This is a genomic window from Agrobacterium sp. rho-8.1 (assembly GCF_033957725.1).
GTDB lineage: Bacteria > Pseudomonadota > Alphaproteobacteria > Rhizobiales > Rhizobiaceae > Agrobacterium.
In genome coordinates, this window is the sequence record NZ_CP192789.1 from 519043 (window position 1) to 575355 (window position 56313).

Genomic DNA, 56313 nt, shown 5'->3' on the forward strand with positions numbered 1-56313 from the left:
AGAGCGAACACGCGCAGCCATTCTCGAAGCGGCCCGCCGCGAGGTAGCCGCCAAGGGGTTGGCCGGTGCGCGGATCGATGTCGTGGCACGACGGGCTGGCACCAACAAGCGAATGATCTACCACTACTTTGGCGACAAGGATGCACTCTATCTGGCCGTGCTGGAAGACGCCTACCAGCACATCCGCAACGCCGAGCACCGGCTGGATCTGGCCCGCAAGCCACCCGTGGAAGGTCTGCGGGAACTGGCCCTGTTCACGTGGCACTACTTTCTCGACCACCCGGAATTCCTGAGCATTTTGGCGACAGAAAATCTCAATCAGGCCAGATACTTGCGCCAATCCTCGACGATTACGGAAATGCATTCGAACTTCATATCCGAATTGAAGGACGTGCTTTTGCGTGGCGAAAAGACCGGTGACTTTCGCGCGGGCCTCGATCCGGTCGATGTTTACCTGACCATCGCATCCCTCGGATTTTTCTATCTTTCGAACCGATATACGCTCTCGACGATCTTTCAGCGGGATCTCGTGGCACCTGCCGAACTGGAGCGTTGGGGCCAGCACATCGTCAACACGGTCATTGCTGCACTGCGGCCGCTTTAACATCCGACGCTAATTTATCCAACAAGAACAAGCGCAGCAACCTTCGCATGTGCGAAGGCGCGGTCGATGTCTGACGTCTCGTCAGCGCTTGTGGAAATTTCGGTTTCTGTTCACCTCCGCGTTTTCATCTGAAAAACCACTTGACAGAAAGCCGGTTCGACAATCACAAATAACCAAACGGTTACAAATTTTCGATCTGATAAAATTGCGTCCTGACGGGAGTGGGATGCTTTGGGAGGACTATTCATGCAGCGTATCGGCGTCATCATGCACGGCATCACCGGCCGCATGGGGTATAACCAGCATCTCGTCCGCTCTGTTCTTGCGATCCGCGATCAGGGCGGGGTTACGCTGAAGAGCGGCGAGAAGGTCATGCTGGACCCCATATTGGTGGGTCGCAATGGCGATAAGATCGAGGCCATCGCCAAAAAGCACAACGTCGAGCGCTGGACGACCGATATCGATTCGGCCCTGGCCAATCCTGACGACACGCTGTTTTTCGATGCTGGTACAACGCAGATGCGCGGCAGTCTGCTGACGAAGGCGATCCAGGCGGGCAAGAACGTCTATTGCGAAAAGCCGATTTCCGACAATACGGAAGAGGCCATTGCCGTGGCGCGGCTGGCGGAAAGCGCCGGTATCAAGCATGGCGTGGTACAGGACAAGCTTTTCCTGCCGGGTCTTCGCAAGCTGGCCATGCTGCGCGATAGCGGCTTTTTCGGCAAGATTCTCTCCGTGCGCGGCGAGTTCGGCTACTGGGTTTTCGAAGGCGACTGGCAACCGGCGCAGCGCCCCTCCTGGAACTATCGCGCAAAAGATGGCGGCGGCATCATTCTCGATATGCTGTGCCACTGGCGCTATGTGCTGGACAATCTATTCGGCGAAGTCAAAGCCGTCAGCTGCATGGGCGCGACCCATATTCCGCAACGCTTCGATGAGCAGGGCAACGCCTATGTGGCCGATGCCGACGACGCGGCCTATGCCACGTTCGAGCTCGAGGGCGGCGTCATCGCACATATCAATTCATCCTGGGCCGTGCGCGTCCGCCGCGACGATCTCGTCACCTTTCAGGTGGACGGTACCCATGGTTCGGCCGTTGCGGGCCTGACCAAATGCTGGACGCAGCACCGCACCAACACGCCGAAGCCCGTGTGGAACCCCGACCAGCCGCAGACGATTGATTTCTACAAGACCTGGCAGGAAGTGCCGGACAACGTGGTCTACGACAACGGCTTCAAGGAACAGTGGGAAATGTTCGTACGCCATCTGGCCGATAACGAACCCTGGCCCTACGGGCTAATGGAAGGCGTCAAGGGCGTACAGCTTGCCGAACTGGGCCTGAAATCCTGGAAGGAACGCCGCTGGCTCGACGTTCCCGCGATTGTCTGAGGTGACCGGGATGACAGAACTGAGACTGCCGGGAAATGACCGTTCCATTGAAACCTACCGCTTGACCGGCAAACCGATCGCGCTGGAAAGGCGCAACGCTGCTGATTTCAACCGCGTGGCCTTCGCGGCTGCGCATGTGGTGGCAGACCCGTTTGCCGACAACGACCCATGGCTGACACCGGCCATCGACTGGGACGGCACGCTTCGCTTCCGCCATCGGCTGTGGGACCTGGGTCTGGGCGTAGCAGAAGCCATGGACACAGCCCAGCGCGGCATGGGTCTTGGCTGGCCACAGGCGCAGGAACTCATCACGCGGGCCTTGAAGGAAGCGGCAAGCCGCTCGGATGCACTGATTGCCTGCGGCGTTGGAACCGACCATCTGACCGGCACCGGCTACAGTCTCGACCAGATTGTCGATGCCTATCAGGAACAGTTGGACTTTGTGCAAGGCCAGGGCGGGCGTGTCATTCTGATGGCCAGCCGCGCACTGGCGGCGAGTGCTCATTCCCCGGATGATTATCTCGAGACCTATTCCAGGGTGCTAAGCCACGCCAATGAAAAAGTCGTCATCCACTGGCTCGGTGAAATGTTCGATCCCGCGCTGGAAGGGTACTGGGGTTCGTCCGACCACATGGCGGCGATGGACACCTGCATCGACATGATTGCTGCCAACGTGGACAAGATCGACGGCATCAAGATTTCGCTTCTGTCGAAGGAAAAGGAAATCGCGATGCGCCGCCGCCTTCCGCCTGTTGTGCGCATGTATACCGGTGACGACTTCAACTATGCGGAACTGATTGCCGGCGACGAGCATGGACATTCGGATGCCTTGCTCGGCATCTTCGACGCCATCGCGCCAGCGGCGTCCAAGGCGCTGGCCAGTCTGAAGCAGGGTGACGAAGCAGACTTCTTCGATACGCTGGAGCCGACCGTTGCGCTATCGCGCCACATCTTCAAGGCACCGACACGCTTTTACAAAACCGGCGTCGTGTTTCTGGCCTACCTCAACGGCCTGCAAGACCATTTCACCATGATCGGCGGGCAGGAGAGCACCCGGTCCACCCAACATTTTATCGAACTTTTCCGGCTGGCGGACAAGGCCAATGTTCTTGCGGACCCCGACCGTGCGACCCACCGCATGAAGACGTTTCTCAGTTTACGAGGCGTCAATTGAAAAGGATGGAACCCGTGCGGGCAACTTTTGAGGAGGCCACCCCATGAGCCTTGAAGGACTTTCCATCAATTTCGCCACCATCAAACAAGGCGGCTCTTTCGCAACCCTCGTGGACGCGTGTCTCGACCACGGCATCACCACGATTTCGCCGTGGCGGGACCAGGTGCATGGCGTGGGTCTTGAAGAGGCTGCGCGGATCGTCGCCCAGAACGGTATCAAGCTGTCAGGTCACTGCCGGGGCGGTTTTTTTCCCGCTCATGACGCGCAAGGAAGGCGCGATGCAATCGAGGACAACAAACGGGCCGTCGATGAAGCCGCCGCCATGAACGCCGATTGCCTTGTGCTGGTCGTCGGTGGACTGCCAGCCGGGTCCAAGGATATCAGCGGCGCCCGACAGATGGTGGAGGACGGCATGGCGGCATTGCTGCCCTATGCCAGACAGGCAGGCGTACCGCTGGCCGTCGAGCCGCTACACCCCTTTTATGCGGCGGATCGTGCATGTTTCAACACGCTCAAGCAATCGCTCGATCTGTGCGACAGGCTGGGTGAAGGCACGGGCGTCGCCATCGACGTCTACCACGTCTGGTGGGACCCCGAACTGGAGGAACAGGTGGCGCGCGCGGGTCGAAACAGACAAATTCTCGCTCACCATATCTGCGACTGGCTGGTGCCGACGACGGATCCGCTCAATGACCGCGGCATGATGGGCGACGGCGTCATTGATCTCAAGGCCTTTCGCAAAATGATCGAGAAGGCAGGTTTTACGGGTCCGCAGGAGGTCGAGATTTTTTCGAACACCTGGAACGCCAGGCCGATCGACCACGTGTTGACGACGGTCGTGGAGCGTTATCGCGCTCTTTCCACGGATTGAACCCTTTTCATCGGCTGTCACGGGTGTTGAATCAGATGATAATCGTCTAATACGAAGGACGGTCTCCCGTCCCTATCTGCCCAACATCAGAGTTTTCTAATGCCCTCCCAGTCTATCGGTTACCTTTACGCGCTTGCCGCCTTTACGATCTTTGCAGCGCAGGACGGCATATCGAAGCATCTGGGTTCGGCCTACCCGCCCGTCTTCGTAACAATGCTGCGCTATTGGGCGTTCGCCATCTTCGTCATCATTCTTTCGATGAGATCAAGTGGCGGCATTCGCAAGGCCATCTCGACGGACAGACCATGGTTGCAGGCAAGCCGTGGCGTTGTTCTGGCCGTTCAGATCGTGCTCTCGATCTTCTCGTTCTCGCTTGTGGGCCTTGCCCATACGCATTCGATATTCGCATCCGTTCCGCTGATCGTCGCGGCACTCTCCGTACCCATCCTCAACGAGAAAGTTGGATGGCGGCGCTGGTCTGCGATCCTTGTCGGTTGCCTTGGGGTGATCGTTATTCTCAAGCCCGACGAGAGCGGCTTCGACGCCACGCTTTTGATCACATTTGCAGCCGCCGTTCTGCTTGCCCTTTATGGTGTGATGACGCGGCTGGCCAGCCGGAGCGATCCGGCCATGACGAGCTTCTTCTATACCGGCGTTCCCGGCGCCATTGCCCTGACGCTGATCGGGCCATTCTACTGGGTTAACATGGCGCCGGGCGATTGGGGCTGGATGGCGGCGCTTTGCGTAACCGGCATGAGCGGCCACTACCTGCTCATCCGCGCTTTCGAGCTGGCCGATGCGGCGTCTGTTCAGCCGTTTTCCTATTATCAGCTCGTGCTCGTCTCCATCGTCGGTATCACCATCTACGGCGAGATTTTGACGACAAACATGCTGATCGGTGCGGCCATCGTGGTGGCGGCGGGCCTGTTCACCATCTGGCGAGAGCAGATGGTGGCCCGCCGAAACCGGCAACAGCGACTATAGAGCCAATGCGGGACGTGCTTGCAGCGATGCCTCGCATCTCAGCAGCATGCCATAGAGATCGCGCGGTTCATCGGGATCGGCCAGAAGATCGAGTTCTTCGTAGAGGCCAGTCGCGACCAGTTTCGATCTGACGTAGCGCAGAGCGGAAAAATCTTCGGTCGCAAAACCGACGCTATCGAACAGCGTGATCTGTCCCTCTGACGTTCGCCCATCGGCCGCACCCGTCATGACCTGCCACAGCTCGGTCACGGGATGATCCTTCGCCAATTGCTGGATTTCACCTTCAACACGGGTTTGCGGCGGATATTCCACGAAGATATCGGAGCGCAGCAGGATATCCCGGTGCAGTTCGGTTTTGCCGGGGCAGTCTCCACCGACGGCGTTGATGTGGACACCTGGGCCGACCATATTGTCCGTCAGAATGGTGGCACATTGCTTGTCTGCCGTGACAGTGGTGATGATGTCAACGCCTTCCACGGCACGTTCTGCGCTGTCGCGGATCTCGATGGAAAATCCCAGCCCCTCCAGATTGCGCTGGCATTTCGCACTGGCCGCCGGATCGATATCGAACAGCCGAAGGGTGTCTATGCCCATAATTGCCTTGAACGCCCGCGCCTGAAACTCACTCTGCGCGCCGTTACCGATGATCGCCATCGAGCGCGCACCCTTGCGGGCTAGATATTTGGCGACGACGGCCGAGGTGGCTGCCGTTCGCAAAGCCGTGAGGATCGTCATTTCCGATAACAGCATCGGATAGCCGTTGCCCACATCCGACAACACGCCAAATGCCGTCACCGTCTGGCGGCCCTGCTGGGTGTTTTTGGGATGGCCGTTGACGTATTTGAAGCCGTAGAGCGTGCCATCGCTCGTCGGCATCAGCTCGATGACGCCATCGGGGGAATGGGCCGCAATCCGTGGAGTCTTATCGAATGTTTCCCACCGCCGAAAGTCTTCTTCGATGACCTCGGCCAGTTCCCGCAGGAATGTGTCGATACCCACGGTCAGCACCAACTTCATCATATGATCGACGCTGACGAAGGGGACCGTGTTGAGCTGTTGATTGAGTGTCATGGCTGCGTCCTCACCCGGCTCTCGTCGGGCGGTCCAGAACGCGCTTGCCCATCAGGCTTGCGGTCAGGTCCACCATCAGACGCGCGGTTCTTCCGCGCTCATCGAGAAACGGATTGAGCTCGACCAGATCGAGACTGGAGACAAGCCCGCTGTCGCACAGCATTTCCATCACCAGATGCGCCTCCCGGAACGTCGCCCCACCGGGAACGGTCGTGCCAACGGCCGGTGCGATGGCGGGATCCAGAAAATCGACATCGAGACTGACGTGCAGAAGACCGTTGGCAGCGGTTACCCGCTCCAGAAATGCGCGCAAGAGCACGCCCACACCATGTTCATCGATCTTCCTCATATCGTGGATCGTCACGCCGGTTCCGCTTAAGGCGGCACTTTCGGCGGGATCGACACTACGAATACCGATCATGCAGATATTCGCCGGATCGACAGGATGAGGAACGGTTGGAAAATAGCCATCAAATCCTTCACGGCCGCTGTAATAAGCGACAGGCGTGCCATGCAGGTTGCCGCTGCGCGTCGTCTGCAGGGTGTGATAATCCGTATGGGCATCCAGCCACAACACAAAAAGCGGCCGGTTGCGTTGTGCTGCACGTCTGGCAACACCCACCACGCTGCCAGCCGAGAGCGCATGATCGCCCCCCAAAAATATCGGCATCGCATTCTCGCTCTCGCGATAGGCAACCTCTATCAGCGCTTCGGTCCAGGCGACGGTCTCATCCAGATGATGCACAGCCTTATTCGGATGATCGAACTCTCGAAATGGTGCGGGTGCGACGTTGCCGATATCGACCACGGTGTGGCCCAGTTCTTCCAGTGCGGTTTTCAACCCGGCAATGCGCAAGGCACTCGGCCCCATTTCGCAACCCAGTTGTCCTGCACCGATTTGCAGGGGCACTCCAATCAGCGTGCAATCCATCGACCATTCTCCCCAATCATAACTGTCAGAATTCAAACATGACCGTATGGCGAATTGAACAATCAATATTGGCAATTTTTATAGTTTGATCTATCATTTCGGTCATCTCAATAGCCAAAGTGATATGCGATGGATGATCTGGATACGAGGCTCGTCACGCTGCTGCGACACAATGGTCGGCGCAGCATATCTGACCTTGCCCTCGAAACGTCCTCATCGCGGGCAACCGTCCGCGCCCGGATCGAGCGTCTGGAGCAGACCGGTGCCATTCTGGGTTTCACCGTGATTTTGCGGGCGGATGCCGTCGAAGAAGCCATACGTGGCATCATGATGATCGAGATACAGGGGCACGTCACCGAGAAGGTGATCCGCGCTTTGGGCGGGTTTCCGGAGATATCCAAGATACACACCACCAATGGCCGCTGGGATCTGATCGCAGAACTCAGCGCCTCCACATTGGCGGGCTTCGATTCCGTTTTGCGCCGTATCCGTCTCGTCCCCGGCATCACGGGAAGCGAGACGAGCCTGCTGCTTTCAACGCCGCGTTCGACACGTGCGCGCCTTTGACCGCAAAATGATGAGGACGCGACAGAACTTTCTACCGCCTTGCTAGTTTAGAAGCCGGAGGAAACAATCATGCCGCTTGCTCTTGAAGGTCGCCAATATCTCGTGGTCGAGGACGAGTACCTTGTCGCTTCTCATCTCTTGATGACGCTTGAAGACGCTGGCGCGAGGGTCTTTGGACCGATATCGGACGTCAAGCGGGCCATGGAGGTCCTGTCTGATCCGGATTTTCCGGTGGATGCGGCAATACTCGATATCAATCTGGGTGGAGAACTGGTGTACCCGGCCGCCGAACTTCTGGCCCGCCATGGAAAGCCGTTCGTTTTTGTCACGGGCAGCAACATCATGTCGATGCCCGCAGAGTTCCAACACGTACCGCGACTGATGAAGCCCTATGATACCGAAGAGCTTATCACAACGCTTCAACAGGTCACGGGATAGTCCCCGGTTAATACCCATGAGAAAAAGGAGACCGGCTCGACCGGTCCCATCTTGATCATTTACCGGATACGCGAAGCGCGCCCGCCTCACCCAAGCTGCGTTGAATGGCAGCGAACTGGCTTTCGGACACATCCGCAGAAATGGCATCGTAAAGTTAAAGGGCTCGGGTCAAAGGTCTCGGCCGCGGCTCTCGCTTATGCTGCCTGCAGGCGTGCGATCTTATTCCACATTTGCATGGCCGCGGCTCTCAGTTCGCGGTGATGGTGGGACGGGACATCGTGGCGTGGAATATGGAAGAGATTGGCGACCGGGTCATGAATGGAGACGAAACGCTGGAGATGTCGGGCTGACTTGAAGCCCTTCATGATCCGCTCTCGCCGTCGTGTCGGTTGATGGGAATTCTCCGCCCAGTTATTAAGCCCTTTGTGTGAACGATGATCGACGCCGGGCATGATGTCTTGCTTGGCAGCGCCGTAGGATCGCAGTTTGTCAGTGATCATGACGCGCGGCGAATGGCCCTGTCCTTTCAAGAGCTTTCGCATCAAACGTTTGGCGGCCTTGGTATTGCGGCGGCTCTGCACCAGCACGTCGAGAACGAAGCCATCCTGATCGACAGCCCGCCACAGCCAGTGTTTCTTGCAGCCAATAGAGATGACGACTTCATCGAGGTGCCACGTGTCGCCGAGCTTTCCGGCTGAACGCCGCCGGATTTCATTGGCAAAGTGGCGACCGAATTTTTCGGCCCAAAGACGGACTGTCTGGTGCGAGACAATAATCCCGCGCGCCGCCAGTAAGTCTTCGACCATCCGCAAGCTGAGCGGGAAACGAAGATAAAGCCAGACGGCATGAGCAATCACTTCAGCTGGGAACCGGTGGCGGCGATAAAGGGGATCACGAACGGCTTGGGTCATGCCGAAAGATCGCACACGCCAATCGCCGACCGGTTAACGTTACAGTGCCGTTCGATCTGCAAACCGGCCTTACGGACGCATTCCAATGGCTGCGGACACCCAATCCGGACCGACTGTTTTCACTCACGGCGCGACCAGGCTATTTGCGCATGTTCGGGCGTGAATCTGTCGGCTCTTGGTACGAGCAGTCACTTGTCGCACGGCGCCAGACGCTTTTTGACTTCGATGCCGAAACCGAAGTTGACGCCGATCCACAGAGCTATCACCAGATGGCAGGTCTGATTGCCTACTACAACAGCTTTGCGTACCATTATCTCTGCCTAACTCATGACGAAAACGCCGGTCGTTCACTTCAGCTCCTATATTGTAATGGTGCCTGGCCTGTAGGCAAAACCATACTAGCCTTGGATGAGGCGATTGCCGTATCGCCGGGGCCTGTGAAAATGCGGATAGAAGTCCGGGGAGCCGTCGCACGTTTCCTTTATTGGAAAGACGATGCCTGGATACGGATTGGGCCGCTGTTGGACCATTCCGCTCTTTCTGATGAAGGCGGAGAAGGTGAACATGCCAATTTCACCGGCGCATTTATCGGAATGGCGGCCAATGACACCAGTGGACAAGCTATGTGCGCAGATTTCTCGTATTTTATATATGATTCTGGCTCTTCCGTGCCTTGTCGGGATACGAACCGGTGGCGAAATTATTCGCCACCGCACATTGACCAAGAAATTTAGAACGGGAGCAAATCCGCTATTTCGCAGGAGATTGAAACGGTCGACAAATCTTAGTTGAAATAGAAGGCGTAAGAAGCGAAGTTTCCTTCAAAGATCGAAGTGATCTGCCTCCATTGATCGTTGCTCATAGTGGGTCCGTCCTGAAGATAAGGTACTGCGGCAGGTCCGGTTATCCAAAGTATTAGATCGAAAGGTCGTGGATCGTCGAAAACCCTGGCAAGATTGATACCCTTGTCAAAACGCCAATGCGGAACGAGAGTCTTACCGTCGAGAGCGGCTTCAAACTGCGACAACAAGGCGAGCCAAGCCTGAATGCGCTCTGGTGTGACCTCAAATGATGGGAGCACACCACTCTTCTGCTTTGGCCCAGGAAGCCATTCATGGTCGTCGTCCGTTTCCTGTTCGATTAAAGCCCATGTCTCTCGATTGAGAGAGATGACCTTTTTCAGATGCTCACGCACCTCGCTCCACATCGCCTTGTCGACAACTGGCCAACGAATTGTGTGAATGAGCGTAACGAAGTCAGCGATATCGTTGGCTTGCGCCTTGTTGACGCCGAACATCGTGTCGTTTTCATCGCTCGTACCATTGGCATCCGCCATCGTGGAGACAGCTTTCGGGAAAACGACACTGAAACTATCGTTCCAGCTTTCGGAAAAGTCATGCGACAGCCATGCCTTGGCGACGGCCATCATGATATTGCAATAGCCCTGCATCCATTTGGCGTCGGCAGTATCAAATCCCACAATGAACGGCTTGGCTTTCCCGTTCTCATCCAGTTCGGCGATCGCCAGACCTAATTGATCTTCCGGTCCAATCACTCCGTCACCGTTCCAGTCAAAACGGGCCACGGAAAGATCAACCTTCAGTTTTGCCGGCTTGTCACCCACAGCGGCAAGCGCCTTGTCGGCGGCGTCAAGGTCAGCAATGAATAAAGCGAGAATGCCGCGAAACTGTTGATAGGTGATGGGCTTGGGATCGGGGTTTCTTATAACTTCGCTAATGCCACGGCCAAAAAGCAATTCATAACCGTCTGACTTCGATCCAAAGCCATGGCGATAAAGCGATTGCGATAACTTTTCAAAAGCACGCGCAGAACGTACAAGCCCCAGGCCCAACTGCGCGTCCGCGTTGTTGGTGGCCTTTGCAGTCAGAGCTAACAGTTTCTCGTCGGTGTTGCCGATGCGGCCACCGCCAAGATACGATTGGAAGATTTCTGTCGCAGCATTGTCTGCTCGGGCGACGCTGGAAAGCGAAACGCAGACAAAGCCAACCGCCACGATCAGGAGATTACAGTTTTTCACACAAAGTTCCCATTAACATTGCAACTGACAGTTATTGGTAGGCTTGTAATGCTCGAAAATCAGCTACATACGCCCGAACAGATTGGTTATCCCCACGAAGATGATGCACCCGCACCGCGTTGCATGAAATTAATGTATATCCGACGGCGGCTTGCCATAAGCGGGCGATACCCTCGCGCTTGAACGGATACGAACCTGCGACATGTATGTCGGTATCGCTAGCCCTCTTAAAGGTAATGCGATCGACGGGAGCTTACCGACCTCTCAGGCGTGCGCCAAATTATGGAACATCCACCGATTACAGTTTCGAAATTCGGTCGCCAACTTGTCTCGGCACAGGATTGACCAGTGCCGAGACGCGTGAAAGCTCAGTCAGTACTGAGCGCCTGCATGACCATGTGGCTGTCCACATACTGAACCATGCTGGCAATCTTTCCGTCTTTCACATGATAGAGATGGGCAAAGCTCGCCGTCATCGACTTGCCCGTTGCTTTGTAGGTGCCGTGATAGGCCCCGAAGGCGGCGACACGGTCGCCGTCCTCCATGAAGGTATGAACATCGGCGCGGTAGCCGATCCACTCGGTGCCAAGTCGTTGAAACACGCCAGCGACGATCGCATCCGAACCGACATACGTGCCGCCATAGGGGAAGCCTTGTGCCTCCGTCCACGTTGCATCCGAAGCAAGAGCTGCAAGCAGGTTGCGACCATTGCCTTCGGAAGACCCCTGGTAGGTAGCACGGATGAGTTCAAGGTTGGCGCCCATGGTCATCAGCCCCACTTCATTTCGCCAGTTGCAACCTTTGCGCCGATGTCGAGGGCTACGCCCATGCCCAGACCCGGAAAGCGTGCCTCCATGGCGGCTTTCAGGGTCGCGGAATCCTTGGCTTTTGCCAGTTCTTCCTCGAACGCCCTGAGATAGGCAATAGTGTGCTCGACACCTGAAATGTCGGTCTTGGCATCGGGCGCCATGTGTCCGGCAACAACGACCGATGGCTTGAGCGTTCCAAGCTTTTCGAGGTTGGCAATCCAGGCAGCCCGCAGTTCGGTGCTGTTGGTATCTGCCGTCCAGACATGTACGCCGTTGAAGATCATCACGCCGCCAAATACTGCGTTCAGTGAGGGAACAAAGAGAGTGCGGCGGTTGGGCAAGTTTTCAGCCGAAAGGATCTTGATGACTTCACCGTCCACCGTCAGCGTCGTTTCGTCGAAACCAGTCGGGATGACAACATCGGCCAATTTCTGCGGGCCGTTCTCCTTCAACTGCGGGCCCCAGACCGCAAGCTTCTTCTCGACGCTTGCCTTGATCGCCTCGACGGTTTCTCTCGCAGCGATGACCTTAGCCTCTGGGAAAGCCGCCTTGATCGGGCCGAGGCTAAAATAATAGTCGGGATCGGACTGACTGACATAGATCGTGGTCAATGTCTTACCAGTCGCCTTGATCGCATCGGCGAGTGCCTTGCCGTCGGAGAGAGTGAACCCACCGTCGATAAGGATTGCCTCCTTGGCGCCGGACACCAGCACAGGTGCGCGGAAAAAACCGTTCTGGCCAGCGGGAAAGTGCTTCCAGGCAAGGCTTGAGCCAGCAGCGTGGCTGAGGCCGGCTGGAGCAAGAGCGGCCGTTGCTCCGGCAGCAAGCGTAGTCTTCATGATGGTTCTCCTGGTGAACATGGTCAGTCCTTTCGGGGTTTTTTGAATATGAGGTATCGAGGGGATAAAACTGTGGTCTAGAGATCAGCGGCGCCGGCATGAGCGTTCTCGCCATCATCGGCAGGTATTCCACCGCTGACCCCAATTACACTCTTGTCAGCTGCGCCATCAGCGGCGATGCAGCATAGCACCAGCCGCACAGCGGATCGAAGGGGTAGGTGATCAGTGTCGTGTTGGTCATATCGTGTTCCTTGGCATGACATAGATGTCATGCAGAAATTACGATAAGAAGATCGACAAAACAGACTGACTGTATGCTATTGCCTGACAATTCAACCGGAGTTCGACATGCAGGATGGGACCAACCTCAATCGCCTTGCCTATTTTGTCGCGGTTGTCGATGCTGGATCGTTCACAAAGGCGGCAGCCAGTCTCAGCATCACCAAGGCCGTTATCAGCCAGCAGGTTGCAAGGCTCGAACAGGAAGTCGGCATTACTTTGCTCCTGCGCACAACGCGGCGATTGCAGACAACGGAAGCTGGCAAGGCATTCCACGCGCGCTGCGTCTCGATCCTGCGAGAAACCGAGGAAGCCCTGGCGGAACTCGCGCAAGCCAGAACGGACCCGAAAGGACTTCTTCGGATCACCGCGCCGCATGATTACGGGACATCGGTCGTCGTGCCTGTGGTCACAGCCTTTACCCGTCGATATCCACAATGCCGGGTAGAACTGAACCTCAGCGACACGACGGTCGATCTTCTCGCCAATAATCTGGACCTCGCCATCCGAGTGGGTTGGCTTGAGGATTCCAGCTTGCAGGCGAGACGAATCGGTGGGTTCCGTCAGTTCCTCGTCGGTTCGCCCGAGTTCACGACTGAGATCGCAGCAATGCGGCAACCGTTAGACTGCAACGTGCTGCCGTTTGTATCCAACAACGCCCTTCGGGAGCCTCTGGAATGGACATTCACGCACCGCAACGGATCCGCTCAGACAGTACGCTTCGAAACCAGCATTGCGATCAACATGACGCCGGCCGTGATGAAGGCTGTTATGAGCGGCGGCGGTCTGTCTGTCTTGCCGGATTTCCTCTCCGCCTCAGCCCTGTCGACTGGCGACCTGATGCCAGTCCTGACGGACTGGTCCTTACCGGAGGGCGGTGTCTATACGGTTTATCCGGCAGCAAGATTTCGTCCTCCAAAGGTAACGGCTTTCGTCGAAATGCTGATCGAAAGCCTCAAAGGCTAAGGCTGCACAGGTGACAGCTTCACTTCACGGTAAAAGGAGAGGCGGCGGCTCGCGCCGCCTCCATCTTTGTTGTCATCCTCAAATCTTGATGAAGTTGTGCGCAGACAGCGATCCGAATGGCAGAGATGCAAGGCGACCGCCCACATCCAGGCTACCAAGATCTACTGCAAAGAAGCCGGTCGCTTCGATGAGCTTGCGCACGTCGGCCTTCGCTGCAGCATCGTCACCGGAATAGAACAGCACGCGCTGTCCACCAGCCGTCTGAGGCTCCGGCAATGCGTTGACGTCAAGATGGTTGAATGCCTTCACGACGCGCGCGCCGGGGACATACTGGCTGAAGACTTCGCTTGAATGTGTTTCGCCGAGATCAACCGCCTTAATGCCATAGGCCGCCAGGGGATTCGTCGGGTCCCTAGCAGCCGGGGAGTTCGGATCGATGAACTCGACCGGGTTCGTGCCGTCAACAACAATGCGGCCATTCCAGGCTGAAAGGCTGCCGATGACCTTCTCGGCATCGACCCAGCGGATGGCTGCAAAGACGATATCCGCGCTTGCAGCCTCTTTGACGGTTCCTGCCGTGATGGAAGGGCCAAGCTCCTCAACGAGAGCTTCCAGCGAAGCGGGGCCACGGCTGTTGGAAATCGTGGCGGCGATTCCAGCCTTTGCGAAGATGCGTGCGAGGTTGGAGCCGAGGCCGCCGGAACCGATAATACCAATGCTCATAGTATACTCCTGATGTGAACGGGGCTGGAAAGATGAGAATCGTCAGCGCCCCTTTAGGCTGAACAGATCCAGACAAACGCTGCGCAATCGCAGCGATATGTTTGTGTGTCGTCGATATGACGACATTAAACACCAAACGATCACCATACCAATGGGATCGAGAATTTCCCTAGACGAGCGACTTCCGCAGCAATGTCGGCCACGCTGGTCTTGCCAAGCTCAGTTTCCAGGGCCATGCGAGCTTTTGTCAGCACCGGTTGCATGGCTTCCAGAATGTTGCCGCCGACTGCACAACTCTCGCAAGGCGGTGTTCGATGTGTGGAAAACAGTTCGGTATCCTCGACCGCCTCATAGACATCAAGCAGCCGGATCTTGGCAGCCGGCTTTGCCAGCAAGGCGCCGCCCCCTGCCCCGAGCTGCGACCGCGTCAAACCTGCATCATTCAGCCGCGACAACAGCCCACGGATGACGACAGCTCCGGTATTGGCGGAGTAGGCAAGGTCCTCAGAGCGCATCGGCTTTCCGTCGCTGACGGCCAAGGCGGTGAGGATATGAACCGCGACAACAAATCGAGTACTGGTTGGCATGACACTCTCCGCTTGTGTGTAACCATCACTATTACACACTCAATATCCTGTCAACCGTCAATTCTCGAATTTTCTTCCGAGCAATGCTTGAGGCGATCAATCATCCAGCGACCGGCAGGTCCAGGGGGCGCATCAACCCGGTAGACCGCCGACATGGGCAGCTTCAATCCCCCCACCGTATCCACAATCGGCAACTCGATCAGCCGCCCTTCGGCAATATCCTTCTTCACGGCATGGAGAGGCATTCCGCCCCAGCCAAGGCCGCTGACGAGAAAGGCGTGTTTGGCAAACAGATCCGCGAGCCGCCAGGTCGAGGGTGACATGACGCCAAATTCCCGTCCTGCCGAAAGGTCGGATCGATCCGTCAGCACCAGTTGCACGTGGCGAGCAAGTTCCTCGCGCGGGATAAGCCCCTGATGCGCAGCAAGCGGATGCCGGGCAGCGGCCACCATCACAAATTCGACGCTGGTGATGCGTTCCGCCACCAGTCCTTGCGGCAATGTGGGCAGCGAGCCGACAAGTCCGAAACTTGCACGACCGTCGATCACCGGCTGCACCGCTCCGCCCAATGCCTCGACATAGAGCCGCAAGGGCGTGGCAGGAAATTGCTGCTGGAATTCGTGTGACACCTCAGCAATCGTCGTGATGGGAAAGAACACGTCGATGACGGCCGCAAGCTCTGGCTCAAGCCCGCCCGCAATACCCTTGGCGCGGGCCTTCATGCCATCAACGGCGTGGACGACGGAGCGAGCATCAGCAAGCAGGACTTCGCCTTGTCTTGTGACTTTGGGATATCGCGCCGAGCGATCGAAAAGAACGACTGATAGTTGCCCTTCGAGATTGGCGATGGTTTCACTGACTGCAGACTGTGTGCGACGAAGACGTCGTGCGGCGGCAGAAAAGCTGCCCTCGTCTGCTGCGGCAACGAATGTGCGCAATTGGTCCAGGGATACACCGTCGAGCATGCCAACCTCCTCTATCGTTTTGTCCGATGGATAGCATCGAAAAATACAGGCTAACCCTACCAATGCAAACGTGGCACTTCGACATTCATAGAAATGCCTCGACCGCACCAAGCTGATGAAAGCGCCAACCCACGGAGCCCGAAATGAGCAGAATCCCATCCCCCACCAAGCTGCTGCGCCGCAGCCTCGCTACGTTTCTTGACAAGGATATGAAGGGCTGGTCGGAGCTTTGCGACGAAAATGTTGTCGCGGAGTTTCCCTTTGCGCCGGAAGGATCGCCCAGACGGCTGCGGGCGGCGTAACTCGAGGAGTGGTTCCGCCGTCCCCGCAACGGCGGAACCACTCATCCATCCCCCTCACCTTTGAATGGAATGACAATGGAAATCGGCATCGACAGTTTTGCGGCCACCATTCCAAACCCCACCACCGGCCGCACCGTGCCGGCCGCCGACCGGATCGAGGCACTGCTTGCCGAAGTCGAGACTGCGGATCGTGTCGGTCTTGATGTCTTTGGCATCGGCGAACATCACCGCAAGGAGTTTCTCGATTCCGCACCTGCCATTCTTCTCGCCGCCGCTGCTGCACGCACGAAACAAATCCGCCTTGCGAGCGCAGTGACGGTTTTGAGCGCGGCTGACCCGGTTCGGGTCTTTCAGGATTTTGCGACGATCGATCTCATCTCCAAGGGACGCGCAGAAATCGTCGTTGGCCGCGGTTCCTTTGGCGAAGCCTACCCGCTCTATGGTTTTGCCATGAACGATTATGACGCGCTGTTCGCCGAGAAGCTCGACCTTTTGATGAAGCTTCGCGATGAGACACATGTGACATGGCGCGGTCGCTTTCGACCTGCCCTTACCGGCCAGGGCGTCTATCCGCGTCCGCATCAGGACAAGATGCCGATCTGGCTGGGCGTCGGCGGAACGCCGCAATCCTTTGCACGCGCCGGAGCACTCGGCCTTCCCCTGATGGTCGCCATCATCGGCGGCTCCTTCGACCGCTTCCGCCCGCTTGTCGATCTTTACCGCGAGGCAGGCCAGCGCGCCGGCCATGCACCGGAAACATTGAAGGTCGGTGTCCATGCGATGGGCTTTGTCGGCGACACCGACCAGACTGCCGCGGATGCCTTTTTTCCGGGCTGGGCTTACATGTTCACCGAAATCGGTCGCGAGCGCGGCTGGTCGACCGCAACCCGCGCGCAGTTCGACGCCATGCGCGGCCCCCACGGCGCCTTTCTGATCGGCAGTCCGAAGACGGTGCGCGAAAAGATCCTGGCGGCAGACAAGGCCCTTGGCGGCATCTCGCGCCTGACGTTCCAGATGAGTTCGGCCATGCTGGAGACAGAGACCATGCAGCGCTCCATCGAACTTTTGGGGTCAGAGGTCGCGCCAGCGATCAGGGCTGAACGCGGCGGGAGCCCGTCGCATGGGTGAACTCATCGGCGGCCTCTGGCAGAAAAGCGGCATCGAAAGCGTGCTGGCCGACGGGAATTGCGTCGTCCGCCCTCCGTGTTCACGAACTGGATCACCAACGATTCGAGCGGGCCTTGTCGCAAATTGTCTGGCTTAACGGAATGTTGACCATCGGAAGAGAAATTCGCGCCCCAAAAGTTGCGGAGCAAGCCAATGATTAGGAATGCCATTGCCGAAAAGCTGAAGGCCAATCAAAGGGTGATTTCAAGGGACGGCATTTCGAGGCGTGGCTGATCGCGCAGGCAGTTACCTGGTATTTGCGATACCCGCTCAGCTATCGGGACGTGGAAGAGATGTTCCGTGAGCGTGGCTTCGAGGTCGATCACAGCACCATCAAACGTTGGGTTCTTGCTTATACGCCTGTCATCGAGAAGCGGCTCCCCCAGTTTCGCCGACCACATTGTGGATCGGTGTGAATCGACGAGACTTATGTGAAAATCCGCGGCAAATGGCGATACCTCTATCGCGCCATCGACAAAGTAGGAAATCCCGTTGATTTCCTTCTGACCGCAAAGCGCGATCTCGACGCGGCTAAGCGGTTCTTTCGGACGATGCTGAAGGACGAGCCGTTGCTGGCGCCCAAAAAGGTCGGCACGGATGGCGCCACCACATTTCCGTCGGCTATCAAAACGGCGGTTAACGACGGACTTCTGGACCCAGATCCCGTTCACTATGTCACCAAGCATCAGCAGCAGGGCATAGAGAGCGACCATTTCCGGGTGAAGAAGAACATGCCGAAGATCGGCGGCTTCCAATCATTCAACACAGCGCGGCGAACCATCGCGGGTTTTGAGGCGATGCTATGGTTGCGGAAAGGCTTCGGCGTTTCAGGCGGCTGGACTGTGAACGACCAGAACGACTTGCTTGCGCGCCTCTTTGGAGTTCAAAAGGTTAACAAAGCGTGAAGATCGCTACATTCAGCGGATAAGCCCCGGCTGGAGAATGTTTGCGACAAGCCCGAGGAAGATGATCACCGCGGCGAAAAGACAGTCCGTCTGTCCGGGCTAAAAAATGAACACTGGTAGATGTTCTATTGCGGCTGGATTGACTGCTGCGTCTGCCATTCGACCACCTCGATAAAGATTCGTATAACGCAGACATTTAGCGTCATGCGACGGGGCGAACGACGGCATTGCCTCCATTCGCGCATGCGTTCCACAAAGCGTGCGCTTGCCTGGTCTAGTGAACGATGGCAATGGTGGGGAGTATGTTACTGTAACATACGGTTGGCGAGGCCGTATCGAAGAAGGTTTTCCTTCCACATTGGTCTCTCCGTCGTGCAAATTATCTCCCTGCACGGCAAGCTAAGGTCTCTAAGACTGCGATGCAGATTGGGCAAGTCAATCTTGACCCAAGCCGGAGTCGATTTCATTTCGCTGCCATTGCACCCGTAAGCGAGTGACTGCTGCTTCAGGATTGAAGTCGAGTGGGGAGGGATCGCTCCCTGTTTGTTCATCTCATCGAAAGCCCCCCGAAACGGCATTGAGGTGATCAATGCTCTTGATGAGACTCGAACCAGCGACCCGTAATTCTAAAGGCTAGGCGGCCCAGGGATTGATAACTCTCAATCCGGCTGCTTCAAATGGGCTTGTATCTCGCGTCGCGACCGCGAGATGGTTTTCTGCCGCAGTAGCAGCAATGTATCCATCAGCCTTCCCGATCGTCTTTCCGGATGTACGGCCGCGGGCCATCAGGTCCGCGTAGAATTGGGAGGTACCTAGGTTAAAGGGCAGAATGCGTCCGTCAAAAATAGGTAGAACTTCACCTTCAAGGCGATCGTGGAGAATTGTCTGACGCTTCCCCGATGGCATTGAGGCAATCTCGAAACGAAGTTCGGCAATTGAAATCGCGGAAATGAATAGCGTTTCGATGGCCTGTGCATCCAGCCAAGTCAGCACAGCAGTATCAGGAGCCGGCCTCCAAGGCTCAGATATTACATTAGTGTCTAGCAATATCATTCGAAAGTCATCGGTATTGCCGGGGTCCTGTCGCGCTGTTGCAGCGCTTCGACGTCACTGTTTGACATTTCGGCGTCACGGCCAATTGCCGCGAGAAGCGAGCCGAGTTTCACGCGCCCAGATGGACGAACAGCGGCGTCGAGAATGTCACGAATTTCGGCCTCGGTGCTACGACCGTGGTAAGTTGCTCTTGCGCGTAACGCCCGATGAGTTTCATCAGAGAGGTTTCGTATGGTCACCGCCGCCATTTATCCGATCCTATCTACATTTTCGTTGTGATATCACCAGCACAGAAATGATAGCATTTTCAAGTCGTGCTATGAGAAAGAAACGAGTAATTGTGCGCGTTCTTTCGCCTTGAACATGTCTGAACCGCTGACCCTGTTGGAAATGTGCACTCATCGGTAATTTCGTAGCTTCAGCGCGAGCTTGAGGATGAATGGCAGGCTTGTTCCGGTTGCCAACAGGCGGCTCCTCTATAGATCAACACGATGTAGACATTTAACGCGGCGTGCTCAGTCGGACCTGGCGGCGACGGCTTCGCTTCATCACCTAAAATTCCTGTCGCTCGCCCAAGGAACTGGTCTTTCAATTGCTTGATCTGGTGTGTACCGATCAAGCCTGACCCTTGCGGAATCAATAGAAATAGCAACATGCTCATACCGATCGACCCGTTACGACCATGATGCCGTGGCAACTTAGGGGTAGAAAAGAGATGACGAAGTTGATGGTGTCAAAGCGCACAAAAGCCGCGTTGCTAGCCCTTTTGGTGAATGCAGGTTCAGCAGTGTCGCAGCATGCTGAGCCTATCCAGTCCTATGATAGCTATCAAAGCTGGTTCGTCGTCTGTGACAACACGCTAAGCTGCGTGGCCAAAGGTTTCGACGATGCGAGAGGCGGGGCGGAGATCCGGATTGAGCGAGAGGCAGGAGCATCTGGGGCGCTTATGGCCTCGATCAGTAGCATAGCCAGCTTTCTGCCGGACGATATCAAAATCGATGGCGCGCCAGGAGACATGCACGGCGCAGAATGGAAATATACGAGTTCGCAGGACGGAAGCTCGCTCACGACCAACGATTTCGCCACGGTTCGCACGCTGGTGCAGCAGCTTCGCAATGCGTCTAAAGTTACCATGGGCGAAGCGACTGTCCCGCTCAACGGCTTCAGTGCAGCGGTGCTGCGCCTCGATGATCGTCAGGGCAGGATTGGCGGCGAGACCGCGCTGCTCAAGACCGGCCTCAAAGCCGCCTCAGACGTTCCAGCCGCGCCTCTCCTGCCGCACATTCCCAGCCATCCAATTCCTGAGCGTTTGATGCCAGGTGAGGACGCGCAATTGATCGCGCTGGTTCGCGCCGACCAGAAGGCGGTATTCGTCAAGGAGGAATGCGGGGATACCCCGCAGCAGCCCGAGGCGTATGCGCTAGATCAAGCCCAAGCGCTCGTTCTTATCCCCTGTATTATGGGTGCCTATCAGGGGTCGTCACTTGCATTTATTGCGCAACGGGGCAGCGGACAGGCACACCGGCTGATAGCGCCAACGCCCTATCTTGGCAACGATCCGGATCGCGCCAACGCAGCTTATGTTACAGAAGGCAGCTTCGATGCCGAACGAGGCATGCTTAGTATGGCTGCGAAGGGACGTGGGCTTGCCGATTGTGGCATGTTAGCGAGCTGGATCTGGGACGGCGGGGCATTTCGTCTGTCGGAAATGTCGTTGCAGCAATTATGTGGCGGGATCGAGCCAGGCGATTGGCCCACTCTCTTCAGGTCGAGACAGTGATTCCGATAGCATATATTCACGGTCCTGAAGGGATGTGAACCGACGACCCTGTAATTACGAAAGCTATCTGTCTGAAATCAGTTTGTATCGGCTGTTCAACTGCTCCAGAGAGCCAAGGCTCCGCACCAAAGACCTATTCTACCATATAAGGTCGAGTGCTCGCCGCCAATTGAAGCAAGACTTTGGTGATCGCACAGCCCACATGGGGTGTAGGCTTACCGTCGGGTAGCCCCTCGGCTTTTCTGGCTTACGCCGTTCTTCGTGCCACGATCGTGGTCCTCTTGCTTATCGTGCCTCGCTTCAACGTCCATTGAGAGACCTCAGCGGTTACGCGACTGACGCCTGACGACGGTAAGGCGTTTGAAACGCAGTTACACTCTGGCGGGATAAGTCTGGGTTCCATCGATCAGACCACGGGAGAGTACATGCCCAATCAGTTCATCCAGATTGGCACCGGGCACGCTCTGCGCCATGGCTGCAAGCCTGCCATCGATAATCAGCGTCGCCAAGCCATGCATCAGGGACCAGCGCGTACTTGCAACGACAAGTGTTTCGAAATCGCTCCTGTCTTCAGCTTGACCGGAAGCTCCACTGGAAAGAAGTGCGAATGCCGCCGGACCCGCAACGGATAAGGAGGGAGAACACCAATTCAGCCGCTCGGAACGGAACATCAGCAGAAAGACGCCCGGATGGGCCCTTGCAAAGCGGATGTAACCGCGTCCAAGCGCCGTGGTATAAGCAGATTGCTCGACCTGAGCGGTAGCCTCGTCCACCTCGATCAAGACAGTCTCGCGCAATCGCACGAAGCCTGAAGCAGCCAACTCCGTCAACAGGCCGGAGAGATCGCCAAAGTGATGGGCAGGCGCGCCATGCGAAACGCCCGCTTCGCGAGCGGCCGCCCGCAAGGTCAGTCCGTCAATGCCGTCGCGGTCGAGGATTGCTTCTGCCGCCTCCAGCAGAGCCTGGCGTAGCGATCCGTGATGATAAGGTTTCATGCTTAATCCTTACACTGACTAGATTATGATTGACCAGATTAAATGATCCTGACATTAATGTAGACAGTGTCTAAATAAGAACGTTTCAATGCCATTGAGCGCCTCTTTAGAGGGCGCCTTTCATCTGGAGGATTGCGATGGAACAGGTTTACGTATCGATCACGGGCCTCCAGCTGAAAGGCAGGCGCCATTTTTTCCGTTTCTGGTGGCATGCAATCAGGTCAATGGCGCAAGCGAGACACGCCGAGGGTAATATCGCCAGCGATGCGCGCCTTATCAAAGGCGTCCATCACACTAGGACCGTGTGGAAGGATGAAGGCGCAATGCGTCGATATCTGATCGCTGGGGAGCACCTGCAAGCGATGAAGGCGTTCAGCTCGATCGCGACAGGCAAGACACTCGGCTTCTACTGCGAAAGCGTTCCTGATTGGGACGAGGTGCACCAGGCGTGGCAATCACGCGGCAGGCAAGTCGGATAATCAGACACGCCCGAGATAGCGCACCGCGCTTAAACCTCAGATACCTTGCACCAGAAAGAAAAATGTTACGACAGAGTTTTCCACTCCTCATGCGCTTCGCATGCCGTGATTGGTGTGGCGGCATCGGAAGCACCTTCGCTTTTCATCTGGCCCGTACCCGGTGCGCATGAGGTCACCGTCATTGCAAGGCCGCCCTACTGCAGCCACAGAACGCGTGCTTGATCTGCATTCGACTGGAGATGAGCGGTGCGATCTTGCGTGTTATCCGGCTTCCAAGGTTGACCCCATATGCTACGCAGCAAGATCAGGAAGTGTATCAATTTTCGCTTCCCCGCCGCAGTCACCCTTCGGTGCCTATGGAGGGGTCAAATGGCTAGCCGAAACACAGACAAGGTCCCGGATGCGAGTGGACTGTTCAACCTGATGCGCAATCTGGGCGGTGCAATCGGTATCGCCCTGATCGATACCATCATCTACACCCGGTCGGAGCCACTTGGTGCAGCGCTTCTGGAGCGCCTCAAGGCCAATAACGCCGATGCTGCAGCTTTTATCGGCGTTCCCCTGCAGACGCTAGCTGAGCATATGCCGGCAGCCTTGGCTTCTTCTACGCAGGCATATTCGCCAACATATCGAGCTCATCCTTCGCCTACATCGACTATCATCACGTGTCGCCCCAACTCTTTGGCCTGGTGTTTTCGGCCGGTACCGTTGGGCTCATGGTCACGAACTTCATCAATTCCTGCTTGGTCAAGAGGTTCGGCAGCGACCGTCTCCTGAAACTCGGGGCGGCTGGCGCGGCAATCGCAGGCATTGCCCTGGCCGTCGTCACCGCAACCGATTTTGGGGGCGTCATCGGAATGGCCGTCACTCTTTGTCTGTTCATCGCCATGAACGGCTTTGTCAGCGCCAACGCGATCTCGGGTACGCTCGCTGACTTCCCTATGCGTGCCGGCACTGTGTCAGCGCTGATGGGGGCTATTCAATACGGCAGCGGTGTCGTCGGCTCGGCAGTCGCAGGAACGTTTGCGGATGGGACCCCTTGGCCGATGGGGTGGGTGATCGCAGCTGCGGGGATCGGAAGTTTGGCGTGTAGCTTTCTGGTAAAAGGCGCGCTCCAAAAAGGTAGAGGCTGAATGCGCCTTGAAGGGACTCGAACCGCCGCCCCGTAGCAGAGGCGGCGGGCTTATCCTGATATCGCTGTTACGAACAAGTCCCGGCTGCGAGTGAGTACGCCTCCGCCGCTAAAGCACGGAGAAGGGTTGGCCACGCCTTTGTGTCAGTGACCGCCGACCTGGCTAGTCGATAATCGAGCACCGGGTGTGAAGCCGCGATGCTTGGCCGACCACGCGATGAACAATCCAACTGTCAGGAACGCGGTCAGCGCCCATGGAAACGACGAGGCACCCCATGTATCAAGAAGCAGACCGCCGACGATGCCACCGCCTGCGATCGCTCCGTTCCAGGCAACAACATTCATAGACAAGGCTACGTCCGCTCCCTCGCCTGCGGTGTCAGCCAAAGCTGTCTGGAGTAGTGTCGCAGCCCCTCCGAAGGTAATACCCCAAATTACCACGCCACAGAACACGACTGTAGGCGAGCCTGCCCATATTCCGAAAACCACAGACGTAACAGCGAATGCAAGCAGGCTGGTGAGAACGGCGCGTCGCAGATAGCGGTCGACGAGTTTTCCCGCGATCCCGATACCCATCAATGCAGCGACGCCGAACGCAAGCAACACAAGGTCAACACGATCCGACAGCCCTGCCTGCACAACGAAGGGTGCCACGTAGGTATAAAGAATGTTGTGGGCGAGCATCCATGCGATGACAACGCTCAAAACCGGACGCACTCCTTTAGTAGTGAATACCGTCGCAAGAGGGATACCTTCTCCTTGGGCTTGACCCGGAAAGTCAGGGACCTTGGCGACGACCCAGACGATGAGGATGATCGTCACCAGTGACATGATCCCGAAAGCGGTGCGCCAGTCTGTGAGCGTCCCTAACCAGGTTCCGAGCGGCACACCAAGGGCCAGTGCGACAGGTACTCCTACCATCGCAATCGCCATCGCCTTGCCTTGCTTGTCCGGCGAGACCATCCGACGTGCATAGCCTGCCAGCAGGCTCCATGCCAGACCCGCGGCCACCCCCGCGAAAAAGCGCGCTGCCATCGTAAGCCAATAGTTTGGCGAGAGCGCTGTAACCGTGTTGAAAATCAGAAATCCGATGATCGTCAGGAGGAGAACGTTGCGTCGTCTCCAACCGCTCGTAGCGATCGTCAAAGGGATAGCAGCGACCAGCGATCCAATCGCATAGGCGGTTATGGTCTGCCCAGCCAGTGCCTCAGATACGTTGAGGCCTTCGCCAATCTGCGGAAGCAATCCGGCCGGAAGAGCCTCGGTGACGATGCAAACAAAGCCTGTCATCGCAAGTGCCAGCAATCCTGCCACAGGCAGTCGTTCAGTTTCGATTGTAGACTTCGCCATGATGGGAACCTCGTTCGATATATGGATCAATCGATCCGGATATTGCATGAGGCAGAACCCTTGGCAAGGACTTGTGGATCGAATAGTCTATATAAAGCGAGAGGAGATGACGATGGCGCGAACCGGACGTCCAAGAGAATTCGACAGAGACAAGGCACTTGACTCTGCGTTAGCTCTGTTCTGGGAACAGGGATACGAGCCGACTTCGCTTGCGCAGCTCAAGACCGGCATGGGGAACATTTCGTCTGCGAGCTTCTATGCGGCGTTCGGTTCAAAAGAAGGGTTATTTCGTGAAGTCGTCGAACGGTATCAGTCCACTTACGGACAGGTTACAGCCACGTTGAGAGACGATACCCTGCCTCCAAGGGAGGCTATTGAACTTGCCCTTATCCGTTCTGCCGAGATGCAGACCGACCGCAACCATCCTCCGGGCTGCCTGATGATCCTAGGTGCCAGCAATTGCACTCCAGAGAACCAACATATCGATGATCTTCTCGCTGCCGATCGCGCCAGAAACAGAAAAGGCATCGAAGATTGCATCCGGCGGGGCATTGCCAGCGGAGAACTGGCACCCAACGTCAATATTGACGCGCTTGCGACCGTCTTCCACACATTCTTGCTTGGCATCGCCATGGAAGCGCGGGATCAGCTCGATCCGAAAAGGCTCGTTTCCTCCGTCGAGGCTCTCATGCTTTCATGGGATGCGAACTGCGCGCTTTAGACATTGGGTTCTATGCTTCTCAGGCCAAAAGAGGGCTGCTTGAGTTTCTTCAGTACCATGCGCCTTGAAAGCATTCGAACCATCCACCGCTGTTTCGTTTATGATCCGATGTCCAAGATTAACCCTTTTCCGCTCGGAAAGATAACCCCAGATGCTACGATATAGGTTGTTGATGCGTATTGATTTTTTCCGTCCAGCTGGGGTAATCTTCGGCACCGATAGCGGGGTCAGATCCCTCGCCGAAACACATCGTGTTTGTTAAATGTCGCGGAAACTGTCCCTCCGCGACAATATTTTGCGCAAGTCACAAGGAATAGGAACTAGGGCCTTGATTGCGTCGCATCATAAACATCAATAGTACTGTGCCGCGGCTTGCTATGGCTGAAACCGGGTCCACGCTGGCAACCAGTCGGCATGGGCAACCAGCAGGTCATCGACAAGCGACCAGATCTGATCGAGATCGAGTTCCGCCGCCGTGTGCGGGTCAAGCATGGCCGCGTGGAAAATATGATCCCTGTTTTCCGTCATCAGCGCAGCCACCGTCAATTCCTGCACATTGATGTTCGTACGCATCAGCGCAGTAAGCTGGGGCGGTAGATCACCGACAAGGGTGGGCTGAATGCCATTGTGATCGACAAGGCACGGAACTTCTGCGGCACAATTGGCTGGCAGTGAGGTGATGCAGCCATTGTTGCGCAGATTGCCATAGATAACCGAAGGCTCCCCCGTCCAGACGGAATTGATGATGGAGGATGCATACTCCTTCGACTGCTGAACCTCGATCTTTTCGGCGGAACGATAGGCCTCCGCCTGCCCTTTCCAACGCTCGATCTGTTCGATGCAGCGCTTGGGATATTCATCCAGCGGAATACCGAATTTCTCGATAAGGTCTTCGCGACCCTCCTTGATGAAATAGGGTGTGTATTCCGCAAAATGCTCTGAGCTTTCCGTGACGAAATAACCGAGACGGGTCAACATTTCATAACGGACCTTGTTCGTGCAGCGCGGGTTCCAGCCGGGTTTGGGCGCACGGCCCTCCCGATATGCACGCAAAAGGTCTGGATAAAGATTGCGGTAGCTGCCATCCGGCTGGCGGTGTTCGAACTCCAAAAAGAACGCCATGTGGTTGATACCGGCGGAACGATAGCGGATTTCCTCGTAGGGAATGTCGAGATCTTCAGCCAGTTCCATGGCTGTGCCCTGCACCGAGTGGCAAAGCCCCACCTGCCGAATCGTCGGGTATTTTTCGGCAATCGCCCATGTATTGATGGCCATCGGGTTGACGTATTGCAGCATGATCGCGTTCGGGCAGACGGCCAGAATGTCGTCGCAAATCTTCCATAGATGCGGCACGGTGCGCAGGCCACGCATGATGCCGCCAACACCCAGAGTGTCGGCAATCGTCTGGCGCAGCCCGTATTTTTTGGGCAGTTCGAAGTCCGTGACAGTGCAGGGCTCATAACCGCCAATCTGGAAAGCGACCACGACGAAATCCGCACCCGTCAGGGCCTGGCGCTGATCCGCATGGGTTTCGACGGTCGCTTTCACCCCCAGCGTGGAAATCAGCTTGTTGACGACGATTGCGCTTTCCTCAAGCCGTTGCGGATTGATGTCCATCAGCGCAATCGTGGCGCCGGAAAGGGCGGGACGTTGCAGCACGTCGCCTATGATGTTTTTCATGAACACCGTCGATCCGGCGCCGATGAAGGTGATCCTTGGATTTCTTGCCATGTTTGTCTCCGATAGCAGTTCAGGCGATTTCAAATGCGGCTTTGACAAGCCGTTGGGTGTAGGCGGTCTTAGGGTTGGCCAGCACATCCTCGACCGGCCCCTCCTCCACGATGCGACCGTTTTGCATGACGATGACGCGGTGGCAGAGCGCCCGTACCACCTTCAGATCATGCGAAATGAACAGGTAACTCAGCCCCCTCTCATCCTGCAGCTTGCGCAGCAGGGCGATGATCTGTGACTGGACCGAAAGGTCGAGAGCCGATGTCGGCTCGTCGAGCAGAATGAATTCCGGCTCAAGTGCGATGGCGCGGGCAATGGCGATGCGCTGACGCTGGCCACCGGAAAACTCGTGCGGGAAACGCGAGAGAATATTGGTCGGCATGCCGGACGCGGACAGCGCATCGCAGACACGCTCCAGCCGCTCGGCCTTGCTTGCCCCCAACCTGTTGACAACAAGCCCTTCCTCAATGATCTGGCCGATGGTCATACGCGGATTGAGCGACGAAAACGGGTCCTGAAAAACCACTTGCATACGTGAGCGCAAAGGCCGCATTTCAGCGCGGGATTTGCCGTGGATAGGCTGATTGTCGAACAGAATGTTGCCGCCCTGCGGCTCATTCAGCCGGAGCAGCGATTGCCCGAATGTTGTTTTTCCAGATCCGGACTCGCCCACGATACCCAGCGTTTCGTGCCTGTGAAGCGTCAGTCCCAGACTATCGACGGCAATCAGTTCCTTGAGTTGCGGCTTGAATAGACCACCATGCCGCAACATGAAAGACACGCGCACATCGCTCGCTTCGAGCAGCATGGCGGAGCCGGACGGCAAAGGCTTAGCCTGCCCTTGCGGTTCGGAATCGAGAAGCTTTTTGGTATAGGAATGGCGCGGGTTTGCGAAGATTTCTTCGGTCGTGTGGTGCTCGCGCACTTCTCCGTGCTGCATGACATAGACGTAATCAGAAAACTTCCGCACGATGGTCAGATCATGCGTGATGAGAACGACAGCCATGCCCCGCCCCTGCTGCAATTCCCTAATGAGGTTGAGGATTTGCGCCTGCACGGTCACATCCAGCGCCGTTGTCGGCTCATCGGCAATCAGCACATCTGGGTCGTTCGACAGGGCCATGGCAATCATAACACGCTGGCGCTGCCCGCCGGAAAGCTGATGCGGATATTGTTTCAGCCGCGCTTCAGGGTCAGGAATGTGGACTTGCTGCAGCAGTTCCAGCGCCCGCGCTTCGGCCTGTTTACGGCTCATGCGATTATGAACGCGAATAGCCTCAACGATCTGGCTGCCGATGGTGTAGATCGGGTTCAATGAACTCATCGGCTCCTGAAAAATCATCGCCAGGCGGTTGCCGCGCATTGCACGGCGGGCGCGCTCCGGCAATTTGAGGATGTTCTTGCCCTCGTAAGAAACGGAGGCTGTGCTGGAAACCACGGCGCGTTTGGACAGAAGCCCCATCACGGTACGTGCCGTGACAGATTTTCCGGAGCCGGATTCACCAACGATGGCAATTGTTTCACCGCGATACAGCTGGAAAGACACGCCCTTCACCGCATCGACAGTGCCATGTTCCACCTTGAAATTGACCGCGATGTTCCGCGCATCGATAATCGGCGCATCGTGTCGCGATGCGTGGTCGAAGCGGATATCAGGGGCAAAAGATGCCAGTGAGGAAGTCACCATTTCAGTCTCCTCTCAATAGGGATCGACAGCATCGCGCAGGCCATCGCCCAGCGCGTTGAAGGCAAAAACAGTGACCAGAACGAAGCCAACCGGGGCCAGAATCCAAGGATAGGAACCGATGACCGAATAGGTGGCCGTATCTTGCAACATCAGCCCCCACGAAATCAGCGGAGGTTTGACGGCGAAGCCCAGGAAGCCAAGAAAGGATTCCAGAAGCACGACGCTTGGAATGTGCAGCGTGACGGCGACGATTACATGGCTCATCACATTGGGCAGGATGTGCTGGAAGATGATGCGCCTGTCGGTCGCACCAATCGCCATGGCGGCCCGCACATAATCGATACGTGCCAGTGCCAGCGTTTTGCCACGGACTTCACGCGACATCTGCGCCCAGCCAAGGGCCGACATGACGACCACAACGAAGGTGAGGAACATGTTGGTCGGTGCCGTCACAGGAATGAGCGATGTCAGCGCCAGATAAAGCGGCAATTGCGGAAAGGCGAGAACGATTTCCACAAATCGCTGCACCCACGCATCGACCGCGCCGCCGAAGTAACCGGAAATCAGGCCAACGCTGGTGCCGATGACCGTCACGATGAAGACCACACTCAGCGCAATGGCCAAGGAAATGCGCGACCCGTGAATGGCACGCGACAACACATCGCGACCGAACTTGTCGGTTCCCAGAAAATGTACCGCCTCACCATCCACGGATCCAAAAAAATGCGTGTCCATGGGGATGAGGCCAAAAAGCCTGTAGGGCGCACCCTCGACGAAAAAGCCAAGATAATGCGGATTGTCATAGTTCGGCCCGACGATGGGCTGGAATGTTATCGGGTCAAGCTCCTCGGTTTCCGCCATGCCGTAAACGCGAGGCCAAACGCTGAAACCGCCGTCTTTTTCACTAAAACTGATCGTTTGCGGTGGTGTGAAACTCGCGCCGGTTTCCGTTGGGTCCATGGGTGCGAAAAAGTCGGCGAAAAGAGCGATGACGATGAGGAGGACCACCAGAACCAGACCGACCATGCCGGTAAAAGAGCGCCGCAAACGACGCCAGACCAACGCCATGTAGCTTTCATTGGCGCGCTGCTCGGCAACCAAGACTGCCGGTTCCTGTTGCGCTGACGAATGAACAGCAACCATCTCATGCCCTCCCTAATTCGCGCACGCGCGGATCGAGCATCGCCAGCAATATGTCTGCGATGATGTTGCCGATAATCAGCGTTCCGGCGAGAACCATCATGAAGGTGGCGGTCACGTAGACATCGCCTACGGCCATTGATCCGACGATGGCAGGACCAACGGTCGGCAGCGCGAATATGATGGCCGTTTCGATTTCGCCGGTCAGCATGTAGGGCAGGACGACACCCTGATACATGACCAAAGGATGCAGCGCATTCGGCACGGCATGGCGCATGATAACAGCGCCTTCCGAAAGCCCCTTGGCACGGGCGGTTTCGACATATTGCGCATTCAGCGTATCCAACAGATTGCCGCGCATGACGCGCATATTGTAAGCGAGCCCGCCAAAGGTGGCGATGGCGACGACCGGCCAGACATGGCTGACGAGATCGACAAATTTCGCCCAGGACCATGGCGCACCGCCATATTGCGGAGAAAAGAAGCTGCCGATTTCGGCGACATTGAAATGAAACACCATCAGGTAGACCATGATCAGCGCCATCAGGAAGCGCGGTATCGTCATGCCCAGAAACGCGATGGTGGAAAGAAGATTATCGACCCAGGAATATTGCCGCGTCGCGGCCCATATGCCGAAGGTGATGCCGAGTATGGACGCAAACAGGTGGCAGACCAGCGCCAGAAGCAGGGTGCGCGGTAGGCGTTCTCCGACCACATCCGCAACCGGCTTATTATAATAAAAGCTGTAGCCGAAATCACCGCGGGTCACGATGCCGCTGACCCAGTTGACGTATTGCACCACCATCGGCTTATCCAGACCGTGCTCGATGCGGTATGCCTGCGCCTGCGCTTGCGCCTGTTCGAAAGACGCGCCGCCCTGATTCATAAGCTGTGAGCGAATATAATCCGCATAATCACCCGGCGGTGCCTGAATGATGGCGAAGGTTACGATGCTGAGGATCAGCATCACCGGCACTGCGGAGCTGAGGCGTACGAAAAAGAACCTGAGCATGACGAAATGTCTCCCTACATTGCTGCCCGGCTTGTGACCGGTGCCGCCTTTTGTCCCCCGGTCCGGCCGCGCTTCACGCGCGACCGGTCATGGTGTCTCCGGGAGGGAGCTAGTTGATCGGGCCGCCATCACCCGGCTTGCCTGGGAGTTGCTGCGGAAAGAGTTCGTATTTGCCTTGTTTATCGGCGGCGACCCATAGGCGCTCACGCATGACTGCGTCTTCCGCCCAGTTAAACATGAAGATCGGCGTTCCCTGCGGCACGTTGGAAAAGCGCTTGTTGACGATCAGCGCACCGGGGTATTCTGTCAGACCAATGGTATAGAGGTTCTGCGTGTAGACCTTCTGATACTGTTTCATCAGTTCGGCCCGCTCCGCATTATCCTGTGATGCGATGAAGCGGTTGACAAGATCGACCATCTCTTTCTCGAACGGCATCAGGTCCACCTGCTTGCCTTCAGGCGCGCGGTGGTTCCAGCTGGTGCGCGGGCCGACAGGTGCAAGCTGCTCCGTGTTCTGCACCACGGAGGCAAGCTCTGTTGTGTTACGGCGCACAAGCCAATCGAACCGCCCACCATAATGTGCGTCGTCGCGCTGGTTGCCGTCGAGGGAGTTCAGCACCACCCGCAGACCCAGCTTTGCCATCTGGCCGACGAGACCCTCAGCCAGACTTTTGTCTGTCGTGTAGGTATTGTTGACGAGCAGAACGATCTCGACGTTCTTGCCACCCGCAGTCCCCGCTGGGAAGTTTACGAAGCCATCACCGTCTGTATCCTTCAAGCCAACCCTGGCAAGAGCCGCTTTTGCCGCTTCGAGATCATAGGGATAATAGACGGTGGAATTGCGGTCATAAAAGCTGGTACCGGAGGAGATGCCGCCCGGATAGATCGCCGTAAACGGACCCTTGACCAAGGAGTCGCCAACCGCCTTTCGATCGATTGCAGACGTCACCGCCTCGCGAAAATCCTGATTGCGGTTCAGCTCGCGAATGGCCTGCTCACGTTCATCGGGCGCACCCCAGCCATTGCCGGAGAAATTCATTTGAAGATTGTAACCGATCAAACGCGGACCGAATGCAAGGCGTGCCGGTGCCTTTTCGTCGGCGGCTCGCTTGAGCGAAGCCACGAAGTTTTCCGGCTGTTCCAGATTGGAGAAATCGCCTGATCCGGCCACAGCCTGCACATCGCGGTCAGCCCACGTCGAAAGCTTGTAATGAACCTCATCAAGATAAGGCAATTGCTGGCCCTTCTCATCGACCTTCCAGTAATAAGGGTTGCGGCGAAGGACGATGAGGTCATCCGGACGGTATTCCACCGGAGCCCACGCGCCCATCACCGGCATGTTCATATATTCCGGCGGGAAGGCATTCTTGAACTGGTTGTAGGTGTTCTTGGAATATTTAGGATGCTGAGGCTTCAGGATATGCGCTGGTCCCGGGCAGAAATTCGGATAGGCCATCGTGTAGAGATACTGCTTGGGAAACGCGCTCTTGAACGTCCATTCAACGGTGTAGTCATCGATCTTGGTAAGTGTCGTGCCTTCTCCGAATGCTTCTGGTGAAGCGCCCCCGCCAAGCGGCGATACGTTCGGATCGACAACCCCGTCTTCCCAATAAAACATGATGTCTTCAGCGGTGAACGGAACGCCATCCGACCATTTCGCACCTTTCACGAGATGCATCGTCAGCTTGTGGCCATCCTGCGACCAGTCCCAGCTTTTGGCGAGGTTGGGCAATGGCTCCGTGTCCTTGGCTTCCACCTGAAACAGCGGGGCCGTGCGTGTCAGGCATTCAGACAGTGCGATGTCGATGCCACCCCAACCCTGCGTCTGGCCAGCCATATAGTTCCAGCCCTCTGGCCGTCCACCAATGACGTGGCGGATGGTATCGCCATAAACGCCGATACCATCCGGCATATTGGCGGTCTTATAGACCAGCGGCTCCTGCGGCAGACGCTCCTTGAGTGGTGGCAGCTTGCCCGTCTTCTCGAATTTTTCCGAAACCCAGTCGGGCTCGCTGTAATTCGGCAGCGCCTTGAATTCCAGGATGGAATCGCGCTCCACATATTTTATCTTGCCTTCCGCCGGAAATTTGGCTGGCTCAGGCGGTGCCGATGTCTGAAAGGCATGGGCATTCATCGCGATCAGCGAAACGCCGAAACCAAGGCATGCACTCAAGAAAATCTTGCGTTTATGTTGCATCGTCATGTCCTCCCAATGGCGCGACCAGCACGCCCCTCCTTGATGGTTCCCGGAAAACCAGCAACACCGACACCTCCTCGTGCCAACGCCGCCGTCAATAAATCAGACCGCCTGCTTCAATGCCGCTTTTTCGGCCCGCAATTCTTCAATCGATCTGACATTGCGACGGGCAGCACCCGCCCAATCGCGTGTCTTTACGGTGGATCTGGACAGACGATCCTTCGCAGCTGGAACGGCATGTGCGTATTGGGGCAACCAGCGCGCCTGCGCGACCACCATTTCATCCACCATCTGCCAGACCTCTTCCGGGGTCGATACCGCACCCACCAGTGGATCATGTAGAACGGCAAGCTTCAGAAGATCGATATCGCCGGTAACAGCCGCATGAACGGACATGCGCTGCACGTTTATGGATGCCATGCAGGTCGCGGCACAGGCTTCCGGTATCGTGATGCCAGAGACCATATTGATGCCGAAACGGTCCACGAAACCGGGCGATTCGATGATCGAATCTTGTGGAAGATTCGTAATAACGCCGTTATTCTTGACGTTGAAATGGCCGCGGTAAACACGCCCTGTTTCCAGCGCTTCCAGAATATGGCTTGCATGTTCGTTGGACTGCTTGGCCGGATCGACAGGCTTTGACGCGGATTCCAGAAACTGCGGAAACTCCGTTTCGAACCAGTTGCGGGTTTCCGTGGAATATCGAAGGTAACCGCCGGTTTCACCATGAATCCAGTCGGACATATCGATCCAGCGGGTAATCTCATCCGGCCGTTTGCGATACCATGGCAGATATTCAGAAAGGTGGCCGTTGCTTTCTGTCGAATAGACGCCAAAGCGTTTCAGCACATCGATGCGCAGCTTTTCCTGTTGCGAAAAAACCGGATGCGCTTCGAACCCTGCGATCAGTTCATCCTTGCCAATCGTGCGGCCATTCAGCTTCAGATCTACAAACCACGTCTGGTGGTTGATGCCGGAGCAGATGTAATCCAATTCAGAAACAGACTTGGCACCCAGCACCTCGGCAATCTGCTCGGCACCGTGCTGAACGCCATGGCACAGACCGACAGTGTCGACCTTGCCATATTCAATCGCAGCCCAGGTGTTCATGGCCATGGGGTTGGCGTAGTTCAGGAACTTGGCACCCGGTGCCGCGACTTCGCGGATGTCCTTGCAGAAATCCAGAATGACGGGAATGTTGCGCTGTCCGTATAGAATACCGCCTGCGCAAATCGTATCGCCAACGCACTGGTCGATGCCGTATTTCAGCGGAATGCGGATATCGTCGGCATAGGCTTCAAGCCCGCCAACCCGGACGCAACTGATGATGTATTTTGCGCCTTCCAAAGCGCGGCGACGCTCCGTCGTGGCCGTGACCTTGACCGGAAAACCGTTGGCTTCAACAATGCGATCCAGGATCGCTTTGATCATTTCGAGATTGTGTTGGCTGATATCCGTTAGAGCGACTTCGACGTCGCGAAATTCCGGTACGCACAAAAGGTCAGTGAAGAGTTTCTTCGTGAAACCAACACTTCCTGCACCAATGATAGCGATTTTGAAACTCATGTTGGCACCTTCGTTTGCGAAATGAATGCGAAAGACAGGCAGGCAACTGGTCCACGGGGCTAGGGCTTTAAAATCAGAAAACAGCCGAAAAATATGGTTTCTCCTCCCATATTCTCCCCTTGAACGTCTCCTCGATGCGGGATTATGCTGATAATAACCGCAAGGGCCAGAGAAGGATTATGCTTTTATGGGTAATTTTGTGCTGCAAGATTTGATCGATCAGGGACCAGTCATGCGGACGGTGTCGCTGCCACGTGGCAGGCAAACGTTGCACACAATGCCCACCAGCAGTGGTTACGAAATTCGCCATGGTAGCGGGTATGACTGGGACGGGCGAAAGCGCGGACGGACACCATTCACCGTCCTGCAATATTGCATAAGCGGTCAGGGAAATCTCCGCTACGAGAACAACACCCACCGCATAGGACCCGGCGAAGCTTTACTGCTGCTCGTTCCCCATAACCATCGCTACTGGCTGGAGGAAGACGGTCGTTGGGAATTCTTCTGGATATCCATGAACGGCGAGGAAGCCCTGCGCATCCACCGCGATATTCAGGCCGTGACCGGACCTGTCCTCAAGCTTCAGCCAGAGACGGTGAATCATCTTGCACTTTGTTGCTCACGTCTCGTCAATGGCGCGGAAACGCCGGGGGCAGCCTCCGCCGTCGCCTATGAAGCAGCAATGGTGCTTTACGACGATGTGTTCGGCTCTCATCCCTCGTTCGGTGGCGAATACCGGACCATGCAACAGGTGCTGAGCTATATCGACAATCATCTGGATAAGAGCCTTTCCGTCACTGATCTCTCCACCGTTGCCGGTCTCAGTCGCGCTCATTTTTCCCGCATTTTCGCCGCCAATGAAGGCTTGCCGCCTGCAGAATTCGTTCTACAAAAGCGGCTTAGGCGTGCGGCTAAACTTTTGACGACGGCAGCAAGTATGCCGATCAAGGAAGTGTCCGTGCGCTGCGGTTTTGAAGACCCGAATTATTTTTCCAAAGTCTTTCGGCGGTACTATGGCATCAATCCCAGCGAATTTCGCAGCACCGGCATGTATGCGAGCGTACGCTAGCAGATCGGTTTTGTCTTAGCTTCCACTGTTCGCTCGCGTGGACGGGCGCCTACTGCGTGCTTCTTTGCTGTCCACTTGGTTCGCCCATGGAACTTTGGTTGTTATCCAGTTGAAGGGAATCGAACCACCGACCCCTAAATCGACTTTTGCTAAATGCTTGGGAAATATTCGTTATCGTGCTGCCCTAATCAGATTTCATTCCGTGACACGAACCACAGATCCAGACATTCCGCTATCGAGCTGTGCAGCGGATCTGCTAATAGCCGGCATTTCGGGGTACTTTAATATAATGCGGCGGCACTGTAACGTTAACCGGTCGGCACCGGCCCGGCAAAGCAGGAGCCACTGGAGATCGACGCTGAGCGTCAGGTTGCATAACCTCGATACAGAGCCAAGCTTTTGCTGAGCTCTCAAAGAGATAGACAGCGCTGGGCACCTCGGCGCTGTACGGCTATGGCAAGCAATCGGGCGGTGGAAAGGACGAGGCTATGAAACCCGATCTCTTCAAGACACCTGTCAACGTCCTCGTTGGCCTAGGGGTACCGACGCCACTACATTCTGTGACGGACGCCTACCAGCTTTTGATGGACTGGCGGCGTTTACCCCATGACGGCGCAAGGGCTATGGCTCTTAAGGCGTGCAAGGCGGCGTTAAACGGCGAAATAGACCCGGAGATCGCCCGCGGCGTGTTTGTCGCCTATGCTGAAAAACATGATCTGCTTGTGCCAGATGTTGCCGCACCCGCTTTCAAACGCGCGCAAAGTCGCAATCCCCATACCTGTTGATTATGAGAGCAGCCAGCGGTTCGTCTCTCCACGCGCGGCGTTATCCGACATAATCGGGAAACGTCGCGCTGATGACATCTGCTACGGAAAGCGTGCCGGACAGGTGTCTTCGCAGGGCCGCTTGCGCCTGATCAGGCTCGCCTGACGCGATTGCGCTGACAATGGCCTCATGATCGGCAATGACCGTCTGCATCTTGCCAGGCATGGGCAGGTTGAGGCGCCGCAGCCGATCAAGATGGACGCTCTGGCGCCGAACATTGCTCCAGAGCTGTAATATGCCCGTTTTATCATAGAGTTTATGGTGAAATTCACGGTCGATGTCATCGAAGAGATCGTAGGTTGCCGGAGCCGCGACCGCTTTTTGCCGGTCCAAGATATCGTTGAGTTCCGACGCCGTTTGAGCCGCCGCCTCCTCGGTTAAACGCCTCACGGCCTCAAGCTCGATGGAGAGACGCAGGAACTGGGCTTGTTTTGCGTGCTCGACGTCGATCTTCGCCACCACGGTTGCATATTGCGGATAGACATCAACGATGCCTTCTTCCTGCAAACGCATCAGTGCATCCCGCACCGGCGTCTGGCTCACGCCAAATTCAAGTTGCAACGAAGCCCGCGACAAAACCGTTCCCGGCACCAGTTGCACCTTAAGAATACGCTCGCGCAAAATATCGTGGATCTGAAGCGCGACCTGCCGCGATCGATCCAACTGCCCGCCTCTGATCATTCCAACCATACACATACCCGCTGCCGTTCTCATGACGCCACTAAACCACATATCAGGGATTGATGCACTGATGTTTTAGTGCTTCAATGTGTTCAAGTTTGTAGCCGGGTCTGTCGCCGCCCTTGATGACCGCTGATGTTTTCTGCGGCGGGGCGGAAACTCAAGATTCGGACCGGAGCAAATGACGACCAGCGTGAACGCTAGGCGCAGCTTTGCCGCGTTCAATCCCCCTGATTAGGTCACATGCCATGACAGAGAGAAAAACACCTGAAACGCTGCGGAGCGCGCGCTGGTTCGCGCCCGATGATCTGCGCACCTTCGGCCACCGATCGCGCATGATGCAGCTCGGATATTCCGAAGAGGATTTCGCAGGAAAACCGATCATCGGCGTCCTCGACACATGGTCGGAGCTCAACACCTGTCACGCGCACTTTAAGGAACGCGTACAGGATGTGAAACGCGGCGTGATGCAGGCGGGCGGCTTTGCGGTGCAGATGCCATCGCTGTCCGTCGACGAGAGTTTCACCAAACCCACCTCCATGCTCTACCGCAACATGCTGGCGATGGAGACGGAAGAGATGATCCGCTCTCACCCGCTGGATGGCGTGGTGCTGATGGGCGGTTGCGACAAGACCACGCCCGGTCTCGTCATGGGCGCGATTTCCGCAGGCGTCCCGATGATCTACCTGCCTGCCGGTCCGATGCTGCGCGGCAATTATGCGGGAAAAATCCTGGGCTCCGGCTCCGATGCGTGGAAATACTGGGATGAGCGCCGCGCTGGCAATATTTCCGACGAGGAATGGCTGGGCGTGCAAGGCGGTATCGCGCGTTCCGCCGGGACGTGTATGACCATGGGCACCGCCTCCACCATGACAGCGATTGCCGACGCCATGGGACTGACATTGCCCGGTGCGTCCTCCATCCCCGCCGTGGATGCCAACCACCAGCGCATGGGCGCTGATTGTGGCCGCAGGATTGTCGATATGGTGTGGGAAAACCTCACGCCGGACCGCATCGTGACGGAAGCTGCATGTCGCAATGCCGCCATCGTTGCCATGGCGACAGGGTGTTCCACCAATGCCGTCGTGCATCTGATTGCAATGGCGCGCCGTGCCGGTGTCGATCTGACATTGGACGACCTCGACGCGCTTGGCCGCGTCACCCCGCTGATCGCGAATGTTCGCCCTTCAGGCAAGGATTACCTGATGGAGGATTTCTTCTATGCGGGCGGATTGAGAGCGCTGATGAAGCAGATCGAGGACCGTCTCGATCTCACGGCACTGACGGTGACCGGCAAGACCATGGGTGAAAACCTGGAGGGCGCCCTCGTCTTTAATGACGATGTCATCCGCCCGCTGTCCAATCCCGTGTACCACGAGGGTTCGCTAGCTGTTGTGCGCGGCAATCTCTGCCCAAATGGCGGCGTCATCAAGCCTGCGGCCTGCGATCCCAAATATCATGTGCATGAGGGACCGGCGATGGTGTTCGACAGCTATCCCGAAATGAAGAAGGCCATCGATGATGAGAACCTCGACGTCACGCCGGACCATGTGCTGGTTTTGCGCAATGCAGGTCCGCAAGGTGGCCCAGGCTTTCCCGAATGGGGCATGCTTCCCATTCCCAAGGCCCTGATCAAGAAAGGGCACAGAGACATGCTGCGCATTTCCGACGCGCGCATGTCCGGCACCTCCTATGGTGCGTGTATCTTGCATGTCTCGCCGGAAAGCTTCGTTGGCGGCCCGCTGGCGCTTCTCAGGAACGGCGACACCATTCGGCTCGACCTGCCCAATCGCACCCTCGACATGCTGGTGAGCGACGAGGAACTCGCGCAGCGAAAAGCTGAATGGAAAGCGCCGGACCCACGCTTCCAACGCGGCTATGGCTGGATGTTCTCCCGCCACGTGACCCAGGCCGATCAAGGCTGCGACTTCGATTTTCTGGAAACCGGTTTCGGCAAGACCGCTGGCGAACCGGACATTTATTGAACCAAGGAAAGAGACTGCTATGACCGACTATGTATTGAGCGAAGCCACGCGCCAAAAGTTCAAGAAAATTTCCACCGCGTCCATTGCCACCGCCCTGTTCAAGCGCGGTTTGCGAAACCAGTTCATTCAGGGCGTCGTCCCGGTTTCTCCAAAGACCGAGGTTATGGTCGGGCAGGCATTCACTTTGCGATACATCGTTGCGCGCGAAGACCGCAATCCGATCACCGTCTTTCGCAATGCAGACCACCCGCAACGCGTGGCGATCGAAACCTGCCCCGCAGGCCACGTGCTGGTGATGGATAGCCGCAAAGACGCGCGCGCGGCAACGGCAGGTTCGATCCTGATTACGCGACTGGCGCTGCGCGGTGCAGCGGGTGTCGTCACCGATGGCGGATTTCGCGATGCCGCAGGCATCGGCGCACTCGGCATGCCGTCCTATTACGCAAAACCATCGGCACCCACCAATCTGACTCTTCACGAAGCCATCGACATCAATGTTCCCATTTCCTGCGGTGATGTCGCTGTGTTCCCCGGCGATGTGCTCGTGGGAGACAATGACGGCGTCATGGTCATTCCCGCCCATTTGGCGGATGAGCTTGCCGAGGAATGCGCCAACATGGAAAGCTATGAGGAGTTCGTTCTCGAACAGGTGAATGCTGGTGAGGCCATCATCGGGCTGTATCCGTGCACCAAGGACGAGCACCAGAAGCGCTACGAAGCCTGGCGCGAAAAGACCGGAAAATGATCTTGGTCCGTTTCGATCGGGGCGGCAAAAGCGACGGACGCCCTTGTCGCCGGGTTTATGTCAACCAAGCTTGATGGTGTCGATCAGGCGCGTGATGTAACCGGAAAAGACGGTTACCATGTCGAATTCTTCCGGTGATCTCAGCCAGAGCATCTGAAGTCCGTCCATCATGCTGATCAGTTCGGCGGTAATGGCTTCTGGGTCGATCTCTGGAATGATTTCGCGATCTGCGATCCCTTTTTGCAGACAGAATGCGAGGTTCTTCTTCAGCGTCATGACGCGTGCGGCAAACCACGCACTTGCCGGATGATCGGCGGTGAGGCTTTCGGCGTTGAGGACAGCAAATGCCTGTACAACATTCGGGATCGTCTGATTGATCGCCGCGATCTCCACCAGACCGTGCAGTACCTTGCGCCAATCCAGATAGTCTTCCCCCACGCTCGACGCGCTGTCGAGATCGCGCTTTTCGAGAATGGCGAGCAGCAGGTCGACCTTCGTCGGAAAGTAATGAAGAAGCCCCGGCAAGGATAGGCCCACATCGGCAGCGATGGCTGCAAAGGATGCGCTTTGAAAGCCATCTCTCGCAAAATGCTGCATGGCTGTCGTCAGGATGGCCTCTTTCCGGGCCACACCTTTTGGCGATTTGCGGCGTCTGGGCGGTGCTTGGTCCAATACGGAACCGTCATTCATCTTGTCACTCATAGCCATTCCATATCATCTGCATCGCATATTTTTGAGACGCAATTTTTCTGTTTCGCCTTCTGGGCCCGGCGTCAGATCAAGGCAATTGCAGGATACAAAAAAGTTGACTAATTTCAATTACCGAGTAGTCGGTAGGTTTAATGCAACATTCGTTGGGGGATGACGTTGTTGTCAAGTTATTGCCGTGGAGGGTTTTATTATGAGTATGACAGCATCAGCGATTGCCGCCGGGTCGTCCGGCAAGCCGGTCGAAAAATCAGTCGGCCTCCCTTTTATTCTCACCTACGGGCTGGCCAGTATCGGCTTCTTCACGGCTGTCATGACACCCGTCGCCATGACACTGGCCGTTCGCGTCAACACGCTCGACCCTGTCGGCAAAGGTGCAAGTCTCGGAACGATCCTCGGCCTCGGCGCCCTCTTTGCGCTTCTGGCAAATCCGATTTTCGGTCAGCTTTCGGATCGCACGCGCTCACGTTTCGGGCGGCGGAAACCCTGGCTGGTCGGCGGCGTGATTGTCGGTAGTCTGGCGCAAATCTTCATGGCCTATACCTCTAGCCTGATCGTCATCGGCATTGCATGGTGCGTGATCCAGGCGGCATATAACGCCATGCTGGCGGCACTTGTCGCAACCGTGCCGGATCAGGTGCCGGAACACCAACGTGGCCTCGTATCAGCGCTGGCTGGCATGTCGATCTACATCGCTCTTCTGATCGGCAGCGGCATTCTCGCTTTGACGGGAACGGCCAGCAACGCCATGTTCCTCATCCCCACGGGCATCGGTCTGGTATCGGTTATCATCTTCGTTCTGGTGATCGAGGACCGCCCTTTGACCGACACACCGGAGAAGTCTCTCCCAGGAGTGTCGGAACTGCTGGGCAGTTTCTGGGTCAACCCGGTCAAGCATCCCGATTTCGGATATGCGTGGCTCAGCCGCTTTCTGGTGTTCTTCGGCTTTGCCGTTCTCACCTCCTATCAGGTCTATTATCTGATGGACCACTTGAAGATCTCGGAAGCCGATATCGGCGACATCATGTTTTTCTCCACGCTGATTACGGCCGTTTGCGTCGTTGGCTCGTCGTTCGTTTCGGGATACGTCTCTGATCGCATCGGTCGCCGCAAAGCCTTCGTGCTGCTGGCTGCCATGACCTATGCGCTGGGCATCGTCGTCATCGTTTTCGCAACCGATCTGACGATGTTCTACAGCGGCATCGCCGTTACATCTGTCGGCTTTGGCGTCTATATGGCGGTCGATCAGGCGCTGGTGGTGGATATTCTGCCCGACAGGGAAACGCATGCAGCCAGAAATCTGGGCGTTCTCAACATTGCCAATGCCGTTCCGCAATCCATTGCTCCGGCTGTCGCACCCTTCCTTCTGGCCATCGGCAATACCGGTGGGCAAAACTATGGCGTTCTCTATGCCGTCGCAGCGGTCTGCGCCTTCCTCGGGGCGCTGGCCATCTCGCCCGTTCGCGGTGTTCGTTGATACCGCAAATTTCTCTTTAACCAACAGCCAATATCGGAGGCTCGTATGATCGAGAACATTCTGAACCAGATGACGCTTGAAGAGCAGGTTTCGCTGCTGGCCGGTGCCGACTTCTGGACAACCGTGCCGGTCGAGCGCCTTGGCGTTCCCAAAATAAAAGTAACCGATGGACCCAATGGCGCACGTGGTGCAGGATCCCTGGTCGCGGGCGTCAAAGCGACCTGTTTTCCCGTGGCCATCGCGCTGGGCGCAACCTGGAACCCCGAGCTTGTCGAGCGCATGGGCGTGGCACTGGCAGGACAGGCAAAAAGCAAGGGCGCATCGGTGCTGCTCGCACCAACCGTGAACATTCACCGCTCGGGCCTGAATGGCCGCAATTTCGAGTGCTATTCCGAAGATCCTCTGCTGACGGCAGCTCTTGCCGTAGCCTATATTCAAGGTGTGCAGAGCAAGGGTATCGCAGCGACGATCAAGCACTTCGCGGGCAACGAATCCGAAATCGAGCGCCAGACCATGTCATCGGATATCGATGAGCGCAGCCTGCGCGAGATCTATTTGCTGCCATTCGAACAGGCGGTGAAGAAGGCGGGCGTGATGGCGGTGATGTCATCCTACAATCGTCTCAACGGCACCTATACCAGCGAGCACGATTGGTTGCTGTCGACCGTCTTGCGCAAGGAATGGGGCTTCGATGGCATCGTGATGTCGGACTGGTTCGGCTCGCATTCCACCGCCGCCACGGTCAATGCCGGCCTTGACCTGGAAATGCCCGGACCCACCCGTGATCGCGGCGAAAAGCTCGTTCAGGCCGTGAACAATGGCGAGGTGAAAGCAGAAACCGTGCGCGAAGCAGCCCGCCGTATTTTGACGCTTCTGGAGCGCGTCGGCGCGTTCGAAACGGCGCCTGACCTCACCGAAAGCTCGCTCGATCTGCCAGAAGACAGAGCCCTCATCCGCCAGATTGGCGCGGAGGGAGCCGTTCTGCTGAAAAACGAAGGCGTTCTGCCGCTCGCCAAAACCACGCTGGATAGCATCGCGGTTCTCGGCCCCAATGCCGCCGAAGCGCGCGTCATGGGTGGCGGCAGTGCGCAGATCGCCGCGCATTACACGGTCAGCCCGCTTCAGGGCATCAAGGCAGCGCTTTCCAACGCCAACAGCGTGCACCATGCGGTTGGATGCAGCAACAATCGCCTCATCAATGTGTTCAGCGGCGATATGCATGTCGATTATTTCAAGGGTCGCCATCTGGAAGGCAGCCCCGTCCACAGCGAGCCTGCCGCCAAGGGTGAATTCTTCTGGTTCGACCTGCCGTCTCCGGACCTCGATCCGGCCAACTTTTCCGCGCGGATCATCGCCAGTTTCGTCCCTGCCGACAGCGGAGAGCACGTCTTCGGCATGACGAATGCCGGTCTCGCCAAACTCTATGTCAATGAAAAGCTGGTCGTGAACGGTTTCGACGACTGGACGCCCGGCGACAATTACTTCGGCACTGCCAACACCGAACAAAGACAAGCGGTGGAGCTGGAGGCGGGACGCAGCTACACGCTGACGATCGAATATTGCTCACCAGCGGATACGACGGATGGCATTCACCTCACGGCCATTCGCTTTGGTGTGGAAAAGCCGCTGGGCGATGCTGCAATAGAGGACGCCGTTGCCAAGGCCGCTGATTGCGATGTCGCCATCCTCTTTGTGGGCCGCGATGGCCAATGGGACACCGAAGGTCTCGACCTGCCTGACATGCGGCTTCCCGGGCGCCAGGAAGAACTGATCGAAAGGGTCGCGGCCGTCAACACGAACACCGTCGTCGTGCTGCAAACGGGTGGACCCGTGGAAATGCCGTGGCTGGACAAGGTTCAGGCGGTTCTGCAAATGTGGTATCCGGGCCAGGAACTTGGAAACGCAGTGGCCGACGTTCTGTTTGGCGATGTCGAACCCGGCGGTCGTCTGCCGCAGACCTTCCCGAAGTCGCTGTCGGATAATTCCGCCATTACCGACAATCCACTCGTCTACCCCGGTCAGGACGGTCATGTGCGCTATGACGAGGGCGTCTTCGTCGGCTACCGCCACCATGACAGTCATGGCGTGGAGCCGCTCTTCCCGTTCGGCTTCGGGCTTGGATATACGCAGTTTACGTGGAGCGATGCGAAGGCATCCTCATTTCAGATGGGTGAAGACGGGATCACCGTCACGCTCGATGTCACCAACACGGGCGCACGCAAGGGTTCCGACGTCGTGCAGCTTTATGTGCGACCACTCGGTTCTTCCGTTTCGAGGCCGGACAAGGAACTGAAGGCATTCGCCAAGCTTGAACTCGAGCCAGGCGAAACCAAAACGGCAACATTGAAAGTGTCGGTGCGCGATCTGAGCTTCTTCGATGTCGACGCCAAGGCGTTCCGGTCGGAGGCTGGTGACTACGAACTGGTGCTGGCCGCCAATGCCGCCGATATCAGAAGTCGTATCACGATCACCAACTCTGCACTTTGGTTGGGCAAAGCCAGCGACGTCTCAATCTGAGAGGTCGGTCGGCACAGGTTTCTATTCCCCTGTGCCGACCGCGAGCATACCCGTACTCCACTCAGATTTGGCCGCCACGTTGGCGCGTGAGCGATGAGAGGTCGCGGCGCAAATAGCCGCCCTGCCCGATCTGCTGAGCAAAATGCCCGTCTTCCACAATGGTCTTGCCGCGCAACAGCAACCGGACCGGCCATCCACGGATATCCAGCCCCTCGTAAGGCGTGTAATCTGCACCGTGATGCAGCATATCATTGCGGATGGTGACGCTTTTGTTTGGATCCCAAAGCGCGATATCGGCATCGGCGCCGACAGCGATGGTGCCCTTGCGGGGGTATAGCCCATATAACTTGGCGTGATTGGTCGATGTCAGCGCCACGAATTGGTTGATGTCAATCCGGCCCTTCATCACGCCTTCCGAAAACAGGATCGGCAGGCGCGTCGCAACGCCGGGGATGCCGTTCGGAATCCAGCGGAAATGTCGCTTGCCCTTCTCGTTCAGTTTGCCTTCCGGATCGTCGAAGCGGAAGGGGCAGTGGTCGGACGAAAACAGATCGAAAACGCCCTGCTCCAGCCCTTCCCAGCAGGCATCCTGACTGGCCTTGTCGCGCGGCGGCGGCGAGCAGACATATTTGGCGCCTTCCATCTCGCTCTGATCGAGATCGTCGGCGGTCAGCATAAGATATTGCGGGCATGTTTCACCGGCAATCTTCTGGCCACGCTGGCGCGCCCGGCGGATTTCCTCCATCGCCTCGCGCTCGGCAGCGATGGGACGCGTCGTGGCGTGGAATTTCGGTTCAAATTTGCCATCCTCCTCGTGGCGACCGATCAGGTAGCGGATGGCATCCTCATTTTCGCAGTGAACCATGACCAAAGCGCCAGTGCGGCGTGCCGTATCGAGCGTGGCAAGAATTTCGTCGTCACGAAGCCGCAGGCCCTCATAGGTCATGAAGACCTTCAGCGAGGTGTAGCCGTCCTCGACCAGCGCTGGCAGTTCCTGCCCGAGCACTTCCGCCGTTGGATCGGTAATGACCAGATGGAAGGACACATCGACATGACATTTGCCCTCGGCCTTCGCGTGATAGACCTTCAACGCTTCACGCAGCGACTGTCCCTTTTCCTGCATGCAGAATGCCAGAACGGTGCTGTTGCCGCCGATGGCGGCAGAGCGGGTGCCGCTATCGAAATCATCGGCCATGACGATGCCGTCGCCTGACGGCTGGTCGAGATGAACGTGACTGTCGATGCCGCCGGGCAGAACAAAGAGGCCGGTGGCATCGATGATCTCGTCGGCATCGGTGAGTTCAGCGGCCAGTGCGGCAATGCGGCCATCCTTGATGCCGACATCGCTGACGAAGGTGTCGCTTGCCGTCACCACGGTTCCGTGCCTGATCACCGTATCGAAACGCATCATTCCATGTCCTTCTTATCGTTCATAAGGTCAGCTTGCCTTTGCAAATCCAGCATCGCCAGACAGGATGCGGTCAAGTGCAGCCGTGAAGCGATCGACCTCTTCCAGCGTGTTGTAATGCACCATCGAGACGCGCAGCATGCCGCCATGGTCGGTCAGGCCGAGATATTCGGCAAGCCGTCTCGAGTGGAAATCACCGAAGCGCATGGCGATGTGTTCATTATCCATCGCCTTGCAGAGTTCGCCAGCATCGCGGCCATCGAAGCGGAAGGCAATCGTCGGTACGCGTGTCCCATCATGGTTGAAGCCCTGCCCAACGATCCGGCAATCGTTGCGGGAGCGCAGGTAGCTCAGGAGCCGCTCGGCGAGCAGGTTTTCCTGTGCCGTGATGGCTGCAAACGCCGCCTCGATTTTCTGGCGCATCGTGCCTGTCTCGCCTGCCTGTTCACCAAGAGTGGTGAGGTAGTCCACGATACCGCAGGTGGAATAGGCAAGCTCGTAATTGGGGTTGCCAGGCTCCAGCTTGCCCGGCACTTTGTCCTTGCCGTAAAAATAATGATAAATCGTATCGAGCTCGAGCAGCAGATCGTATTTGCCATACATCAGGGCATAATGCGGACCATAGGTCTTGTAGAGGCTGAAAACGTAATAATCCACATCGAAGGCCTGCACATCGACGGCCCGGTGTGGGGCGTAGGCGACAGCGTCGACGCAGATCTTTGCTCCGCGCGCGTGGACGAAATCGGCGATCTCCCGGATAGGATTGATCGACCCGAGGATATTGGAGACATGCGTGACGCAAACCATTTTCGTGCGCTCGCTCATCAGTGGCTCCAGATCGGCCAGATCGAGCTGAAGCGTTTCCTTGTTCAGCGGCCAGAATTTCAGCGTGATGCCTGCATCCTGCAACCTGTCCCAAGGCCCAATGTTGGATTCGTGATCGCTGACCGTGACGATGATCTCGTCACCGATGGACAACTGGCTTTGCATGGTGCGGGCCAGATTCTGCAAAAGTGAAGTTGTGGAGTTACCGAATACGATCTCCTCCGGACGCGAGGCGTTGACCAGATGCATGGCCGCGGTGCGCGCTTCGTAGAGCGCTTTCGCGGCGCTCTGCGACACCTCGTAAGAGCCGCCGATCTGGACGTTTGTCTCGATCAGGAACGTCGTGATGCGCTCCAGCGCGCTTTTGAGGATCTGCGATCCGCCCGCATTGTCGAAATAGGTCCAGCCGCGAGACAGCCCCGGAAACTGGCTGCGCACATAATCGATGTCGAGTGTTGAAGTGGTGGTCATCCCTGATATCTCCCGGACTGTATCTTTTTCTTAATGATTGAGAACGGCGCGGAGAAAGCCGCGTGTTCGCTCTTCTTTCGGAGTGTCGAAAATCTCTGATGGCGCGCCCCATTCAACGAGGCGTCCGCCATCCATGAAGATGACGCGATCTGCGACCTGCCGGGCAAAGCCCATTTCGTGCGTGACGATCACCATGGTGACGCCGGTGCCCGCCAGTTTGCGCATCACATCCAGAACCTCGCCGACCATTTCCGGGTCGAGTGCCGATGTCGGCTCATCGAAAAGCAAGACACGCGGCTCCATGGCCAGAGCGCGAGCAATCGCCACGCGCTGCTGCTGGCCGCCGGAAAGCTGCCCGGGAAATTTCTCGGCCTGTTCGGAAATACCGACGCGCGCCAAAAGCTCGCGAGCCTTGCGTTCGGCCTCTGCTTCCGGCGTCTTTCTCACCCGCATCGGGGCGATCATGACGTTTCTCAACACTGTCATATGCGGAAACAGGTTGAAGGACTGGAACACCATTCCGACTTCGGCGCGGACCTTGGCCAAAGCCGGACCGGGCTCGACGCGTGTGCCATCCACGGTAATGGTGCTTTCAGGGGCAAAGGCTTCGAGATGATTGATACAGCGAATGAGTGTCGATTTGCCGGAACCGGATGGACCGATGACACAGACGACCTCCCCTTCGGCAACATCGAGATCAATGCCATGCAAAACGGTGAAAGTGCCATAAGCTTTGGTCAGGCCGCGTATGGAAATGAGGGGGGTGCCGGTCTTTTCCATCACCGTTTCCCCCGGTTGAAGTGCTTTTCAAGGCGCGCGACCACCGCGACCATCGGCCAGAGCAGGGCGATGTAAATAAGGGCGGCCCCGATTAGCGGCGTTGGATTGGCATTCAGGGCCTGCGCCTGCGTTGCCTGTTTCAACAGGTCCGGCATGGCAACCACCGAGGCAAGGGCCGTATCCTTCATGACATTGATGCAATTGTTGGTCAGCGGTGGAATAACGATGCGGACGGCCTGCGGCAGAATGATGTCAACCATGGTGTTGCGGTTGGAGAGGCCAAGTGCGGCGGATGCCTCGAACTGACCATGGGGAACAGCCTCTATACCAGCGCGAAAAATTTCAGCGGTATAGGCGGCGGAAACGAGCGACAGTGCGGTGACCGCCGAGAGAAAGGGCGACAGTCTGATGCCGACGAACGGTAGGGCGTAATAGACGACGATCAGCAGCACCAGCAGAGGTATGGAGCGAAAAATGTCGATGTAGCCGCGGATCAGCAGTTTGAAGACATCAGGTGCATAAAGACGCGCCACCGCCAGAAAAAGACCGCCCACCAAGCCACAGATAATGCTGGTAATGCCGATCTGGAGCGTGACGACCAGCCCCCAGAGCAGTTGCGGCAGACTGTTGAGAAAGACTGAAGCATTGAAGAAGGTGTTGATGAGGTTCATGCCGGACAGGCTCCTTGGCGATCCGGCGAGACAAGGTTGCCCCGCCGGATGCTGTTTAAACCTTACTTGGCCTTCGGCATATCGAGAACGGCGACGGTTGAGGTCGTGTCCTCGGCCTTCGCACCGAACCATGTCTCGTGCAGCTTGGCGATGAAGCCTTCGCCCTTCAATGTGGTGATGACCTTGTTGACGTCTTCTGCCAGCGGATCACCCTTGTTGAACATGATCGAGTATTTCTCACCAGTCGGAATGCGCTCGACAACCTTCAGCTCCGGCTTGTCCTTGGCGTAGTAGAGCAGAGCCGGTATGTCGGAGATATAGCCGTCGATGCGTCCGGCCACGAGATCGAGCATGGCAGGCTGCAAGCCTTCGAACTTGCGGATTTCGCCGAGTTTGTACTCACCCTTATGAGCTTCCGCCCACATATCGCCTGTCGATCCCGTATCGACACCGACGACCTTGTCGCTCATGCCTTTGAGACCAGTGATGCCGGAGGCGGCTGTCACTGTCAAAGACTGGTCGCTGTCGTAATAGGGCTGGGCAAAGGTGACGGATGCCAGACGTTTTTCGGTGATCGTGATCGAGGAAATCGCCATGTTGATGCGGCCGGATTGGACGGCTGGAAACAGGCCGTTGAATGGCGTGTTGACGAATTCGACGGACTTGCCGAGACGCTTGGCAATTTCGTTGACAAGATCGACTTCAAAGCCGGTGACCTTGCCACTGGCGTCTTCGAATTCCCATGGCACGTTGCCGATATTAGCGCCGACCGTCAGATCGGCTGCCTGAACGTTGAATACGCCGAGTGCTGAAACCAGCCCGGCGAGAAGTGTGCTTTTAATGCGCGAAACGTGGTGCATTCGAGAACCCCTTGTTTTATGTTTTAAGCCAATCTACGTTGGTCTAACTGGTCAGACCAGTCCGACCAAACAAGCACGTGGTTTTGTGCTTTGCAAGACGTTGCTTAAAAAATATATCGGACGGGCAGCGGCGGCTTCACATCAATAGGGATCGAATGCTCAACAAAACGCTTGTGCCACAATCAGTTGCCCGCGAAATCCAGGCCATGATACAGGCCGGGCAATTGAAGGCAGGCGAGAAAATTCCGTCACAGCGCGAATTCTCCCAAAAATTCGGCATCAGTCGGGCATCCCTTCGTGAAGCGCTGCTGACCCTTGAAACGCTTGGCCTGCTGAAAACAGAAGCCGGGCGCGGAACGTATGTGGCGGCGATTGACGGGACTTCAGGTCAAGCCGGGCATATGGCGCCATGGCGTTATTCGGAAAGCCACTCGGTTTTCGATGTCTTCCAAACGCGCATCCTGCTCGAAGGCGAGATCGCCCGGCTTTCGGCAGGGCGACTGTCCCAGACACAACTGGAAAAGATGGAAAAAGCGACGAAGACGATGGAGGATTGCTGGGCCAATCAGGATCTGCTCGCGAATGTCGATGCCGATCTTGCGTTCCATGGCACCATCGTATCCGCCTGCTCCAACACGATGCTGAAGGCGCTGTATCAGACAGTGCGGGACCAGGTGACCGAAACCCAGCGCCAGCCTATCCCCATCACCGACCCGGAAAGAATGCGGCAATCCATTGCCGAACACCGCCGCATAATTGCCGCTCTCAAGGCAAACGACGGCGCTTTGGCCCGGGTCGAGATGGAGTCTCATATTCGCAATACGGCACGGTGCGCTGGCTTGCAGCCCTGATCGCTTCGAAGGCTAAAGATGATGATAGGCGCGCTTGTAATAGATCAAGGCTTTGTCGGCGTCGCTTTGACGAAGGGACTTCACCGCACAAAACAAAACCCTGTGCGTGCCGATATCCTGCATATCCGAAATCACACACTCGAACGATACCATCGCATCCTCCAGCACGGGCGCACCTGTTACGCCAGTGTGCCAGTTCGCTGCAGCAAAACGTTCATCGACAGGCGTTTTCCCACCGAACAAAGATGACAGCGTTTCATGCTCTGCGGTCAGCACATTGACGCAAAGCGCCTTGTTTTCCATCACCGCGTTGAACACGGACGCAGTGCGGTTGAGGCATATCAACAGTGTCGCGGGACTGTCTGTCACGCTGCAAACTGCGGTCGCAGCAAAGCCTGCCTTACCGCCCGGTCCATCCGTCGTGATAATGGTGACGGCGGCACCCATTTTCGCCATGGCGTCGCGGAAGGACTGCTGACTGACATCCACAACGGTCTCCACCGGTGATGAGAGATGTGGCATGGTGTTCATTTGAACGTCCTTCTCCTTCATTTCAAATTGTCGTGACGCAGCTCACGCTGCCGATGCAATGCGCGCCATTGCAGGAAGCGCAAGCGCCGTCTCAAGTCTGAGGGCCACACTCGCTGCGAGGTCTTCACGCCACGGCCGCGCTACGATTTGCAGAGCGACAGGCAATCCGCCAGCCGATATCGACACCGGCACGGACACAACAGGCAGACCGAGATAGCTGAAAGGGCGTGTGAACGAGGTCATGGCACTCACCACCGCATTCATCGTGGGGCTTGTGCCGACATCCACCTCCGACGACAGGGGCGGCACGAAGGGCATGGTGGGTGCAATGAGCACATCTGATTGAGCAAAGGCGACATCGAGAAAGTCTTCCAGCATGACCGACCGTATCTGCAACGCCCGCAGATAGATGGGAGCAGGCACCGCAAGGGATTGCGACAATCGCATCCGGATTTGCGGACCGTAATCGTCGGGACGCTCACGCATCCAGTCAAAGTGCACAGCACCCGCCTCTGCCATGGCAACGACGTTGGCGAGTTCTGCGACGGTGGACAGATCGGGCATGGACGCCTTCGCAACGCTGGCAACCTCTGACTTCAGGGCCGTGATGGCTGTCTCGACGCCCTGCGAAACATCGCTATCCAGCCCCGACGAGAAGAGCCCACCCGCGATGCCGATGCGGATGGACGAGAGATCGGTGTGCAGCGGCCCAGGCTTTTTAACATCCATGCATGTCGTATCGCGACCATCCGGGCCGGAAATGAGTTGCAACATCAGATAGGCATCTTCGACCGTGCGCGCCAAAGGACCCACACAGTCTTGCGAGAAAGACAACGGCATTGCGCCATGTCTGCTCACACGGCCCTGTGTCGGCTTGATACCGACAACACCACAGCACGCGGCGGGCAGGCGGATCGACCCGCCGGTATCGGAACCAAGTGCCCCCAGTACGACACCACCGCCCACGGCAGAACCGGAGCCGGAGGACGAGCCGCCGGTAATGCGCGCCGTATCGATCGGGTTCAAAGCCCGGCCATGGTGGAAATTGTGGCCGGTCGGCCCCATGGCGAACTCACTCATATTGAGGCGACCGATGGACAGCGCACCTGCGCTTTGCAAGCGCTCCATCACAGTCGAGGTGGATACAGCGATGTGTCCCGCCCGTATTTTCGAGCCGCAACTGGTGACGAAACCGGCGCGATCATACATGTCCTTGTGGGCGAGCGGAACGCCGTGCAACGGCCCCACGCTGGAGCCGGATGCCAGCGCGGCGTCAGCGGTTTTTGCGGCCTCCAGTGCCGCATCGTGTTCGATTTCGATGAAAGCGTTCAACCGTGTCTGGCCGGCGGTCGCGCGATCGAGTGCAGCCTGCGTCATCTCCAGCGAGCTGATCTTTCCGGCACGGATCGCATCTGCCGCCTGCGTCAACGAGGTGGGATTGTCGAGGCTCATCGCTTTGCCTCGGACAGCAGAAACGCATCGAAATGGGCGGGTTCGATATTGAACAGAGCGCCACCTTTACCCAACGGCGACGGGGCGATTGCAGCGCTATCGCGGGCCATCTCTCCTGCCATGGCCACCAGTTCCGCTTCGACTGCCGGGCGCGCCCAATAGGCTTGCGCCAAAGCGGCGACGATATCCTTGTTATCCATCAGCTGAAATCCTGTGTTTGACGGTTGCGGACGAGCTGGCTGAGCGAGACGGCAACGACAAGCGCTCCTCCGTAAAACAGATTCTGCACGTAGGCATCAGCGCCCAGCATGGTCAGTCCGGTGATGCCGGTAACGAGGAAGTAGACGGCGATGACCGCACCAAAGGCATTGAACCTGCCTGGTGAGATCGTCGTCGCGCCCAAGAAGGCTGCGGCAAAGGCGGGAAGCAGGAGGTTGAGGCCCGAGAGTGGATCGGCAGAGCCCGTCATTCCCGCATACAGCATGCCCGCAAAGGCCGACATCAGGCCCGATAGGATGAAGGACGTGGCGCGGACGCGGTCGACATTGATGCCGTTCAGCCGGGATACTTCCCGACCACGCCCGACGAACAGAAGCTTGCGACCGGCGATGGTGAATTCCAGCGCATACCACAGGATGACAGCCAGGATGATGGCGTAGAAAAAGGCCAGGGGAATACCAAGGAAACGGTTGATGATGACCCATGTGACGAGGTCCATGGAAACGCCCGAGATCGTTTGCGAATTGCTGACCCACAGGATCAATCCGTTGACGAAGGTCCCGACGCCGAGCGTCACGATCAGGGAATGGATGCGAAAATAAAGGACAAAGAAAGCGTTGACGGCACCGATCACGATGCCGCTGAGAAGAGCAAGCAGGATGACGGGGACAATCGGCCAGCCGAGTTTCACGTTCAGCACCGCGATCAGCATGCAGCTCATCGTCAAGGTCGAGGCCCCCGACAGGTCGAAATCGCCTGAGGTGAGCGGAATGATGATGGCAAGCGTCAGCACTACAAGAATGGCCTGCGAACCGAACAGGGTTGAGAAACTGCGCCAGCTTAAAAACGAATCCGGCATGAGGGCACCGAAGATGACGATGAGCAGCAGCCATGCGCCAACGAGCGCGAAGCGCTCGCCCTCCGTCTTCAGGGTAAACCGGCTTTTTGGCGGCGATGCCAATTTGGTTGTCGGCATGTCGAGCGTCGTCATTCTGCGGCCTCCGCTTCATGGCTGTGGAAACAGGCTTCCGTGATGACGCGGCGGCTGATCTCCGAGCCTTTCAGCTCGATCACCGGGCGACCGCGCGAAAAGACGATGATGCGATCACATATCTGTTCCAGTTGTTCATTGTCGGTTGAGGCGCAGAGAATGGCGGTGCCATCCGCTGCTGCCCGGTCCAAGGCTTTGAAGATTTGCTGGCGCGCACCGAAATCGACGCCCTGGGTGGGTTCGTCCAGCATCAAGAGCTTCGGCTTGACCTGCAACCATTTGGCAAGCAGCACTTTCTGCTGGTTGCCGCCGGACAGAGACGCAAGCGGCAAATGCGGGTTCTGCGGCCTGACATCATAGAGCTGCGCCAGCCGCGCTGCCTCTCGGGTCATGGCCGATCGGTCAAGGCCGTAGGGTTTCAGCAAATTGTCGAGAACGGGCAGCGTGATATTGTCGGTGACGGAAAGGGTCCCGACACCAGCGGCACCCAGGCGATCACCCGGCAGGAATGCGATACCCATCTGCTGTGCTGCAAGCGGTGTCATTGCGCCAATACCGGACGTCTTACCTGCGAGCATGATTTCGCCTTTGCCGCGCCTTGCGCCGTAAAGCAGGTACGGAACGCTGGCAAAGCCGGAGCCGATCAAGCCCGTGACGCCAAGTGTTTCGCCCTCGCGAATGTCGAAATCAAACGGCGCGGTGGTCCCATCCGATAATCCTCTCACGCGCACTGCCGCCGCTACGCCGCTGGGCGCCATGCGCCTTTTCTCGAACGCGTCGACACGTGATCCGACGATGGTATCAAGGATGGATTGGCGCTCCGACCTGTGCGTATCCATGATGCCGACGAGTTCGCCGTCGCGCAGCACTGCAACACGGTCGGTAATGTCACGCACTTCATCGATGTCATGGGTGACGATAACGACGGAGGCCCCGGTTTTCACGATGGAGCGGATGAGAGAAAACAGCCTTTTAACATCTTCGGCAGGCAGAAAAGGCGTTGGCTCGTCCAGCACCAATATGCCTTCCCCGCCATAGCCAGCATCCGACGCTTTCAAATCCTCGAATGCCCTGATGATGGCAACGAAAGCACGCTCCACCGGTGACAGCGCGGCGACAGTCTGAAACGGATCGATAAACAGGTCGAACTGCGCAAACAGTTTCGATATCGCTGACGCCTCGCGTCTCCAGTTGACGAACCAGGGTGATTTCTGACCAAGGGCCGTCACCCGCATATTCTCCAGCACGGTCAGCGATGGTACAAGACCAAGATGCTGGTGGACAAACGCGACACCGCGCTTTTTGATCTCCATGGGATCGAGCGGCAGGGGCATTTTCTGGCCCCAGAGAATGACCTCGCTGCCGGCTTCAGGCTGGTGGAAACCAGCCAGAACCTTGATCATTGTGGACTTTCCCGATCCATTCTGACCGAGAAGTCCGAACACCTCGCCCCGCCGGATCGACAGCGACACGCCCTTCAGCGCATCATAACTGCCAAAGCGCATGCGAATGTTGTTCATGGTGAGCACGGCATTATCGGTCATGATGCTGCTCCTGCTTGAACGGCTGATTACTTCAATTTCCAAAGCTTGCGGAACCCGTCGAGATGGGCATCACCATAGCCATCGTTGAAGTTGGCGGGGGTCCCCACCGTTGCGATATTGCTCTCGTCAAAGACCAGCAAAGGGACATTCAGCTTGGCCACTTCCGGCTTTCCGCAGAGCATGCGCATGATGTTATCGATGGCCGCATACCCCGCCCAGCCGAGGCTTTCGCCGACATCCATCTGGACCTGGCCTGCCCGGACCATATCCAGCACGAAGGGAGTTCCATTGAAGCTGGCAAGCTTGACGCTGCCTTCCGCGCCGGTGATGCGCATGG

Annotated in this window: 54 protein-coding genes and 2 pseudogenes (2 of these 56 cut by a window edge); 24 read left to right on the forward strand and 32 right to left on the reverse strand. The window is 57.0% G+C overall.

Translation table 11 applies throughout. The features are described 5' to 3' along the window. From RMR21_RS17240 to RMR21_RS17260, 5 genes are all read left to right on the forward strand, one after another. On the forward strand, positions 1 to 604 hold the 3' portion of the coding sequence (locus RMR21_RS17240; protein ID WP_498670690.1) for a TetR/AcrR family transcriptional regulator. The gene continues 101 nt to the left of window position 1, outside the view; only the last 604 of its 705 coding nucleotides appear in the window; its start codon lies beyond the left edge, outside the window; its stop codon occupies positions 602 to 604. 246 nt (positions 605 to 850) lie between these two features. Continuing rightward, complete coding sequence (locus tag RMR21_RS17245) at positions 851 to 1993, forward strand: Gfo/Idh/MocA family protein (protein WP_498670691.1); 1143 nt, start codon at positions 851 to 853, stop codon at positions 1991 to 1993. Positions 1994 to 2003: 10 nt separating this feature from the next. Then, on the forward strand, positions 2004 to 3167 hold the full coding sequence (locus tag RMR21_RS17250; RefSeq protein WP_498670692.1) for a dihydrodipicolinate synthase family protein: 1164 nt from the start codon (positions 2004 to 2006) through the stop codon (positions 3165 to 3167). Between the two features lie 43 nt (positions 3168 to 3210). Further along, a complete protein-coding gene (locus RMR21_RS17255) occupies positions 3211 to 4038 on the forward strand; it encodes a sugar phosphate isomerase/epimerase family protein (RefSeq protein WP_498670693.1) in 828 nt (275 codons plus the stop codon). Positions 4039 to 4137: 99 nt separating this feature from the next. After that, positions 4138 to 5022 carry a DMT family transporter gene (locus tag RMR21_RS17260; RefSeq protein WP_498670694.1) on the forward strand — a complete coding sequence of 295 codons (885 nt, stop codon included), beginning with the start codon at positions 4138 to 4140 and terminating at the stop codon, positions 5020 to 5022. Here the strand turns inward: RMR21_RS17260 and ocd are convergent. Beyond that, complete coding sequence (gene ocd, locus RMR21_RS17265; protein ID WP_498670695.1) at positions 5017 to 6093, reverse strand: ornithine cyclodeaminase; 1077 nt, start codon at positions 6091 to 6093, stop codon at positions 5017 to 5019. The genes RMR21_RS17260 and ocd overlap by 6 nt on opposite strands. Before the next feature lie 10 nt (positions 6094 to 6103). After that, positions 6104 to 7024: an arginase gene (gene rocF / locus RMR21_RS17270; protein ID WP_498670696.1), complete on the reverse strand. Its 921-nt coding sequence runs from the start codon at positions 7022 to 7024 to the stop codon at positions 6104 to 6106. Positions 7025 to 7153: 129 nt separating this feature from the next. Between rocF and RMR21_RS17275 the strand changes: the two genes are divergently transcribed. Together RMR21_RS17275 and RMR21_RS17280 are read left to right on the forward strand one after the other, a co-directional pair. Then, positions 7154 to 7591, forward strand: coding sequence for an Lrp/AsnC family transcriptional regulator (locus RMR21_RS17275; RefSeq protein ID WP_498670697.1), 438 nt, complete (start codon positions 7154 to 7156; stop codon positions 7589 to 7591). 69 nt (positions 7592 to 7660) lie between these two features. Further along, positions 7661 to 8029: a response regulator gene (locus RMR21_RS17280; protein WP_498670698.1), complete on the forward strand. Its 369-nt coding sequence runs from the start codon at positions 7661 to 7663 to the stop codon at positions 8027 to 8029. Between the two features lie 194 nt (positions 8030 to 8223). Here the strand turns inward: RMR21_RS17280 and RMR21_RS17285 are convergent, their stop codons facing one another. Next, positions 8224 to 8940, reverse strand: a complete 717-nt coding sequence (locus RMR21_RS17285; RefSeq protein ID WP_498670699.1) for an IS6 family transposase — start codon at positions 8938 to 8940, stop codon at positions 8224 to 8226. Between the two features lie 44 nt (positions 8941 to 8984). On the opposite strand from RMR21_RS17285, the gene RMR21_RS17290 reads away from it, so the two are divergent. Further along, complete coding sequence (locus RMR21_RS17290) at positions 8985 to 9674, forward strand: beta-xylosidase family glycoside hydrolase (protein WP_498670700.1); 690 nt, start codon at positions 8985 to 8987, stop codon at positions 9672 to 9674. Positions 9675 to 9724: 50 nt separating this feature from the next. On the opposite strand, the gene RMR21_RS17295 is transcribed toward RMR21_RS17290, so the two are convergent. From RMR21_RS17295 to RMR21_RS17305, 3 genes are all read right to left on the reverse strand, one after another. Continuing rightward, positions 9725 to 10792, reverse strand: coding sequence for a hypothetical protein (locus RMR21_RS17295; protein ID WP_498670701.1), 1068 nt, complete (start codon positions 10790 to 10792; stop codon positions 9725 to 9727). Between the two features lie 554 nt (positions 10793 to 11346). Continuing rightward, complete coding sequence (locus tag RMR21_RS17300; protein ID WP_498670702.1) at positions 11347 to 11748, reverse strand: nuclear transport factor 2 family protein; 402 nt, start codon at positions 11746 to 11748, stop codon at positions 11347 to 11349. Beyond that, entirely contained in the window at positions 11748 to 12647 is a 900-nt protein-coding gene (locus tag RMR21_RS17305; RefSeq protein WP_498670703.1) for an MBL fold metallo-hydrolase, read from the reverse strand. The genes RMR21_RS17300 and RMR21_RS17305 overlap by 1 nt, the downstream gene beginning before the upstream one ends. A 327-nt stretch (positions 12648 to 12974) precedes the next feature. On the opposite strand from RMR21_RS17305, the gene RMR21_RS17310 reads away from it, so the two are divergent. After that, positions 12975 to 13871, forward strand: a complete 897-nt coding sequence (locus RMR21_RS17310; RefSeq protein ID WP_498670704.1) for a LysR family transcriptional regulator — start codon at positions 12975 to 12977, stop codon at positions 13869 to 13871. Between the two features lie 78 nt (positions 13872 to 13949). Here the strand turns inward: RMR21_RS17310 and RMR21_RS17315 are convergent, their stop codons facing one another. The 3 genes from RMR21_RS17315 to RMR21_RS17325 form a co-directional block, all read right to left on the reverse strand. Continuing rightward, complete coding sequence (locus tag RMR21_RS17315) at positions 13950 to 14594, reverse strand: NADPH-dependent F420 reductase (protein WP_498670705.1); 645 nt, start codon at positions 14592 to 14594, stop codon at positions 13950 to 13952. 140 nt (positions 14595 to 14734) lie between these two features. Continuing rightward, positions 14735 to 15181, reverse strand: coding sequence for an Rrf2 family transcriptional regulator (locus RMR21_RS17320; protein ID WP_498670706.1), 447 nt, complete (start codon positions 15179 to 15181; stop codon positions 14735 to 14737). A 50-nt stretch (positions 15182 to 15231) separates the two neighbouring features. Then, entirely contained in the window at positions 15232 to 16146 is a 915-nt protein-coding gene (locus RMR21_RS17325) for a LysR family transcriptional regulator (RefSeq protein WP_498670707.1), read from the reverse strand. Between the two features lie 143 nt (positions 16147 to 16289). On the opposite strand from RMR21_RS17325, the gene RMR21_RS17330 reads away from it, so the two are divergent. The 3 genes and pseudogenes from RMR21_RS17330 to RMR21_RS17340 all read left to right on the forward strand — a co-directional run bounded on the left by RMR21_RS17330 (position 16290) and on the right by RMR21_RS17340 (position 18520). Continuing rightward, positions 16290 to 16448, forward strand: a complete 159-nt coding sequence (locus RMR21_RS17330) for a nuclear transport factor 2-like protein (protein ID WP_498670708.1) — start codon at positions 16290 to 16292, stop codon at positions 16446 to 16448. Between the two features lie 75 nt (positions 16449 to 16523). After that, on the forward strand, positions 16524 to 17576 hold the full coding sequence (locus RMR21_RS17335) for an LLM class flavin-dependent oxidoreductase (protein ID WP_498670709.1): 1053 nt from the start codon (positions 16524 to 16526) through the stop codon (positions 17574 to 17576). 192 nt (positions 17577 to 17768) lie between these two features. Next, positions 17769 to 18520: pseudogene (locus tag RMR21_RS17340) on the forward strand (IS6 family transposase). A 633-nt stretch (positions 18521 to 19153) separates the two neighbouring features. Here the strand turns inward: RMR21_RS17340 and RMR21_RS17345 are convergent. Together RMR21_RS17345 and RMR21_RS17350 are read right to left on the reverse strand one after the other, a co-directional pair. Then, positions 19154 to 19573: a type II toxin-antitoxin system VapC family toxin gene (locus tag RMR21_RS17345; protein ID WP_498670710.1), complete on the reverse strand. Its 420-nt coding sequence runs from the start codon at positions 19571 to 19573 to the stop codon at positions 19154 to 19156. Next, positions 19570 to 19821: a FitA-like ribbon-helix-helix domain-containing protein gene (locus RMR21_RS17350; protein ID WP_498670711.1), complete on the reverse strand. Its 252-nt coding sequence runs from the start codon at positions 19819 to 19821 to the stop codon at positions 19570 to 19572. Before RMR21_RS17350 ends, RMR21_RS17345 begins: the two co-directional genes overlap by 4 nt. A 467-nt stretch (positions 19822 to 20288) precedes the next feature. Here RMR21_RS17350 and RMR21_RS17355 point away from each other — a divergent pair, with 467 nt between their 5' ends. Beyond that, positions 20289 to 21353: a DUF1176 domain-containing protein gene (locus tag RMR21_RS17355; protein WP_498670712.1), complete on the forward strand. Its 1065-nt coding sequence runs from the start codon at positions 20289 to 20291 to the stop codon at positions 21351 to 21353. Between the two features lie 371 nt (positions 21354 to 21724). Here RMR21_RS17355 and RMR21_RS17360 read toward each other — a convergent pair whose 3' ends face one another. Continuing rightward, complete coding sequence (locus RMR21_RS17360; protein ID WP_498670713.1) at positions 21725 to 22348, reverse strand: TetR/AcrR family transcriptional regulator; 624 nt, start codon at positions 22346 to 22348, stop codon at positions 21725 to 21727. 137 nt (positions 22349 to 22485) lie between these two features. On the opposite strand from RMR21_RS17360, the gene RMR21_RS17365 reads away from it, so the two are divergent. The 3 genes and pseudogenes from RMR21_RS17365 (at position 22486) to RMR21_RS17375 (ending at position 23960) form a co-directional block, all read left to right on the forward strand. After that, positions 22486 to 22827 (forward strand): hypothetical protein, encoded by a 342-nt coding sequence (locus RMR21_RS17365; protein WP_498670714.1) that lies wholly within the window; start codon positions 22486 to 22488, stop codon positions 22825 to 22827. Between the two features lie 387 nt (positions 22828 to 23214). Further along, positions 23215 to 23451: pseudogene (locus RMR21_RS17370) on the forward strand (MFS transporter); the annotation flags it as partial. 41 nt (positions 23452 to 23492) lie between these two features. Then, the gene (locus tag RMR21_RS17375; protein WP_498671902.1) at positions 23493 to 23960 is read left to right on the forward strand and encodes an MFS transporter; all 468 of its coding nucleotides are present in this window, start codon (positions 23493 to 23495) and stop codon (positions 23958 to 23960) included. A gap of 143 nt (positions 23961 to 24103) precedes the next feature. Here the strand turns inward: RMR21_RS17375 and RMR21_RS17380 are convergent, their stop codons facing one another. Next, entirely contained in the window at positions 24104 to 25309 is a 1206-nt protein-coding gene (locus tag RMR21_RS17380) for an MFS transporter (protein ID WP_498670715.1), read from the reverse strand. 112 nt (positions 25310 to 25421) lie between these two features. On the opposite strand from RMR21_RS17380, the gene RMR21_RS17385 reads away from it, so the two are divergent. Further along, on the forward strand, positions 25422 to 26030 hold the full coding sequence (locus RMR21_RS17385; RefSeq protein ID WP_498670716.1) for a TetR/AcrR family transcriptional regulator: 609 nt from the start codon (positions 25422 to 25424) through the stop codon (positions 26028 to 26030). A 375-nt stretch (positions 26031 to 26405) separates the two neighbouring features. Here RMR21_RS17385 and RMR21_RS17390 read toward each other — a convergent pair whose 3' ends face one another. The 6 genes from RMR21_RS17390 to RMR21_RS17415 all read right to left on the reverse strand — a co-directional run bounded on the left by RMR21_RS17390 (position 26406) and on the right by RMR21_RS17415 (position 35366). Then, on the reverse strand, positions 26406 to 27761 hold the full coding sequence (locus RMR21_RS17390) for an alpha-glucosidase/alpha-galactosidase (RefSeq protein WP_498670717.1): 1356 nt from the start codon (positions 27759 to 27761) through the stop codon (positions 26406 to 26408). A 19-nt stretch (positions 27762 to 27780) separates the two neighbouring features. Next, positions 27781 to 29448 (reverse strand): ABC transporter ATP-binding protein, encoded by a 1668-nt coding sequence (locus tag RMR21_RS17395; RefSeq protein WP_498670718.1) that lies wholly within the window; start codon positions 29446 to 29448, stop codon positions 27781 to 27783. A gap of 12 nt (positions 29449 to 29460) precedes the next feature. Then, positions 29461 to 30591 carry an ABC transporter permease gene (locus RMR21_RS17400; RefSeq protein WP_498670719.1) on the reverse strand — a complete coding sequence of 377 codons (1131 nt, stop codon included), beginning with the start codon at positions 30589 to 30591 and terminating at the stop codon, positions 29461 to 29463. A 1-nt stretch (position 30592) separates the two neighbouring features. Next, positions 30593 to 31600 (reverse strand): ABC transporter permease, encoded by a 1008-nt coding sequence (locus RMR21_RS17405; protein ID WP_498670720.1) that lies wholly within the window; start codon positions 31598 to 31600, stop codon positions 30593 to 30595. Positions 31601 to 31709: 109 nt separating this feature from the next. Beyond that, positions 31710 to 33797 (reverse strand): ABC transporter substrate-binding protein, encoded by a 2088-nt coding sequence (locus RMR21_RS17410; RefSeq protein WP_498670721.1) that lies wholly within the window; start codon positions 33795 to 33797, stop codon positions 31710 to 31712. A 102-nt stretch (positions 33798 to 33899) separates the two neighbouring features. Continuing rightward, positions 33900 to 35366: an alpha-glucosidase/alpha-galactosidase gene (locus tag RMR21_RS17415; RefSeq protein ID WP_498670722.1), complete on the reverse strand. Its 1467-nt coding sequence runs from the start codon at positions 35364 to 35366 to the stop codon at positions 33900 to 33902. Between the two features lie 187 nt (positions 35367 to 35553). On the opposite strand from RMR21_RS17415, the gene RMR21_RS17420 reads away from it, so the two are divergent. Together RMR21_RS17420 and RMR21_RS17425 are read left to right on the forward strand one after the other, a co-directional pair. Next, positions 35554 to 36435: an AraC family ligand binding domain-containing protein gene (locus RMR21_RS17420; protein WP_498670723.1), complete on the forward strand. Its 882-nt coding sequence runs from the start codon at positions 35554 to 35556 to the stop codon at positions 36433 to 36435. A gap of 488 nt (positions 36436 to 36923) precedes the next feature. Continuing rightward, positions 36924 to 37220 (forward strand): DUF982 domain-containing protein, encoded by a 297-nt coding sequence (locus RMR21_RS17425; protein WP_498670724.1) that lies wholly within the window; start codon positions 36924 to 36926, stop codon positions 37218 to 37220. Between the two features lie 40 nt (positions 37221 to 37260). Here the strand turns inward: RMR21_RS17425 and RMR21_RS17430 are convergent, their stop codons facing one another. Then, entirely contained in the window at positions 37261 to 37950 is a 690-nt protein-coding gene (locus tag RMR21_RS17430; protein WP_498670725.1) for a GntR family transcriptional regulator, read from the reverse strand. Positions 37951 to 38189: 239 nt separating this feature from the next. On the opposite strand from RMR21_RS17430, the gene araD reads away from it, so the two are divergent. Together araD and RMR21_RS17440 are read left to right on the forward strand one after the other, a co-directional pair. Further along, positions 38190 to 39926: an L-arabinonate dehydratase gene (gene araD, locus RMR21_RS17435; RefSeq protein ID WP_498670726.1), complete on the forward strand. Its 1737-nt coding sequence runs from the start codon at positions 38190 to 38192 to the stop codon at positions 39924 to 39926. 19 nt (positions 39927 to 39945) lie between these two features. Then, positions 39946 to 40671, forward strand: coding sequence for a ribonuclease activity regulator RraA (locus RMR21_RS17440; RefSeq protein ID WP_498670727.1), 726 nt, complete (start codon positions 39946 to 39948; stop codon positions 40669 to 40671). Positions 40672 to 40731: 60 nt separating this feature from the next. Here RMR21_RS17440 and RMR21_RS17445 read toward each other — a convergent pair whose 3' ends face one another. After that, a complete protein-coding gene (locus RMR21_RS17445) occupies positions 40732 to 41373 on the reverse strand; it encodes a TetR/AcrR family transcriptional regulator (RefSeq protein ID WP_498670728.1) in 642 nt (213 codons plus the stop codon). Positions 41374 to 41572: 199 nt separating this feature from the next. On the opposite strand from RMR21_RS17445, the gene RMR21_RS17450 reads away from it, so the two are divergent. Together RMR21_RS17450 and RMR21_RS17455 are read left to right on the forward strand one after the other, a co-directional pair. Next, a complete protein-coding gene (locus RMR21_RS17450) occupies positions 41573 to 42856 on the forward strand; it encodes an MFS transporter (RefSeq protein ID WP_498670729.1) in 1284 nt (427 codons plus the stop codon). 45 nt (positions 42857 to 42901) lie between these two features. After that, the gene (locus tag RMR21_RS17455; RefSeq protein WP_498670730.1) at positions 42902 to 45373 is read left to right on the forward strand and encodes a glycoside hydrolase family 3 C-terminal domain-containing protein; all 2472 of its coding nucleotides are present in this window, start codon (positions 42902 to 42904) and stop codon (positions 45371 to 45373) included. A gap of 61 nt (positions 45374 to 45434) precedes the next feature. Here the strand turns inward: RMR21_RS17455 and RMR21_RS17460 are convergent, their stop codons facing one another. From RMR21_RS17460 to RMR21_RS17480, 5 genes are all read right to left on the reverse strand, one after another. Continuing rightward, positions 45435 to 46781, reverse strand: coding sequence for an amidohydrolase family protein (locus tag RMR21_RS17460; RefSeq protein ID WP_498671772.1), 1347 nt, complete (start codon positions 46779 to 46781; stop codon positions 45435 to 45437). Between the two features lie 30 nt (positions 46782 to 46811). Beyond that, entirely contained in the window at positions 46812 to 48077 is a 1266-nt protein-coding gene (locus RMR21_RS17465) for a cysteine desulfurase-like protein (RefSeq protein WP_498670731.1), read from the reverse strand. Between the two features lie 30 nt (positions 48078 to 48107). Next, positions 48108 to 48857 (reverse strand): amino acid ABC transporter ATP-binding protein, encoded by a 750-nt coding sequence (locus RMR21_RS17470; protein ID WP_498670732.1) that lies wholly within the window; start codon positions 48855 to 48857, stop codon positions 48108 to 48110. Beyond that, on the reverse strand, positions 48857 to 49528 hold the full coding sequence (locus RMR21_RS17475; protein ID WP_498670733.1) for an amino acid ABC transporter permease: 672 nt from the start codon (positions 49526 to 49528) through the stop codon (positions 48857 to 48859). The genes RMR21_RS17470 and RMR21_RS17475 overlap by 1 nt, the downstream gene beginning before the upstream one ends. A 62-nt stretch (positions 49529 to 49590) precedes the next feature. Further along, positions 49591 to 50388, reverse strand: coding sequence for an ABC transporter substrate-binding protein (locus RMR21_RS17480; protein ID WP_498670735.1), 798 nt, complete (start codon positions 50386 to 50388; stop codon positions 49591 to 49593). 155 nt (positions 50389 to 50543) lie between these two features. Between RMR21_RS17480 and RMR21_RS17485 the strand changes: the two genes are divergently transcribed. After that, positions 50544 to 51239 carry a FadR/GntR family transcriptional regulator gene (locus tag RMR21_RS17485; protein WP_498670737.1) on the forward strand — a complete coding sequence of 232 codons (696 nt, stop codon included), beginning with the start codon at positions 50544 to 50546 and terminating at the stop codon, positions 51237 to 51239. Between the two features lie 12 nt (positions 51240 to 51251). Here the strand turns inward: RMR21_RS17485 and RMR21_RS17490 are convergent, their stop codons facing one another. The 6 genes in view from RMR21_RS17490 to RMR21_RS17515 are tightly spaced (at most 42 nt apart) and all read right to left on the reverse strand, a layout consistent with a single transcriptional unit that may run on beyond the window. Continuing rightward, positions 51252 to 51770 (reverse strand): flavin reductase, encoded by a 519-nt coding sequence (locus RMR21_RS17490; protein WP_498670738.1) that lies wholly within the window; start codon positions 51768 to 51770, stop codon positions 51252 to 51254. 42 nt (positions 51771 to 51812) lie between these two features. Continuing rightward, the gene (locus RMR21_RS17495) at positions 51813 to 53222 is read right to left on the reverse strand and encodes an amidase (protein ID WP_498670739.1); all 1410 of its coding nucleotides are present in this window, start codon (positions 53220 to 53222) and stop codon (positions 51813 to 51815) included. Beyond that, entirely contained in the window at positions 53219 to 53422 is a 204-nt protein-coding gene (locus RMR21_RS17500) for a hypothetical protein (RefSeq protein ID WP_498670740.1), read from the reverse strand. Before RMR21_RS17500 ends, RMR21_RS17495 begins: the two co-directional genes overlap by 4 nt. Beyond that, positions 53422 to 54432 (reverse strand): ABC transporter permease, encoded by a 1011-nt coding sequence (locus RMR21_RS17505; RefSeq protein ID WP_498670741.1) that lies wholly within the window; start codon positions 54430 to 54432, stop codon positions 53422 to 53424. Before RMR21_RS17505 ends, RMR21_RS17500 begins: the two co-directional genes overlap by 1 nt. Then, entirely contained in the window at positions 54429 to 55976 is a 1548-nt protein-coding gene (locus RMR21_RS17510) for a sugar ABC transporter ATP-binding protein (protein WP_498670742.1), read from the reverse strand. Before RMR21_RS17510 ends, RMR21_RS17505 begins: the two co-directional genes overlap by 4 nt. Before the next feature lie 26 nt (positions 55977 to 56002). Next, positions 56003 to 56313: the end of a sugar ABC transporter substrate-binding protein gene (locus RMR21_RS17515; RefSeq protein WP_498670743.1), read on the reverse strand. The gene runs 790 nt beyond the window's last position; the window shows 311 of its 1101 coding nt (coding positions 791-1101); the start codon falls outside the window, past its right edge — the gene reads right to left on this strand; its stop codon occupies positions 56003 to 56005.

What these genes read in the sequence shown, in the direction of transcription:
- RMR21_RS17245 (WP_498670691.1), top strand. Translation starts at nt 851, where the DNA reads ATGCAGCGTATCGGCGTCATCATGCACGGCATCACCGGCCGCATGGGG.
- RMR21_RS17250 (WP_498670692.1), top strand. Translation starts at nt 2,004, where the DNA reads ATGACAGAACTGAGACTGCCGGGAAATGACCGTTCCATTGAAACCTAC.
- RMR21_RS17255 (WP_498670693.1), top strand. Translation starts at nt 3,211, where the DNA reads ATGAGCCTTGAAGGACTTTCCATCAATTTCGCCACCATCAAACAAGGC.
- RMR21_RS17260 (WP_498670694.1), top strand. Translation starts at nt 4,138, where the DNA reads ATGCCCTCCCAGTCTATCGGTTACCTTTACGCGCTTGCCGCCTTTACG.
- ocd (WP_498670695.1), bottom strand. Translation starts at nt 6,093, where the DNA reads ATGACACTCAATCAACAGCTCAACACGGTCCCCTTCGTCAGCGTCGAT.
- rocF (WP_498670696.1), bottom strand. Translation starts at nt 7,024, where the DNA reads ATGGATTGCACGCTGATTGGAGTGCCCCTGCAAATCGGTGCAGGACAA.
- RMR21_RS17275 (WP_498670697.1), top strand. Translation starts at nt 7,154, where the DNA reads ATGGATGATCTGGATACGAGGCTCGTCACGCTGCTGCGACACAATGGT.
- RMR21_RS17280 (WP_498670698.1), top strand. Translation starts at nt 7,661, where the DNA reads ATGCCGCTTGCTCTTGAAGGTCGCCAATATCTCGTGGTCGAGGACGAG.
- RMR21_RS17285 (WP_498670699.1), bottom strand. Translation starts at nt 8,940, where the DNA reads ATGACCCAAGCCGTTCGTGATCCCCTTTATCGCCGCCACCGGTTCCCA.
- RMR21_RS17300 (WP_498670702.1), bottom strand. Translation starts at nt 11,748, where the DNA reads ATGACCATGGGCGCCAACCTTGAACTCATCCGTGCTACCTACCAGGGG.
- RMR21_RS17305 (WP_498670703.1), bottom strand. Translation starts at nt 12,647, where the DNA reads ATGTTCACCAGGAGAACCATCATGAAGACTACGCTTGCTGCCGGAGCA.
- RMR21_RS17310 (WP_498670704.1), top strand. Translation starts at nt 12,975, where the DNA reads ATGCAGGATGGGACCAACCTCAATCGCCTTGCCTATTTTGTCGCGGTT.
- RMR21_RS17315 (WP_498670705.1), bottom strand. Translation starts at nt 14,594, where the DNA reads ATGAGCATTGGTATTATCGGTTCCGGCGGCCTCGGCTCCAACCTCGCA.
- RMR21_RS17320 (WP_498670706.1), bottom strand. Translation starts at nt 15,181, where the DNA reads ATGCCAACCAGTACTCGATTTGTTGTCGCGGTTCATATCCTCACCGCC.
- RMR21_RS17325 (WP_498670707.1), bottom strand. Translation starts at nt 16,146, where the DNA reads ATGCTCGACGGTGTATCCCTGGACCAATTGCGCACATTCGTTGCCGCA.
- RMR21_RS17330 (WP_498670708.1), top strand. Translation starts at nt 16,290, where the DNA reads ATGAGCAGAATCCCATCCCCCACCAAGCTGCTGCGCCGCAGCCTCGCT.
- RMR21_RS17335 (WP_498670709.1), top strand. Translation starts at nt 16,524, where the DNA reads ATGGAAATCGGCATCGACAGTTTTGCGGCCACCATTCCAAACCCCACC.
- RMR21_RS17345 (WP_498670710.1), bottom strand. Translation starts at nt 19,573, where the DNA reads ATGATATTGCTAGACACTAATGTAATATCTGAGCCTTGGAGGCCGGCT.
- RMR21_RS17350 (WP_498670711.1), bottom strand. Translation starts at nt 19,821, where the DNA reads ATGGCGGCGGTGACCATACGAAACCTCTCTGATGAAACTCATCGGGCG.
- RMR21_RS17355 (WP_498670712.1), top strand. Translation starts at nt 20,289, where the DNA reads ATGACGAAGTTGATGGTGTCAAAGCGCACAAAAGCCGCGTTGCTAGCC.
- RMR21_RS17360 (WP_498670713.1), bottom strand. Translation starts at nt 22,348, where the DNA reads ATGAAACCTTATCATCACGGATCGCTACGCCAGGCTCTGCTGGAGGCG.
- RMR21_RS17365 (WP_498670714.1), top strand. Translation starts at nt 22,486, where the DNA reads ATGGAACAGGTTTACGTATCGATCACGGGCCTCCAGCTGAAAGGCAGG.
- RMR21_RS17380 (WP_498670715.1), bottom strand. Translation starts at nt 25,309, where the DNA reads ATGGCGAAGTCTACAATCGAAACTGAACGACTGCCTGTGGCAGGATTG.
- RMR21_RS17385 (WP_498670716.1), top strand. Translation starts at nt 25,422, where the DNA reads ATGGCGCGAACCGGACGTCCAAGAGAATTCGACAGAGACAAGGCACTT.
- RMR21_RS17390 (WP_498670717.1), bottom strand. Translation starts at nt 27,761, where the DNA reads ATGGCAAGAAATCCAAGGATCACCTTCATCGGCGCCGGATCGACGGTG.
- RMR21_RS17395 (WP_498670718.1), bottom strand. Translation starts at nt 29,448, where the DNA reads ATGGTGACTTCCTCACTGGCATCTTTTGCCCCTGATATCCGCTTCGAC.
- RMR21_RS17400 (WP_498670719.1), bottom strand. Translation starts at nt 30,591, where the DNA reads ATGGTTGCTGTTCATTCGTCAGCGCAACAGGAACCGGCAGTCTTGGTT.
- RMR21_RS17405 (WP_498670720.1), bottom strand. Translation starts at nt 31,600, where the DNA reads ATGCTCAGGTTCTTTTTCGTACGCCTCAGCTCCGCAGTGCCGGTGATG.
- RMR21_RS17410 (WP_498670721.1), bottom strand. Translation starts at nt 33,797, where the DNA reads ATGCAACATAAACGCAAGATTTTCTTGAGTGCATGCCTTGGTTTCGGC.
- RMR21_RS17415 (WP_498670722.1), bottom strand. Translation starts at nt 35,366, where the DNA reads ATGAGTTTCAAAATCGCTATCATTGGTGCAGGAAGTGTTGGTTTCACG.
- RMR21_RS17420 (WP_498670723.1), top strand. Translation starts at nt 35,554, where the DNA reads ATGGGTAATTTTGTGCTGCAAGATTTGATCGATCAGGGACCAGTCATG.
- RMR21_RS17425 (WP_498670724.1), top strand. Translation starts at nt 36,924, where the DNA reads ATGAAACCCGATCTCTTCAAGACACCTGTCAACGTCCTCGTTGGCCTA.
- RMR21_RS17430 (WP_498670725.1), bottom strand. Translation starts at nt 37,950, where the DNA reads ATGGTTGGAATGATCAGAGGCGGGCAGTTGGATCGATCGCGGCAGGTC.
- araD (WP_498670726.1), top strand. Translation starts at nt 38,190, where the DNA reads ATGACAGAGAGAAAAACACCTGAAACGCTGCGGAGCGCGCGCTGGTTC.
- RMR21_RS17440 (WP_498670727.1), top strand. Translation starts at nt 39,946, where the DNA reads ATGACCGACTATGTATTGAGCGAAGCCACGCGCCAAAAGTTCAAGAAA.
- RMR21_RS17445 (WP_498670728.1), bottom strand. Translation starts at nt 41,373, where the DNA reads ATGAGTGACAAGATGAATGACGGTTCCGTATTGGACCAAGCACCGCCC.
- RMR21_RS17450 (WP_498670729.1), top strand. Translation starts at nt 41,573, where the DNA reads ATGAGTATGACAGCATCAGCGATTGCCGCCGGGTCGTCCGGCAAGCCG.
- RMR21_RS17455 (WP_498670730.1), top strand. Translation starts at nt 42,902, where the DNA reads ATGATCGAGAACATTCTGAACCAGATGACGCTTGAAGAGCAGGTTTCG.
- RMR21_RS17460 (WP_498671772.1), bottom strand. Translation starts at nt 46,781, where the DNA reads ATGCGTTTCGATACGGTGATCAGGCACGGAACCGTGGTGACGGCAAGC.
- RMR21_RS17465 (WP_498670731.1), bottom strand. Translation starts at nt 48,077, where the DNA reads ATGACCACCACTTCAACACTCGACATCGATTATGTGCGCAGCCAGTTT.
- RMR21_RS17470 (WP_498670732.1), bottom strand. Translation starts at nt 48,857, where the DNA reads ATGGAAAAGACCGGCACCCCCCTCATTTCCATACGCGGCCTGACCAAA.
- RMR21_RS17475 (WP_498670733.1), bottom strand. Translation starts at nt 49,528, where the DNA reads ATGAACCTCATCAACACCTTCTTCAATGCTTCAGTCTTTCTCAACAGT.
- RMR21_RS17480 (WP_498670735.1), bottom strand. Translation starts at nt 50,388, where the DNA reads ATGCACCACGTTTCGCGCATTAAAAGCACACTTCTCGCCGGGCTGGTT.
- RMR21_RS17485 (WP_498670737.1), top strand. Translation starts at nt 50,544, where the DNA reads ATGCTCAACAAAACGCTTGTGCCACAATCAGTTGCCCGCGAAATCCAG.
- RMR21_RS17490 (WP_498670738.1), bottom strand. Translation starts at nt 51,770, where the DNA reads ATGAACACCATGCCACATCTCTCATCACCGGTGGAGACCGTTGTGGAT.
- RMR21_RS17495 (WP_498670739.1), bottom strand. Translation starts at nt 53,222, where the DNA reads ATGAGCCTCGACAATCCCACCTCGTTGACGCAGGCGGCAGATGCGATC.
- RMR21_RS17500 (WP_498670740.1), bottom strand. Translation starts at nt 53,422, where the DNA reads ATGGATAACAAGGATATCGTCGCCGCTTTGGCGCAAGCCTATTGGGCG.
- RMR21_RS17505 (WP_498670741.1), bottom strand. Translation starts at nt 54,432, where the DNA reads ATGACGACGCTCGACATGCCGACAACCAAATTGGCATCGCCGCCAAAA.
- RMR21_RS17510 (WP_498670742.1), bottom strand. Translation starts at nt 55,976, where the DNA reads ATGACCGATAATGCCGTGCTCACCATGAACAACATTCGCATGCGCTTT.